Origin of the sequence: Enterobacter sp. 118C5, from assembly GCF_034107645.1 — a bacterium.
Taxonomy (GTDB): Bacteria; Pseudomonadota; Gammaproteobacteria; order Enterobacterales; family Enterobacteriaceae; genus Enterobacter; species Enterobacter nematophilus.
Genome location: NZ_JAWNEU010000005.1, coordinates 230,687 through 287,726 on the forward strand (window position 1 = coordinate 230,687; position 57,040 = coordinate 287,726).

Annotated in this window: 56 protein-coding genes, 1 pseudogene and 1 other annotated feature (2 of these 58 cut by a window edge); of the genes and pseudogenes, 17 read left to right on the forward strand and 40 right to left on the reverse strand. The window is 55.0% G+C overall.

The window, feature by feature from the left end; genetic code table 11:
- Positions 1-626 carry the beginning of an alpha-glucoside-specific PTS transporter subunit IIBC gene (locus UTO39_RS12205; RefSeq protein ID WP_320727262.1) on the reverse strand. Its footprint begins 997 nt before the window's first position, so the window shows 626 of its 1,623 coding nt (coding positions 1-626); it begins with the start codon at positions 624-626; the stop codon falls past the left edge of the window.
- Positions 627-847: 221 nt separating this feature from the next.
- Here UTO39_RS12205 and UTO39_RS12210 point away from each other — a divergent pair, with 221 nt between their 5' ends.
- Positions 848-1,594: a GntR family transcriptional regulator gene (locus UTO39_RS12210; RefSeq protein ID WP_320727263.1), complete on the forward strand. Its 747-nt coding sequence runs from the start codon at positions 848-850 to the stop codon at positions 1,592-1,594.
- On the opposite strand, the gene UTO39_RS12215 is transcribed toward UTO39_RS12210, so the two are convergent.
- From UTO39_RS12215 to ibpA, 3 genes are all read right to left on the reverse strand, one after another.
- Positions 1,562-3,223, reverse strand: coding sequence for a putative transporter (locus tag UTO39_RS12215; RefSeq protein ID WP_320727264.1), 1,662 nt, complete (start codon positions 3,221-3,223; stop codon positions 1,562-1,564). The genes UTO39_RS12210 and UTO39_RS12215 overlap by 33 nt on opposite strands.
- A gap of 165 nt (positions 3,224-3,388) precedes the next feature.
- Positions 3,389-3,817: a small heat shock chaperone IbpB gene (gene ibpB / locus UTO39_RS12220; RefSeq protein WP_320727265.1), complete on the reverse strand. Its 429-nt coding sequence runs from the start codon at positions 3,815-3,817 to the stop codon at positions 3,389-3,391.
- 136 nt (positions 3,818-3,953) lie between these two features.
- On the reverse strand, positions 3,954-4,364 hold the full coding sequence (gene ibpA, locus UTO39_RS12225) for a small heat shock chaperone IbpA (protein WP_008500162.1): 411 nt from the start codon (positions 4,362-4,364) through the stop codon (positions 3,954-3,956).
- Positions 4,358-4,429 (reverse strand) — a sequence feature (ROSE (Repression Of Heat Shock gene Expression) occurs in the 5'-region of heat shock genes and acts as an RNA thermometer to modulate expression.). It overlaps the preceding gene by 7 nt.
- 249 nt (positions 4,430-4,678) lie before the next feature.
- Here ibpA and UTO39_RS12230 point away from each other — a divergent pair.
- A complete protein-coding gene (locus UTO39_RS12230) occupies positions 4,679-5,011 on the forward strand; it encodes a YceK/YidQ family lipoprotein (RefSeq protein WP_014881914.1) in 333 nt (110 codons plus the stop codon).
- Here the strand turns inward: UTO39_RS12230 and UTO39_RS12235 are convergent.
- The 8 genes from UTO39_RS12235 to UTO39_RS12270 form a co-directional block, all read right to left on the reverse strand.
- Positions 5,008-6,237, reverse strand: a complete 1,230-nt coding sequence (locus tag UTO39_RS12235) for a DUF3748 domain-containing protein (RefSeq protein ID WP_320727266.1) — start codon at positions 6,235-6,237, stop codon at positions 5,008-5,010. The two genes, UTO39_RS12230 and UTO39_RS12235, sit on opposite strands and share 4 nt — an antisense overlap.
- Before the next feature lie 51 nt (positions 6,238-6,288).
- Positions 6,289-7,626: an MFS transporter gene (locus UTO39_RS12240; RefSeq protein ID WP_320727267.1), complete on the reverse strand. Its 1,338-nt coding sequence runs from the start codon at positions 7,624-7,626 to the stop codon at positions 6,289-6,291.
- 78 nt (positions 7,627-7,704) lie between these two features.
- A complete protein-coding gene (gene dgoD, locus UTO39_RS12245) occupies positions 7,705-8,853 on the reverse strand; it encodes a galactonate dehydratase (protein ID WP_320727268.1) in 1,149 nt (382 codons plus the stop codon).
- Positions 8,850-9,467, reverse strand: coding sequence for a 2-dehydro-3-deoxy-6-phosphogalactonate aldolase (locus UTO39_RS12250; protein ID WP_266179429.1), 618 nt, complete (start codon positions 9,465-9,467; stop codon positions 8,850-8,852). The genes dgoD and UTO39_RS12250 overlap by 4 nt, the downstream gene beginning before the upstream one ends.
- Entirely contained in the window at positions 9,451-10,329 is an 879-nt protein-coding gene (locus tag UTO39_RS12255; RefSeq protein WP_320727269.1) for a 2-dehydro-3-deoxygalactonokinase, read from the reverse strand. Before UTO39_RS12255 ends, UTO39_RS12250 begins: the two co-directional genes overlap by 17 nt.
- Entirely contained in the window at positions 10,326-11,015 is a 690-nt protein-coding gene (gene dgoR / locus UTO39_RS12260) for a D-galactonate utilization transcriptional regulator DgoR (RefSeq protein WP_003861109.1), read from the reverse strand. Before dgoR ends, UTO39_RS12255 begins: the two co-directional genes overlap by 4 nt.
- Positions 11,016-11,241: 226 nt before the next feature.
- Positions 11,242-12,054, reverse strand: coding sequence for a sugar-phosphatase (yidA, locus tag UTO39_RS12265; protein ID WP_253540129.1), 813 nt, complete (start codon positions 12,052-12,054; stop codon positions 11,242-11,244).
- 115 nt (positions 12,055-12,169) lie between these two features.
- Entirely contained in the window at positions 12,170-13,195 is a 1,026-nt protein-coding gene (locus UTO39_RS12270; protein ID WP_320727270.1) for an NAD(P)-dependent alcohol dehydrogenase, read from the reverse strand.
- 109 nt (positions 13,196-13,304) lie between these two features.
- On the opposite strand from UTO39_RS12270, the gene UTO39_RS12275 reads away from it, so the two are divergent.
- A complete protein-coding gene (locus UTO39_RS12275; RefSeq protein ID WP_320727271.1) occupies positions 13,305-14,243 on the forward strand; it encodes a LysR family transcriptional regulator in 939 nt (312 codons plus the stop codon).
- Here the strand turns inward: UTO39_RS12275 and UTO39_RS12280 are convergent.
- The 5 genes from UTO39_RS12280 to dnaA form a co-directional block, all read right to left on the reverse strand.
- Complete coding sequence (locus UTO39_RS12280) at positions 14,240-14,641, reverse strand: hypothetical protein (protein ID WP_320727272.1); 402 nt, start codon at positions 14,639-14,641, stop codon at positions 14,240-14,242. The two genes, UTO39_RS12275 and UTO39_RS12280, sit on opposite strands and share 4 nt — an antisense overlap.
- Positions 14,642-15,123: 482 nt before the next feature.
- Positions 15,124-17,535: a DNA topoisomerase (ATP-hydrolyzing) subunit B gene (gene gyrB / locus UTO39_RS12290; protein WP_061096717.1), complete on the reverse strand. Its 2,412-nt coding sequence runs from the start codon at positions 17,533-17,535 to the stop codon at positions 15,124-15,126.
- A 28-nt stretch (positions 17,536-17,563) separates the two neighbouring features.
- Complete coding sequence (gene recF, locus UTO39_RS12295) at positions 17,564-18,637, reverse strand: DNA replication/repair protein RecF (RefSeq protein ID WP_045260850.1); 1,074 nt, start codon at positions 18,635-18,637, stop codon at positions 17,564-17,566.
- On the reverse strand, positions 18,637-19,737 hold the full coding sequence (gene dnaN, locus UTO39_RS12300; RefSeq protein ID WP_008500170.1) for a DNA polymerase III subunit beta: 1,101 nt from the start codon (positions 19,735-19,737) through the stop codon (positions 18,637-18,639). Before dnaN ends, recF begins: the two co-directional genes overlap by 1 nt.
- A 4-nt stretch (positions 19,738-19,741) precedes the next feature.
- A complete protein-coding gene (dnaA, locus tag UTO39_RS12305; protein WP_032644944.1) occupies positions 19,742-21,136 on the reverse strand; it encodes a chromosomal replication initiator protein DnaA in 1,395 nt (464 codons plus the stop codon).
- Positions 21,137-21,735: 599 nt separating this feature from the next.
- On the opposite strand from dnaA, the gene rpmH reads away from it, so the two are divergent.
- The 6 genes and pseudogenes from rpmH to UTO39_RS12335 form a co-directional block, all read left to right on the forward strand.
- On the forward strand, positions 21,736-21,876 hold the full coding sequence (gene rpmH / locus UTO39_RS12310; RefSeq protein ID WP_000831330.1) for a 50S ribosomal protein L34: 141 nt from the start codon (positions 21,736-21,738) through the stop codon (positions 21,874-21,876).
- Positions 21,877-21,892: 16 nt separating this feature from the next.
- Complete coding sequence (gene rnpA, locus UTO39_RS12315; protein ID WP_014072458.1) at positions 21,893-22,252, forward strand: ribonuclease P protein component; 360 nt, start codon at positions 21,893-21,895, stop codon at positions 22,250-22,252.
- Entirely contained in the window at positions 22,216-22,473 is a 258-nt protein-coding gene (gene yidD, locus UTO39_RS12320; RefSeq protein WP_001307474.1) for a membrane protein insertion efficiency factor YidD, read from the forward strand. The genes rnpA and yidD overlap by 37 nt, the downstream gene beginning before the upstream one ends.
- A 2-nt stretch (positions 22,474-22,475) precedes the next feature.
- Positions 22,476-24,119 carry a membrane protein insertase YidC gene (yidC, locus tag UTO39_RS12325; protein WP_028014931.1) on the forward strand — a complete coding sequence of 548 codons (1,644 nt, stop codon included), beginning with the start codon at positions 22,476-22,478 and terminating at the stop codon, positions 24,117-24,119.
- Between the two features lie 72 nt (positions 24,120-24,191).
- Positions 24,192-25,556: a tRNA uridine-5-carboxymethylaminomethyl(34) synthesis GTPase MnmE gene (mnmE, locus tag UTO39_RS12330; RefSeq protein ID WP_048961460.1), complete on the forward strand. Its 1,365-nt coding sequence runs from the start codon at positions 24,192-24,194 to the stop codon at positions 25,554-25,556.
- A gap of 209 nt (positions 25,557-25,765) precedes the next feature.
- Positions 25,766-26,168: pseudogene (locus UTO39_RS12335) on the forward strand (Arm DNA-binding domain-containing protein); the annotation flags it as partial.
- Positions 26,169-26,639: 471 nt separating this feature from the next.
- Here UTO39_RS12335 and UTO39_RS22340 read toward each other — a convergent pair.
- A complete protein-coding gene (locus tag UTO39_RS22340; RefSeq protein WP_350309123.1) occupies positions 26,640-26,861 on the reverse strand; it encodes a YceK/YidQ family lipoprotein in 222 nt (73 codons plus the stop codon).
- 259 nt (positions 26,862-27,120) lie between these two features.
- Here UTO39_RS22340 and UTO39_RS12340 point away from each other — a divergent pair, with 259 nt between their 5' ends.
- The 6 genes from UTO39_RS12340 to UTO39_RS12365 all read left to right on the forward strand — a co-directional run bounded on the left by UTO39_RS12340 (position 27,121) and on the right by UTO39_RS12365 (position 32,430).
- Positions 27,121-27,735 carry a hypothetical protein gene (locus UTO39_RS12340; protein ID WP_320727273.1) on the forward strand — a complete coding sequence of 205 codons (615 nt, stop codon included), beginning with the start codon at positions 27,121-27,123 and terminating at the stop codon, positions 27,733-27,735.
- A 131-nt stretch (positions 27,736-27,866) separates the two neighbouring features.
- A complete protein-coding gene (locus UTO39_RS12345) occupies positions 27,867-28,583 on the forward strand; it encodes a transcriptional regulator (protein WP_320727274.1) in 717 nt (238 codons plus the stop codon).
- Positions 28,584-28,842: 259 nt separating this feature from the next.
- On the forward strand, positions 28,843-30,018 hold the full coding sequence (locus UTO39_RS12350) for an MFS transporter (RefSeq protein WP_320727275.1): 1,176 nt from the start codon (positions 28,843-28,845) through the stop codon (positions 30,016-30,018).
- The gene (gene yidZ, locus UTO39_RS12355; protein WP_320727276.1) at positions 29,987-30,958 is read left to right on the forward strand and encodes an HTH-type transcriptional regulator YidZ; all 972 of its coding nucleotides are present in this window, start codon (positions 29,987-29,989) and stop codon (positions 30,956-30,958) included. The genes UTO39_RS12350 and yidZ overlap by 32 nt, the downstream gene beginning before the upstream one ends.
- Positions 30,959-31,080: 122 nt before the next feature.
- On the forward strand, positions 31,081-31,827 hold the full coding sequence (locus UTO39_RS12360; protein ID WP_320727277.1) for a phosphopantetheinyl transferase: 747 nt from the start codon (positions 31,081-31,083) through the stop codon (positions 31,825-31,827).
- 36 nt (positions 31,828-31,863) lie between these two features.
- On the forward strand, positions 31,864-32,430 hold the full coding sequence (locus UTO39_RS12365; protein ID WP_061096722.1) for an NADPH-dependent FMN reductase: 567 nt from the start codon (positions 31,864-31,866) through the stop codon (positions 32,428-32,430).
- A 62-nt stretch (positions 32,431-32,492) separates the two neighbouring features.
- On the opposite strand, the gene adeP is transcribed toward UTO39_RS12365, so the two are convergent.
- Positions 32,493-33,830, reverse strand: a complete 1,338-nt coding sequence (gene adeP / locus UTO39_RS12370; RefSeq protein WP_154643335.1) for an adenine permease AdeP — start codon at positions 33,828-33,830, stop codon at positions 32,493-32,495.
- Between the two features lie 165 nt (positions 33,831-33,995).
- Between adeP and yieH the strand changes: the two genes are divergently transcribed.
- Positions 33,996-34,661 (forward strand): 6-phosphogluconate phosphatase, encoded by a 666-nt coding sequence (yieH, locus tag UTO39_RS12375; RefSeq protein WP_320727278.1) that lies wholly within the window; start codon positions 33,996-33,998, stop codon positions 34,659-34,661.
- 94 nt (positions 34,662-34,755) lie between these two features.
- Here the strand turns inward: yieH and phoU are convergent, their stop codons facing one another.
- The 20 genes from phoU to asnC all read right to left on the reverse strand — a co-directional run bounded on the left by phoU (position 34,756) and on the right by asnC (position 54,651).
- Positions 34,756-35,481, reverse strand: a complete 726-nt coding sequence (gene phoU, locus UTO39_RS12380; RefSeq protein WP_003861153.1) for a phosphate signaling complex protein PhoU — start codon at positions 35,479-35,481, stop codon at positions 34,756-34,758.
- Positions 35,482-35,507: 26 nt separating this feature from the next.
- Entirely contained in the window at positions 35,508-36,281 is a 774-nt protein-coding gene (gene pstB / locus UTO39_RS12385; RefSeq protein ID WP_010426574.1) for a phosphate ABC transporter ATP-binding protein PstB, read from the reverse strand.
- A 47-nt stretch (positions 36,282-36,328) separates the two neighbouring features.
- A complete protein-coding gene (gene pstA / locus UTO39_RS12390) occupies positions 36,329-37,219 on the reverse strand; it encodes a phosphate ABC transporter permease PstA (RefSeq protein ID WP_061096725.1) in 891 nt (296 codons plus the stop codon).
- Positions 37,219-38,178 carry a phosphate ABC transporter permease PstC gene (pstC, locus tag UTO39_RS12395; RefSeq protein ID WP_028014924.1) on the reverse strand — a complete coding sequence of 320 codons (960 nt, stop codon included), beginning with the start codon at positions 38,176-38,178 and terminating at the stop codon, positions 37,219-37,221. The genes pstA and pstC overlap by 1 nt, the downstream gene beginning before the upstream one ends.
- A gap of 81 nt (positions 38,179-38,259) precedes the next feature.
- Entirely contained in the window at positions 38,260-39,300 is a 1,041-nt protein-coding gene (gene pstS / locus UTO39_RS12400) for a phosphate ABC transporter substrate-binding protein PstS (RefSeq protein ID WP_061096726.1), read from the reverse strand.
- A 278-nt stretch (positions 39,301-39,578) separates the two neighbouring features.
- Positions 39,579-41,408 (reverse strand): glutamine--fructose-6-phosphate transaminase (isomerizing), encoded by a 1,830-nt coding sequence (glmS, locus tag UTO39_RS12405; RefSeq protein ID WP_320727279.1) that lies wholly within the window; start codon positions 41,406-41,408, stop codon positions 39,579-39,581.
- Between the two features lie 239 nt (positions 41,409-41,647).
- A complete protein-coding gene (glmU, locus tag UTO39_RS12410; protein WP_151412282.1) occupies positions 41,648-43,018 on the reverse strand; it encodes a bifunctional UDP-N-acetylglucosamine diphosphorylase/glucosamine-1-phosphate N-acetyltransferase GlmU in 1,371 nt (456 codons plus the stop codon).
- A 138-nt stretch (positions 43,019-43,156) separates the two neighbouring features.
- Positions 43,157-43,576: a F0F1 ATP synthase subunit epsilon gene (locus UTO39_RS12415; RefSeq protein ID WP_006177560.1), complete on the reverse strand. Its 420-nt coding sequence runs from the start codon at positions 43,574-43,576 to the stop codon at positions 43,157-43,159.
- 20 nt (positions 43,577-43,596) lie between these two features.
- Positions 43,597-44,979, reverse strand: coding sequence for a F0F1 ATP synthase subunit beta (gene atpD / locus UTO39_RS12420; protein WP_003862362.1), 1,383 nt, complete (start codon positions 44,977-44,979; stop codon positions 43,597-43,599).
- Between the two features lie 31 nt (positions 44,980-45,010).
- Complete coding sequence (gene atpG, locus UTO39_RS12425; protein ID WP_003862364.1) at positions 45,011-45,874, reverse strand: F0F1 ATP synthase subunit gamma; 864 nt, start codon at positions 45,872-45,874, stop codon at positions 45,011-45,013.
- Positions 45,875-45,925: 51 nt separating this feature from the next.
- Positions 45,926-47,467, reverse strand: a complete 1,542-nt coding sequence (gene atpA / locus UTO39_RS12430) for a F0F1 ATP synthase subunit alpha (protein ID WP_006808751.1) — start codon at positions 47,465-47,467, stop codon at positions 45,926-45,928.
- A gap of 12 nt (positions 47,468-47,479) precedes the next feature.
- Entirely contained in the window at positions 47,480-48,013 is a 534-nt protein-coding gene (atpH, locus tag UTO39_RS12435; RefSeq protein WP_003862369.1) for a F0F1 ATP synthase subunit delta, read from the reverse strand.
- Between the two features lie 14 nt (positions 48,014-48,027).
- Positions 48,028-48,498 (reverse strand): F0F1 ATP synthase subunit B, encoded by a 471-nt coding sequence (gene atpF / locus UTO39_RS12440; protein ID WP_003862370.1) that lies wholly within the window; start codon positions 48,496-48,498, stop codon positions 48,028-48,030.
- 48 nt (positions 48,499-48,546) lie between these two features.
- Entirely contained in the window at positions 48,547-48,786 is a 240-nt protein-coding gene (atpE, locus tag UTO39_RS12445; RefSeq protein ID WP_000429386.1) for a F0F1 ATP synthase subunit C, read from the reverse strand.
- A 49-nt stretch (positions 48,787-48,835) separates the two neighbouring features.
- Positions 48,836-49,651 (reverse strand): F0F1 ATP synthase subunit A, encoded by an 816-nt coding sequence (gene atpB, locus UTO39_RS12450; protein ID WP_014881883.1) that lies wholly within the window; start codon positions 49,649-49,651, stop codon positions 48,836-48,838.
- 8 nt (positions 49,652-49,659) lie between these two features.
- A complete protein-coding gene (atpI, locus tag UTO39_RS12455; RefSeq protein ID WP_266179419.1) occupies positions 49,660-50,040 on the reverse strand; it encodes a F0F1 ATP synthase subunit I in 381 nt (126 codons plus the stop codon).
- Between the two features lie 617 nt (positions 50,041-50,657).
- Entirely contained in the window at positions 50,658-51,281 is a 624-nt protein-coding gene (rsmG, locus tag UTO39_RS12460; RefSeq protein ID WP_061096729.1) for a 16S rRNA (guanine(527)-N(7))-methyltransferase RsmG, read from the reverse strand.
- A gap of 107 nt (positions 51,282-51,388) precedes the next feature.
- Positions 51,389-53,278, reverse strand: coding sequence for a tRNA uridine-5-carboxymethylaminomethyl(34) synthesis enzyme MnmG (mnmG, locus tag UTO39_RS12465; protein ID WP_320727280.1), 1,890 nt, complete (start codon positions 53,276-53,278; stop codon positions 51,389-51,391).
- Positions 53,279-53,652: 374 nt separating this feature from the next.
- A complete protein-coding gene (gene mioC, locus UTO39_RS12470) occupies positions 53,653-54,102 on the reverse strand; it encodes an FMN-binding protein MioC (protein WP_061096730.1) in 450 nt (149 codons plus the stop codon).
- A gap of 90 nt (positions 54,103-54,192) precedes the next feature.
- The gene (gene asnC, locus UTO39_RS12475; protein WP_320727281.1) at positions 54,193-54,651 is read right to left on the reverse strand and encodes a transcriptional regulator AsnC; all 459 of its coding nucleotides are present in this window, start codon (positions 54,649-54,651) and stop codon (positions 54,193-54,195) included.
- Positions 54,652-54,802: 151 nt separating this feature from the next.
- Between asnC and asnA the strand changes: the two genes are divergently transcribed.
- A complete protein-coding gene (gene asnA, locus UTO39_RS12480) occupies positions 54,803-55,795 on the forward strand; it encodes an aspartate--ammonia ligase (protein WP_320727282.1) in 993 nt (330 codons plus the stop codon).
- On the opposite strand, the gene viaA is transcribed toward asnA, so the two are convergent.
- Positions 55,796-57,040: the 3' portion of an ATPase RavA stimulator ViaA gene (gene viaA / locus UTO39_RS12485; RefSeq protein WP_320727283.1), read on the reverse strand. Its footprint extends 207 nt past the window's final position; 1,245 of the gene's 1,452 nt are visible here — the last part of the coding sequence; the start codon falls outside the window, past its right edge — the gene reads right to left on this strand; it ends in the stop codon at positions 55,796-55,798. It abuts the gene before it with no gap.

Consider the following 57,040-nt stretch of genomic DNA (forward strand, 5'->3'; position numbering starts at 1 on the left):
CGCAGGAAAGCCTGCAGGGACTCAATGCCCATCTGCACTTTCGGCCAGCCCAGCAGCGTCAGCCAGGCGCAGGGAATCATGACGAAGAACGCGAGGATAACGACAAACGAGCTGCCCTGGAAAATCCCCAGAAAGACCGGCAGCGGCTTGTCGAAATAGCGGTTGTGGATGGCGGTGACGATGCCTGAAATCACAATGGCCCCGATGATGCTGGTATCGAGCGTTTTGATCCCGGCAATCATCGCCAGCCCGCTTCCCGCTGTCGGTTCGGCGGAGAAGTCGACGCCAAAGAAGTGGCCCCAGGTCATCCCCATCGCGTTAATGAAGTAGTTCCAGGTCAGGAAGCTAATCAGCACGGCCAGACAGGCGCGGCCCTGCGCCTGCTTCGCCAGGCCAATCGGTAAGCCGACGGCAAAAATCAGCGGCATATTGCGAAACACCGCCCAGCCGCCCTCTTCAATGATGTGAACGATTTGCGCGAAAAGATGATCGGGGGCGGTTAAGGCTTCGCCAACAAACAGCGGGTTGCGAAGCATGATGGCGATTCCCACCACGATCCCGGCAAACGGAAACAGCAACACCGGGGTAAACATGGCGCCGCCAAAACGTTGTATTTGACTGAGCATTTTTAAATCCTCACGTAACAACCTGTAGGGGTAGAGGCCTTTATGGTTTTGTGCTGGCCTGAGGTGAGCATAAGAACTTACTGATGCGCGAACATGGCGTGCCGCTGCGATTCGTGATCGCATTCATGGTTTTATTTTGACCAGTCAGGTCTACTTCTTGCGGTAAATATGGACATGTCAGGACACAATCCACGCCCTGATAAGGGCAGAGAGGTCTACTGGTGATCTACAAATCGATTGCCGACAGGTTGCGGCTGCGGCTGAATTCGTCGGACTACAACATCGGCAGCCCGCTACCCGGCGAAAAAGCGCTGGCGCAGGAGTTTGGCGTGGCGCGCATGACCATCCGCAAGGCGCTGGATCTGCTGGTGAGCTGGGGGCTGGTTGAGCGCCGACACGGCAGCGGAACGTTTGTCTCGCGCAAAGACGTTCACCACGAGACCACTAACCTGACCGGGCTGGTGGAGGTGCTGCGTCAGCAGGGAAAAGAGGTGCAGAGCAAGGTGCTGCAGTTTGAAGTGATGCCCGCCCCGCCCGCCATCGCCAGCCAGCTGCGGATCCAGGTGGATGAGCGGATCTACTTTTCACGGCGGGTGCGCTACGTGGACGGAAAGCCGCTGATGCTGGAGGACAGCTTTATGCCGGTGAAGCTGTTCCGCAACCTGTCGCTGGCGCATCTTGAAGGGTCTAAGTTTGATTACATCGAGAAGGAGTGCGGGATCACCATCAGCGGCAACTACGAGAGCCTGACGCCGGTGCTGGCAGATAAACAGCTGGCCAGTTATATGAACCTGCCGGAACAGACGCCGCTGCTGCGCATTACCTCTCTCTCCTACAGCGACAGCGGCGAGTTCCTCAATTATTCCGTGATGTTCCGAAATACCAGCGATTATCAGGTGGACTACCATCTGCGGCGCATCCACCCGGAAGACCTGCTAGCCTATCCCCCAGAACAGCACCGCCAGTAGCTGCGGGGTGATGATGCGCAGGAACATCACCAGCGGGTAGACGGTGGCATAGGAGAGCGCGGCCGCGCCGCTGGTGGCGTGCAGGCTGTTGGCAAAAGCGAGCGCTGGCGGGTCGGTCATGGAGCCCGCCAGCATGCCGCACAGCGTCAGGTAGTTCATTTTGGCGAACATCCGCGCCAGGATTGCCACCGTCAGCAGCGGGATCGCCGTGATAAAGATGCCGTAGCCGACCCAGCTCATCCCTTCACCCTTGACCAGGGTATCGACAAAATCCCCACCGGACTTCAGCCCGACAACCGCCAGGAACAACACGATACCCAGCTCGCGCAGCGCCAGGTTAGCGCTCGGCGGCATAAACCAGTAGAGCTTTCCGATACAGCCGATACGTCCGAGGATCAGCGCCATAATCAGCGGCCCGCCCGCCAGGCCAAGCTTGAGCGCCACCGGGAAGCCCGGTATGTAGAGTGGAATTGAGCCGAGCAGCACGCCAAGCCCGATGCCGATAAACACCGGCAGCATCTGCACCTGCTGCAGTTTTTGCTGGGCGTTACCCACCATATCCGCTACGGCGTCGATGGACGACGGGCGTCCGACAAGGTTGAGAATATCCCCGAACTGCAGGCTGGCCTCCGGGCTGGCGACCAGTTCGACGCCCGCACGGTTGAGGCGGGAAATTACCACGTCGTAGCGCTCTTTTACCTGCAGATCGCGTATTTTCTTGCCAAGAACGTGCTCGTTAGTCACCACAACGCGCTCCACGCGCATGTCGGTGCCGCGGGTTGAGAGCGAGGTATCCACTTCCTGACCAATCACCAGCCGCGCGTTGTTTAAATCTCCCGGCTGGCCGACCAGGTGCAGCAGGTCACCCTGCTGGATCATCGTGCCGGGCGCGGGCACCATCAGCACGTCGTCGCGCTTAAGACGGGAGCAGATAATATTGGCGCTGTTCAGGATCGGCACGTCCTGAATCGCCATATTGTTCAGATTGGGGTTATCGACGCGAATGTTGATGGTTTTGATCGGCATGTGGCCGTTGGTGAGCGTGGTTTCGTGATCTTTTGCCTCTGTCTCGACGTTAACGCGAAACAGCACGCGTACCAGCCACATAGAGAGGAGAATGCCGCAGATCCCAAACGGATAGGCCATGGCGTAGCTCATCCCCATCTGGTCGACAATGCCGGGTTCAATGCCCAAATCGCGAAGGATTTGCTGCCCGGCACCGAGCGCCGGCGTGTTGGTAACCGCTCCGGAGAAAATGCCCAGCACCACGGGCAGCGGGATAGCAAAGATTTTGTGCAGAACCGCGGTGACCAGTCCGCCCATCACCACAATGCCGAGGGCAAACAGATTGAGCCGTAGCCCGGAGACGCGCAGGGAAGCGAAAAAGCCCGGCCCTACCTGAATCCCGATGGTATAGACGAAGAGGATCAGGCCGAACTCCTGAATAAAATGGAGCATATCGGCGCTGAGGACCAGCCCGAGCTTGTCAGCAAAATGCCCGACAAAAATGCCGCCAAACAGCACCCCGCCAATACCAAACCCGACGCCGCGGATTTTGATGTTGCCTATCCATAGCCCCACAACCGCGGCCAGGGCCAACACGCTTACGGTTAAGGCGATATCACTCATGATCCACATCCTTGGTATAACCTTGGTTATAACAAGGATTTTCTCAGAGCCGGATGCGGATGTATGGGCGATGGCGCACAAAAAAGCCCTGCCGGAGCAGGGCTTTATCTTTTCATCTTCTCCCTGTGGGAGAGGGCCATGGTGAGGGCACCAGCCCGCACACTATCAGCTATTCAACGCCGGCCGCTCGCTAATAGCGATACGCTGCGGCGCGATGGCTTCCGGCACGTTACGGATCAGGTCGATATTCAACAACCCGTTGGTAAACGTCGCACCGGACACTTCCATATGGTCTGCCAGGGTAAAGCTCAGGCTAAACGGCTGATTCACCAGTCCCTGATGCAGCCACCGGGTTTCGGTCTCTTGTTTTTCCGGCGTACCCTTCACGGTCAGGCGCGTGCCTTCAAGCTGGATGTCCAGATCTTCCTGGCGGAACCCGGCCAGCGCGAGGGTGATACGATAGTGGTTATCGTCGCTTTTTTCGATGTTGTACGGCGGAAACGTCTGTTGCTCGGTGGCGCTTTGCAGGGCGTTAGCCAGCTTGTCAAAACCAATCCACTGACGCAGCAGGGGGGATAAATCATAGTTACGCATACTAAATCTCCTTCTGAGAAGCGAGTTCGGCACAGTTTAATTTTGTGCGCAGTTGTTCCTGCAAATCCTTATGGATTCGCATATGCTCCCGTTACGGCAAGCAAGTCTGGGTGGGCCGCTCGCGCGACCCGCATAATTAGTTAATTTCGATACGGCGCGGTTTTTTCTCTTCCGGAATCACGCGTTCCAGTTCGATAAACAGCAGGCCGTTAACCAGGTTCGCGCCTTTAACGTGAATGTTCTCGGCTAACTGGAACTTGCGTTCAAAGTTGCGCTCGGCGATGCCCTGGTAAAGGTAGGTACGTTCTTTCTGCTCGGCCGTATGGGAACCTTTCACCACCAGCAGGTTGTCCTGCGCGGTGATTTCCAGCTCGTTTTCTGCAAAACCGGCGACGGCAATAGCGATGCGGTAGTGGTTTTCGTCAACCAGCTCAACATTGTATGGAGGGTAGCCGTTGCTCTGGCTTTGGTTATTTTCTAAATGGTTAAACAGGCGGTCAAAACCAATTGCAGAACGGTATAGCGGAGAAAGATCGAAGTTACGCATAAATAAAACTCCTGAAATCAGCGAGAAATTATAGCCTTCCACCATGGACAGGCCTTTACGCCCCCGAACACCCATCAGGCGTGTTCGTTATCGGGTCACATTCTTAAAATGGGTCTGGAACCGGGCTTTTCAAGACTATTTAGCCGAGATTTTTTTGCACTTTGCTGGTTGTCGCATAGACTCTGGGACAACAGCACAAAGGGTTAAATTGCGATGGCTGCCACAGTGCGGGGTTATCGGGCTATTCATTTCGGATAAGGCTCGCTATAACCGGAGTTGCAGGTCTATGCAGTGCCATTAACGATGACTGAGTGATGATGAAAAATGTTCTGATAAAGCTGACGACGTTCAGCGGGGTGGTTTTACTTTGCGGGTGTTCGAGCGTGATGTCTCACACCGGCGGTAAAGAAGGAACATATCCGGGGACGCGCGCCAGCGCGGCGATGATCTCCGATGACGATACGAACTGGGGCACCAAATCCCTGGTTATCCTGGATATGCCCTTTACAGCAGTGGCGGATACGCTTCTGCTGCCGTGGGATGTATTCCGTAAGGACGACTCCGTGCGCTCACGGGTAGAGAAAAGCGAGCAGGAAAATCTGGCGACAAACGCCGTCATCCCGCCCGCAGAGATGCCGCCGCGCTAGTTCTGCGCGGTTTCCGTTACCCAAAGCTGACGGAAACCGCCCGTCTCTTCCATCCACGCAATAAAGCGCCCGTCCGGGGAAAACACGACCGCATCAGCAGACGGCGGGTTGCCATGATCGGACGTCAAAAACGTCACTTCTCCAGTCTGTGCGTCACAGCAGGCGATCCGATTTTCGAGCACGAAAGCCAGTCGGTCTCCCGCAGGATGCCAGTTAAACGCAGACTGAATACCGCTCCCGGTCCGCGTCAGCTGGCGCGGTTCGCCGCCCTCGGGCGAGATCAACCACAGCTGCACAATGCCGTTATCATCCCGCATCAGAAACGCGATTTGCGTCCCCTGGGGATTACTGCGCACCCAGTGGCGCGGCACGTTCACCAGACCCGGGTACGCCCTCTGGTGGGTAAATGTCAGACGTCGCTGCTTCACCCCGGCAGGTGGCGCTGGCAGGGTGTCAGGGGTGCCCTGCAGCGGCGCATCGCCCGCCCGTTTCCAGCCCTGCTCGTCTTCCGGAAGGTTAACAATAAACAGTTCAGGCACTTTTTCGCCCTGGGCGGAGAGGGTATCGCCGATAAACGCCAGCCTGTTGTTGCCCACCCAGCCCTCTTCGTAGGCGCGGTTGATTTCATCGCTGCCCGGCTGCGGGTTGGGCGTCGTGCGGCTGACCAGCACGCTCCAGAACGAGCCTGAATATTCACGCGGATGGTTCCCCTGCGGGTTCACCGGGCCGTAAGGCGCCGCCACGCCGACGTTGCGTAAATCGAGCTTCGGATCGCGCTCATGTAAAACATGGTCGTTATAGGTAAAGCTAACGAGCTGCCCGTTCGGGCTGAAGACGTGCACGTGGCTTCCGCCGCGCAGCGCGCCCGCGGTATAAGGCGCGGTGATATCCATCGCGTCCAGGTTGCTCACCAGATCGAGATGCGCAATCACACCCTGACGATGATGAAAATCGTAGTGCCAGTCAGCGTCCGGGTTTTTCGGGCCGTGGATAAAAACGTATTTGTCCTGTGCCGGATGAACGGTCACCACGCCGACATGCGCACCGTCAGCGGCGCGATAAATCACCTCCACCTCACCCGTAGCGACGTTGACCCGCTCAATGGTTTCACCGGTGAACGACGCCCCGGACGGGCGCACGTCGTAGACCAGCCACTGGCTGTCCGGCGTCCAGGTATTGATATTGGTCAGCTGGTGGTTGCGGGAAGCGAAGGTGATTTGTTTCATGAGGATACCCTGATGCACGGTGAGTGCATCAGGGTAAAACATCCGCAGGGATTAGCCTACTCGTTTCACATCGCCCACCAGCAGGATGTAGGAGAGTGCCCCGATCAGCGCCACGGCAGAGATGTAGACCAGCGCCGGGCCGAAGCCGTAGTCCTGCGCCAGGTAGCCGATGACCAGCGGTACGGTGATGCCACCCAACCCGCCGACAAAGTTGAACACGCCGCCGGTCAGGCCAATCAGCCGCATCGGCGCAAGGGACGACACCAGCGACCAGGTGATAGAGGCGAAGCCGTTACCAAAGAACGCCACCGCCATCAGGGTCATAATCCACACCGGATCGTTAGTGTAGTTGGCGCCCATGATGCAGGTTGAGATCAGCAGCCCGCAGATAATCGGCGTTTTACGCGCCACGCCCAGCGAGCATCCTCTTTTGACCAGCTTATCGGCCAGCCAGCCGGAGAGCAGCACGCCGAAGAACGCCGCAAGAAACGGCACGGTGGTCATAAAGCCCGCCTTCAGCGCCGTGATCCCCTTTTCCTGGGTCAGGTAGTTCGGGAACCAGGTGAGGAAGAACCACAGCGTAGAAGTCACCGCGAACTGGCCCAGATAAACGCCCACCAGCTTACGGTGGAAGACCAGCTTCCAGTCCGCTTTGGTCAGCGGCTGGCGCGCCTCTTTTTTCACCGGCGCATCGCCGTCCACCAGGCCACCGCCGTCGCGGATGTAGTCCAGTTCAGCTTTGGTGATGCTTTTGGTCAGACGCGGCGGCTGATAAACCTTAAACCAGATCAGCGACCAGATAATGCCAATCCCGCCGGTCACGATGAACACCCAGTGCCAGCTCAGCAGCTCCTGGATCCAGATCAGCAGCGGCGTCAGGAACGCCAGACCGACAAACTGCCCGGAAGTGTAAAAGCCCACCGCAGAGGCACGCTCATGCTCCGGGAACCAGCTGGTGACCATTCGGTTGTTGGTGGGAAACGCGGGCGCTTCGAAAACCCCGGTGATAGCGCGCAGGCCAATCAGCGACATCAGCCCGGTCGCGAACCCCTGGAACAGGGTCGCCACGGACCAGCCTAAAATGGCGATAAAATAGGTCAAACGTGAACCTACGCGGTCAAGGAACCAGCCGCCGGGGATCTGGCAGAGCGTATAAAGCCAGGCAAACGCCGAAAAGACGTAGCCCATTTCCGCTTTGGTAATGCCAAACTCTTCCTGAATATGGGCCGATGCCACGGCAAGGTTGGCGCGGTCAACATAGCAAATGACCACGGTAATAAAGATCATAATCAGCGTCAGGTAGCGGCGACGCCCGGTTTTTGCAGCAGTAACTGGAATATCCATCGCAATCTGTCTCCAGATTTTGGGCATAGCGAAGCCGCTCACCATGCCCTGTAATTTACAGAGGGTTATATTTTTGTATGTATGATTTTTGCCCGGAAGCTTACCGGGTCTACGGGATGGCGATTACCATTCCGCTACGCTGCCGTCCTCATGACGCCACAGTGGGTTACGCCAGTCCGGCGCATTTTTACTCAGCTCAATGACTTTGGCTTCGTCAATTTCCACGCCAAGGCCCGGCTTCGTTAGCGGTTTAAAGAAACCGCCTTCCATGCAGAAGTCTTCTTTGTTTTTCACAAAATCGAGCAGTTCCGCGCCCTTGTTATAGTGAATCCCCATGCTCTGCTCCTGGAACACCGCGTTGCGGGAGACGAAGTCGACGTGCAGACAGGCCGCCAGCGCAATCGGCCCGAGCGGGCAGTGCGGCGCCAGCGCCACATCGTAAGCTTCTGCCATCCCGGCAATTTTGTAGCACTCGGTGATGCCGCCCGCATGAGAGAGGTCAGGCTGCAGGATCGCAATCCCGCCCGCTTCAAGCACGCGTTTAAACTCGAATCGCGAGAACATACGTTCACCCGCCGCGATGGGAATGTGGGTCTGTTCAGCCAGTTTCGGATAGTACTCCGCCTGCTCGGCCAGCACCGGCTCTTCGATAAACAGCGGGCGATACGGCTCCAGCTCTTTAATCAGCACTTTGGCCATCGGCGCGCTGACGCGGCCGTGGAAATCCAGGCCAAACTCAATCTCGTTGCCGAAGGCTTCACGGATTTGCGCCACGGTGTTGACCGCCCGGTCTACCGCACGCGAGTTGTCGATAACGCCCATCTCTTCGCAGCCGTTAAGCTTGAAGGTGTCAAAGCCGATGCTGCGCAGCTGCGTGATGCCGTCGATCACTTCCGCAGGACGGTCGCCGCCCACCCAGCTGTAGGCTTTGATTTTGTCGCGCACCAGGCCGCCCATAAGCTGCCAGACCGGCGCGTTCAGCACCTTACCTTTGATATCCCACAGCGCCTGGTCGATACCGGAGATGGCGCTCATCAGGATCGGACCACCGCGGTAGAAGCCCGCGCGGTACATCACCTGCCACAGGTCGTTGATGCGCGCCGGATCCTCACCAATCAGGTATTCACCCAGCTCGTGTACCGCCGCTTCAACGGTGCGCGCGCGCCCTTCAATCACCGGTTCGCCCCAGCCCACAACCCCTTCATCGGTTTCGATTTTCAGGAACATCCAGCGCGGGGGTAAACGGTACGTGGTGAGTTTGGTTATTTTCATTTCACTGCCTCTCGATACGCTTTCACAAATGCTGCCGCCTGCTGTGCGGTACGTTCCACGGACTGTCCGGCGCGATAAAGATCGCTGCCAAGCCCCGCGCCCGTACAGCCAGCGCTCATCCACTGGGCCAGGTTTTCTGGCGTTACGCCGCCCACGGCAAAGACCGGCACGCTGGCGGGCAATACCGCTTTCAACGCTTTGATGTAGTCCGGTCCAAAAGCCGATGACGGGAAAATTTTGAGCGACTGCGCGCCCGCATCAAGGGCAGTAAAGGCTTCCGTGGCGGTGGCGCAGCCCGGGCAGACGGTCATGCCGTAACCCACCGCGCGGCGGATCACCTCAGGCTGAATATTGGGCGTGACGATAAGCCTGCAGCCCATTTTTGCCAGCCGATCGACCTGCTCAGGCCGTAACACGGTGCCTGCGCCAATCAGCGCCTTATCGCCGAAGGCCTCCACCACGGCCGGAATGCTTTTTTCCCACTCGGGCGAGTTGAGCGGGATTTCCACCGCGTCGAACCCGGCGTCGATAACCGCGCCGACGTGGGCTAACGCCTCATCGGGCGTGATGCCGCGCAAAATTGCGATAAGGGGAAGATCAGTTTGCCACTGCATGAGCGATGCTCCTTATTCCTGCCTGAAATGCCGTGTCGCCGGATACCGTTGCAACATCACGCCCAACGGCGCGGAACGCCTGCTCGTAGCGCGACGTCAGCGATGCGCCTGCGACAATCGTGATGGCCTGCTCGTGCGCGATGAATTCACGCATGCTGGCGACCTCTGCGCCAATCAGCAGGCCGGAGAGAAACTCGCTGACCTGCTCGCGCGGGAGATTTCCCAGCACGTGCGAGGCGCGAACCTCAAAAAGCTGCGGCAAAACATCAGGAGAAGCGATCCCACGTTCAAGCCCGGCGGCAAACGCCTCTGACGAGGGTTCCTGCTCAGGTAAACCGGCTCCCACCAGCGAATGGTTGAGCAGCAAATGGTGCAGTTCGCCGGTCATCACGGTGCGAAAATCGTGGATTTGCTCAGCGTCAGCCTGGACCCACTTGCAGTGCGTGCCGGGCATGACGTAGACAGAAGAAGGAGAAAGCGCGCGCGCGCCAAGCAGCTGCGTCTCTTCGCCGCGCATCACGTTGTGGTTATCGTCGCGAGAGACGCTCAAACCGGGAACAATCCAGATATTGTCGCCAACTGACGTTAACTGCTCGCCAATAGCGGAGAAATGGACAGGGACCGGCAAATAAGGCGCGATTTTCCAACCTACGTTGCTGCCCACCATTCCCGCCATAACCACCGGCGTGGCGCTGTCGCGCCAGTTTTGTGTGACCTCTGCTAACACCGCCTCGGGGGATTTACCGTTCAGGCGGGTGACGCCTGCTTCTGATTGCCTGCTCTCCAGGCACTTCTCGCCCTGGTACAGCCAGGCGCGCAGGTTGGTCGATCCCCAGTCAATGGCGATGTAGCGAGATGTCATGTGATTTCCTTCAGCCTTCGTGTCGAGCTGGCAATCATGGTTAGTGCCGCCTGCTCTGCCGCATCGCCGTCCTGATGCCGTATCGCATCGAATAGCGCTTTATGTTCCTGGAGCGTCTTCGGCATGTTGGCCTCATCGCCCATCCAGGTACGTTCAAATACCGCTCGCTGTAGCGAGCTGATCGCTACGCTAAGCTGCTGTAATACCGGGTTATGCACCGACTGCAGCACCGCTTCGTGGTAGCGAATGTCCGCCTCGTTGAACGCCTCCCGGTTCTGGTTATTGGCGATCATGTCGTTTAAAGCCGACTCAATCTGCGCCAAATCGCCGGAGGTTGCGCGTTCCGCCGCCCAGCGCGCAATTGCCGGTTCCACCAGGTTTCGAACTTCACTCATCGCGCCGATAAGCCGCGGGTCGTAGTCGTTTTCCAGCACCCACTGCAGCACGTCGGTATCGAGGTAGTTCCACTGGTTGCGCGGAGCGACAAACGCGCCGCGATAGCGTTTCATTTCAATCAGCCGCTTCGCCATCAGCGAGCGGAACACTTCCCGGATGATGTTGCGCGAGGTTTCAAACTCCTCACACAGTTCTGCCTCTGCCGGGAGCGGCGAACCGGGAACGTATTTCCCCCCCACAATCTGGGTGCCCAGCGTGATGACGATGCGATCGGTTTTATTGAGAGTCATGGAGAGTCCTTGTGCTCTGTATGTCCATCACTACTTTACCGCGACCGCTGAATTTCACCTCACTTTTGCAGTACAAACGTGAGATGGTTCGTTTTTGCTATGGCGACAATGTAGTACAATAAATTAATGTTGTACTACAATACAGATCACAAAAAGAACAATTCAATAAATTCAGCGCAAAAAAAAGCCCCGGTCGATAACCGAGGCTGATGATTGAAAATAATCGTTACTGCAGCACAAATTTCTCGATCGCGTAGGCAACGCCGTCTTCCAGGTTGGATTTGGTCACGAAGTTAGCCACCTCTTTCACCGACGGAATGGCGTTATCCATTGCCACGCCCACGCCCGCGAATTCAATCATCGCGATGTCGTTTTCCTGGTCGCCCAGCGCCATGATTTCTTCCTGCTTAATCCCCAGCGCATCAGCGAGCGATTTCACGCCGGTGCCCTTATTGACGCGTTTATTGAGAATTTCGAGGAAGTACGGCGCACTTTTCAGCACGGTATACTTCTCTTTAACCTCTGCCGGAATGCGCGCGATGGCTTTATCCAGGATCTCCGGCTCGTCAATCATCATCACCTTCAGGAACTGCGTCGCCGGATCCATTTTCTCGGCTTCACAGAACACCAGCGGAATGGTCGCAACGTAGGATTCATGCACCGTGTAGTAGCTGATATCGCGGTTGGCGGTGTAGAGCGTATTGCGATCGAGCGCGTGGAAGTGGGAGCCCACTTCACGGGAGAGTTTTTCCAGGAACAGGTAGTCATCATAGCTCAGCGCAGTTTGCGCAACCGTGCTGCCGTCTGCGGCTTTCTGCACCAGCGCGCCGTTATAGGTGATGCAGTAATCGCCCGGCTGATTCATGTGCAGCTCTTTCAGGTAGCTGTGTACGCCCGCATACGGACGCCCCGTGGTCAGAACCACATTCACGCCCTTCGCACGTGCGGCGGCGATCGCGTTTTTAACGGCAGGAGAGATAGTGTGGTCTGGCAGCAGCAGCGTGCCGTCCATATCGATTGCAATGAGTTTGATAGCCATGAGTTCCCCAGGATAAATGAGTGCTGCCTCATGCTAACGCGATTAAGCACACAAAAATAGAGCTACATTGCGCAACAGAAACACCCCTTTTACGCTTATCCCGGGGAACAAAGACCTACTCGCGGGTGAGGACGATTTTACCAAACGCACCGCGATCGAGGTGTTCAAGCGCCTGTTCCAGCTCGTCAAAGCGGTAGCGATGCTCAATCACGGGTTTCAGCCCCGTCACATCCACGGCGCGGACGAAATCTTCCAGCGCCCGACGGTGCCCCACGCCAATCCCCTGAATGACGGGGGATTTCAGCAGCAGCTCGCCAGCAGGCAGCGAAATGTCAGTCCCGGCCAGCACGCCAATCACTGAGATACGCCCGTGAACGGCAACGGCGCGCAGGGAGTGCTTCAGGTTCTCGCCACCCACGGTTTCGATAATATGGTCTATGCCGCGATCCTGCGTGAGCATCAGCGCATCTTCAGCCCAGTCGCCTTTCAGCCGGTTGATGCCGTGGCTGGCCCCCAGCGTTTTGGCGAGCCCCAGTTTCTCATCGCTCCCCGAAGTGACAAACACCTCCGCTCCGTGCGCTTTTGCAATTTGCAGGGCGAATATCGCCACGCCGCCCGTCCCCTGCACCAGCACCGATTGCCCGGCGCGTAGCTGACCGCGCTCCACCAGCGCGAACCAGGCGGTAAGCCCCGCGCAGGGTAGCGTGCTGGCCTCTTCGTCGTTCAGGGTTTCCGGGGAGGCCACCAGCGCGTTTTCATTCACAATCACATACTCGGCGAGCATTCCCTGGAAATAGCCGCCGGACGTTTTATAGGGCAAATTGCGCGCGTCCGCCTGCGGCTTACCCTCTATCCACTCCGGGAAGAAGGTTGAAATGACGCGAGCGCCGGGCTTGAAGCGCGTAACGCCTTCACCCACGCTGTCCACCACGCCCGCCATGTCTGACGCCGGGGTGAAGGGGAAGGAAAGCGGAATCGGCATCGTGCCTTCGATGACCATTTTATCGCGGTAGTTGAGCGCAACGGCATTCACCCGAACGCGCACTTCACCCGGGCCGGGCTGGCGAACCGGTTCCTGAACGAGCTTAAGATTCTCGCGCCCGAGGGCGTTCATTGACCAGCGCTGCATTGTCTCTGTCATTTTTTTCTCCTGCCATCAGATAAGCTTCAGTAATGACAGTCTACCGTTGACTCACATTCTCCAGTGGCGATAAGTTTTCCCCTTATTGACGCCAGAATAGAGACAATCCATGTCCGATACGCTGAAGGATATTCCTGTTTTTGTGGCCGCCGTGGAGGCGGGAAGTTTTGCGCAGGCCGCCATTCGCCTGCATTTGTCACGCTCGGCGGTAGGAAAAAGCATCGCTCGCCTCGAACAGCGGTTGGGAGTTCGTCTTTTTCAACGCACCACCCGCAGCCAGAGGCTGACCGATAACGGCGCCCTTTTTTATGAACGCTGCCTGCGCGCGCTGGAGGAGATTCGTGGCGCGGAATCGCTGCTTGAAACCGGGAAACAGCAGGTCAGTGGCCGCCTGCGCGTTGCCATGCCGGTGCTGTTTGGCCGCCAGTGCGTCGCCCCGCTGCTGATCGCGCTGGCACAGGAACACCCCGGACTTGAACTGGAAATGTCATTCAGCGACCGCGTGGTGGATCTGGTGGAGGAAGGCTTCGATATGGCGGTACGTAACGGCACGCTGCAGGACAGCAGCGTGCTGGTGGCAAGAAAGCTGGGAGAGCACCGCATGGTGCTGTGCGCCGCGCCGGCTTACCTGCAGAAGAAAGGCCAGCCACATCGCGTTGATGATTTACCCCAGCATACGGCGATTAACTATCTGCGCGCGGGCAGAGTGTTGCCCTGGCAACTGATGGATGACGAAGGGACGTCGCACACCTTTACTCCCCGTTCCTCACTCAACATGGATGACTTACAGGCTATTTGCGACGCTGCGCTGGCCGGACACGGCATTGCCTGGCTGCCCTGCTGGATGGTCATCAAAGAAATTCATCAGGGAAAACTCGTCCCGCTCATGAAGCAGGCGCCGGATGTACACTTCAACGTTCATGCCGTCTGGCAGCAAACGCCTCATCTGCCGCTGAGGGTACGAATGGCTATAGACACGCTGGCGAGCCGTTTACCGGAGGTGATGTCACTGGACCTTCCTGCAAACCGCGCTGAAAGTGCACGTTAACGTTCTGATTCATAGAGGCAAACTTGCCTGCCAGGCGAAACCCTGCTGATAACAGTGAAGTACACATCCCGGTTACGTTCAGACGTCCACAGCTCCCCGACGGGGGCTTTTCTCGCAAAGGAGTAACCACGCGAAGCAAGATACTGTTTAAGTGCAGCGGTATCAGATACCCCGCTAAAGCACACGCCTGAGGTGTCTGGCTGTCCATTTGCAGCAGAGTGGCTGAAGGTATAATCAGGTGAGAGGCGCGGTGCCTGCTTTATCGATGCCGGTGTGTAAAGATGATAGCGAACCCTATCTGATTCACGGTATGCCACCTCAGGCTCATACGGCAAAAGCAGGTATGTGACCGTGACAACTCCGATGGCCAACCCTGAGAATATGGCTAACTTTTTCATGCTCAACGTCGTCCTGAGTGGGTAAAGAAGGAATGATATGTGCCGTTATCGTTAAGAATACGAACAATGTCTGAGCTGAAGTTATCAAACGGCGTAATCCACTTCATAAAGCGTGGAAGCGGGCCTTTATAGGGGTCATGCCGGATATTGGGGTCATCAGGGTCGGGAAACAGTAGCGGAAGAAAACCCCGGTTCTTGAAATTACCGATCGGCCCGTAATGATCCCAACGGCGTAGTGCGCTTTCACGGCATTCCTTTTCCGTACCGATTTCAACTTTAACAGACCACCATACTCTTCGTCAGGGTATGTTTGGGTATATTCTCCTGGTCGGGGGGTTTATGTCAGTGAGGTTGGCTTCGTTTGATAGATAAATATAAGCAAAAAAGAGAGGGACATGATGTCCCTCTCTTTTAGTTCTTAGCCGACTACATTCTTTATGAGACGTCATTTCATCCGGAATGAGATCCCATAATATCAACCGTTAAATATCTATATTCGCCGCTTTCAGCGCGTTCTCTTCAATGAAGGCACGACGTGGTTCTACCGCATCGCCCATCAGGGTCGTGAACAGCTGGTCGGCAGCAATCGCGTCTTTCACGGTGACGCGCAGCATGCGACGGCTTTCCGGATCCATGGTGGTTTCCCACAGCTGATCCGGGTTCATTTCGCCCAGACCTTTATAACGCTGGATAGAGAGACCGCGACGGGACTCTTTCACCAGCCAGTCCAGCGCCTGCTCGAAGCTGGCTACCGGCTGACGACGCTCGCCACGTTCGATGAAGGCATCGTCTTCGATCAGGCCGCGCAGCTTCTCGCCGAGGGTGCAGATACGGCGGTATTCCGGGCCGGTCACGAATTCGTGCTCCAGCGGGTAGTCGGTGTCGACGCCGTGAGTACGCACGCGAACAATCGGCTCAAACTGCTGTGCCGCATTCTGCTGAACGTCGAACTTCCACTGGCTGCCGTGCTGCTCTTTCTCGTTCAGCTCGCTCACCAGAGCGTTTACCCAGCGGGTCACGGTCTGCTCGTTGCTCAGATCGGCTTCGGTCAAGGTTGGCTGATAGACCAGCTCCTTCAGCAGCGCTTTTGGATAGCGACGCTCCATACGGCCAATCATTTTCTGCGCGGCGTTGAACTCGGAAACCAGACGCTCCAGCGGCTCTCCTGCCAGTGCCGGAGCGCTGGAGTTCGCGTGCAGGGTTGCACCGTCAAGCGCGATCGCGATTTGGTACTGATCCATCGCGTCGTCATCTTTGATGTACTGTTCCTGCTTGCCCTTCTTCACCTTGTACAGCGGCGGCTGCGCAATATAGACGTGGCCACGCTCAACGATTTCAGGCATCTGACGATAGAAGAAGGTCAACAGCAGCGTACGAATGTGCGAGCCGTCGACGTCCGCATCGGTCATGATGATGATGCTGTGATAGCGCAGCTTGTCCGGGTTGTACTCATCGCGGCCAATGCCGCAGCCCAGCGCGGTAATAAGCGTCGCCACTTCCTGAGAAGAGAGCATCTTGTCGAAGCGCGCTTTCTCAACGTTGAGGATTTTACCCTTCAGCGGCAGAATCGCCTGGTTCTTACGGTTACGGCCCTGCTTCGCAGAACCGCCCGCGGAGTCCCCTTCCACAAGGTAGAGTTCGGACAGCGCCGGGTCGCGTTCCTGACAGTCAGCCAGCTTGCCCGGCAGGCCTGCCAGGTCCAGCGCGCCTTTACGACGGGTCATTTCACGGGCTTTACGCGCCGCTTCACGGGCACGCGCCGCATCGATAATTTTGCCCACAACGATTTTCGCGTCGTTCGGGTTTTCCAGCAGGTACTCGCTCAGCAGTTCGTTCATCTGCTGCTCAACCGCCGATTTCACCTCGGAAGAGACCAGCTTGTCTTTGGTCTGTGAGGAGAACTTCGGATCCGGCACCTTCACGGAGACCACGGCAATCAGGCCTTCACGGGCGTCATCACCGGTGGCGCTGACTTTCGCTTTTTTGCTGTAGCCTTCTTTGTCCATGTAGGCGTTCAGGGTACGGGTCATCGCCGCGCGGAAGCCCGCAAGGTGAGTACCGCCGTCGCGCTGTGGAATGTTGTTGGTGAAGCAGTAGATGTTTTCCTGGAAACCGTCGTTCCACTGCAGCGCCACTTCTACGCCAATACCGTCTTTTTCGGTGGAGAAGTAGAAGATATTCGGGTGAATTGGCGTTTTGTTCTTGTTCAGATACTCAACGAACGCCTTGATACCGCCTTCGTAGTGGAAGTGGTCTTCTTTGTTGTCGCGTTTGTCGCGCAGGCGAATAGAGACCCCGGAGTTCAGGAACGACAGTTCACGCAGGCGCTTCGCCAGGATGTCGTACTCGAATTCAGTGACGTTAGTGAAGGTTTCGAGGCTCGGCCAGAAACGCACCATGGTACCGGTTTTCTCGGTATCGCCGGTAACGGCCAGCGGGGCTTCAGGCACGCCGTGCTGGTAGATCTGACGGTGAATTTTGCCTTCGCGCTGGATAACCAGCTCCAGCTTCTGCGACAGGGCGTTTACTACGGAAACGCCTACGCCGTGCAGGCCGCCGGAAACTTTATAGGAGTTATCGTCGAACTTACCGCCTGCGTGCAGAACGGTCATGATCACTTCCGCAGCGGAAACGCCCTCTTCCGGGTGAATACCGGTCGGAATGCCACGGCCATCATCGGTGACGGAGACGGAGTTGTCCGCATGGATGGTAACCACGATGTCTTTACAGTGACCCGCGAGCGCTTCGTCGATAGCGTTATCTACCACCTCGAATACCATGTGGTGCAGACCGGTGCCGTCATCCGTGTCGCCGATATACATACCCGGGCGCTTACGCACCGCATCCAGCCCTTTCAGGACTTTGATACTGGAGGAGTCATAAGAATTCGACATCAACGTTTCTCGCTCATTTCAACTTGGGTTAATCCGTTATTTTACCCTTTTCCACGGTAAACATCTTCGAATTTTCGTCCGACATGTCCATAACGTGTTCAGCGCTAATGGCGCTGACGAAAACCTGCGACTGCGTGGCTTTTAAGCGGCTGGCAAGCAGCCCGCGCCGCGCGTCGTCAAGTTCCGAGGCAAAATCATCTATCAGGTACAGGCAGCGCCGTCCGCTCTCGCGGGTGAGGAACTCCCCCTGCGCCAGGCGCAGCGCGCACATCAGGAGCTTGAGCTGCCCGCGCGACAGCGTGTCTTCCACCGGCGCACCGTCGGCACGAATGCGGAAATCCGCCTTGTGCGGGCCGTGCGCGGTGTAGGTCAACATGCGATCGCGCTCGAAGCTTCTCTCTAACACCTCGGCATAATCCGTCTCTTTCTCCCAGCCGCGCTGGAAGGAAAAGGTGAGAGAGAACTCGGGTAAAAACTGTTTGCAGGTGTCGGCCATATCTTCGGCAATACCTGCGCTGTATTCGGCACGCCAGCGGCTGATTTGTTCCGCGAGAGGGATTAACTCCATGTCCCACGGACGCAGCTGGGCGTAGCGCGTGACCTGGCGCAACGCGGCGTTACGCTGCTTGAGCAGACGCTTCAGGTTGCTCCAGGCGTTAAAGAATCCGGCTTCGTTGTGAAAGCATCCCCAGTCGAGGAACGCTCTTCTGTATTTGGGGCCGCCGTTGAGTAAAGTAAACCCCTCGGGCGTAATCAGCTGCATCGGCATCAGCAGCGCCAGCTCCGCCACCTTGTGGCCGTCGGTGCCGTCGATGCGCACCTTGCTGTCACCCTGCTTGTCTTTGGTCAGGCCGATGGCGGTTTCCCGTTCAGCGCCCTGCAAACGCCCGTGCAGAACAAAGGACTCCTGCTCGTGGCGAATGACGCGACCAATCTGCAAACTGCGAAACGCCCGACCGTGGCCGAGCGTATAGATGGCTTCCAGCACGCTGGTTTTGCCGCTGCCGTTCGCGCCAACCAGGAAGTTAAAGCCGGGGGATAAAGCGAGATCCGCGCTTTCGATATTGCGAAAGTCGCGGATCAACAGACGGGTGAGCGACATTACAGTCTCATTGGCATGACAACATATGCAGCCGACTGTGATGCGGCATCTTCAATCTGTACGCTCGAAACGGAGTCGGTCAGCAGAATGCGCACATTCTCGCATTTCAGTGCATTGAGCACGTCCAGCACGTAGCTGACGTTGAAGCCGATTTCCATCTCAGCCCCGGCGTAGGTGACGTCCAGAATCTCTTCTGCCTCTTCCTGCTCCGGGTTGTTAGCGGTGATTTTGATCTGGTTTTCACTCACGTACAGGCGCACGCCGCGGAATTTCTCGTTGGAGAGAATAGCCGCACGGGCAAAGGCCTGCTTGAGGCTATCGCAGCCCGCTTCCAGCGTTTTGTCCGGGTTCTTCGGCAACACGCGGCGATAATCCGGGAAACGACCGTCAACCAGCTTCGATGTGAAGACAAAATCACCCACGTGTGCGCGGATGTTGTTGCTGCCGATCTGCACGCGCAGCGGCGTGTCGCCGCCGTCGAGCATACGCATCAGCTCAATCACCCCTTTACGCGGCACGATCACCGAATGGTTCGGCAGAGAGTCGCCAATCGGCATAGAACAGACCGCCAGACGGTGGCCGTCGGTCGCCACGGTACGCAGCTCTTCCCCTTCGGTTTCGAACAGCATGCCGTTTAAGTAGTAACGCACGTCCTGATGCGCCATAGAGAACTGCGTGGCTTCAATCAGACGCTTCATCGTCGCCTGCGGCAGGGTGAATTCAACTTCACTCTGCCAGTCGTCCAGGTTCGGGAAGTCCGCAGCTGGCAGCGTGGAGAGCGAGAAACGGCTGCGGCCAGAGCGCACCAGCATACGGTCGCCCTCCAGCTGCACGGCGATTTCAGCGCCTTCCGGCAGCCCGCGGCAGATATCAAAGAATTTACGTGCCGGAACCGTGGTCGCGCCCGCGTCGTGCGGCTGCGTCAGCGTAACGCGCGCGATCATTTCCATTTCCAGATCTGTACCGGTCAGCGACAGCGTACCGTCCGCGACCTGAAGCAGCAGGTTTCCGAGAATAGGCAGCGTTGGGCGGCCGCCTAATGGGCCACTCACCTGTTGCAGCGGTTTTAATAAATGTTCACGTTCAACGGTAAATTTCATAGCGTCACGATGATAATGTTCTGATTAGATTGGAAAAATCTTCTTTTATGTCGTGGCTTTCTTCGCGTAACTGCTCAATCTTGCGACAAGCGTGCAGCACGGTCGTATGGTCACGGCCACCAAACGCATCGCCGATTTCCGGCAGGCTGTGGTTGGTTAACTCCTTTGCCAGCGCCATCGCCATCTGACGCGGACGCGCCACCGAGCGGGAACGACGTTTAGACAGTAAATCTGCCACTTTGATCTTGTAGTACTCGGCCACCGTCTTTTGAATATTGTCGATAGTGACCAGCTTTTCCTGCAATGCCAGCAAATCACGCAGCGCTTCACGCACAAAATCGATGGTGATCGCACGACCGGTAAAGTTGGCATTGGCGATAACGCGGTTCAGCGCCCCTTCCAGCTCACGCACGTTGGAGCGCAGACGCTTGGCGATGAAGAACGCCACTTCACCCGGCAGGCGAATGTCGTTCTCATCGGCTTTTTTCATCAGGATCGCGACGCGGGTTTCCAGCTCCGGTGGCTCGATCGCCACGGTCAGGCCCCAGCCGAAGCGGGATTTCAGACGATCTTCAACGCCGTTGATCTCTTTTGGATAACGATCCGAGGTCAAAATGATCTGCTGATTACCTTCCAGCAGGGCGTTGAAGGTGTGGAAAAATTCTTCCTGCGATCGTTCTTTATTGGCAAAGAACTGGATGTCATCGATCAGCAGCGCGTCAACGGAACGGTAGTAGCGTTTAAACTCTTCGATCGCATTGTTTTGCAGAGCTTTTACCATGTCCTGAACGAAGCGCTCGGAGTGCATATACACCACTTTCGCGTTGGGCTTGCGCGCCATGATGCCGTTACCTACCGCATGCAGCAGGTGGGTTTTACCGAGACCCGTGCCGCCATAGAGGAACAGCGGGTTGTAAGCACCACCGGGGTTATCGGCAACCTGACGGGCCGCCGCGCGCGCCAGCTGGTTCGACTTACCTTCAACGAAGTTGTCGAACGTGTGTTTCACGTTAACGTTAGAGCGGTAGGTTGGCTCTGCGGGTGCAGGAACGTTATCCCAGCCCTGACGAGCGGGTGCAACGCGAGGCGCCGGAGCCGGAACAGCCTGAGCGGGCGCGGCTACATTGACGGTTTCACGAACGGTTTGGGTGACCGGCTTTGTGCCCACTTCAAAACGCAGCTGTGGGACATCTGATCCACAGAAATCGTTCAGCAGGCCATTGATGTTATTGAGGTACTTGTCTCTTACCCAATCGAGCACAAAACGGTTTGGCGCATACAAAGCCAGCGTGTTATCGCTCAGCTCCGCCTGCAACGGGCGGATCCACATACTGAATTCTGTGGCTGGTAACTCATCCTGCAATCGGGCAAGACACTGCTGCCAAAGCGAAAGTGACACGGCGGACTCCACTCGAACAATAAAAGAAAACTATTGAATATTCATGATTGTTGGCGCACATCGACATGACCCTGTGTAAAGGGGGACGTGCGAATTGCTATCTGCAATTTATCCTGACCAGGATCCTGGGATCCCGATCGGGACCGCGGATCATAGCGTAAACTGAGCCAGAGATCTTCTGTTTCTCACAGATTCTTCCCGATTTATCCACAGGAAGATCCGAAACCGGGTAAGTGTAAACGATCCTGGCGCCAGTGCCCCGCGATTTAGTCCGCATATTGGAAAATTTAATGAGCAGCGACAATTTATTGCTTAAATGATCTAACGAAGATCCGGGACGATCCTTGCGCTTTGTTGGCGAGGCCGTATAATCCTCGACCCGGCGCGTGATGCTCATCTTCCTGCGTCGTCCGTTGCTCATTTTCCACGCGAAATCGTGCGGAAATACGCGGGAAATAAGGAAAGAGAATTGACTCCGGAGTGTACAATTATTACAATCCGGCCTCTTTAATCACCCACGGCTTCGGCGTCCGTCATTCGAAACTCGGTCGGGCATCCGCAAAAGTCATGAATTTTTTCAAGTTTAGGTAGAAATCGCCATGAAACGCACTTTTCAACCGTCTGTACTGAAGCGCAACCGTTCTCACGGCTTCCGTGCTCGTATGGCTACTAAAAATGGTCGTCAGGTTCTGGCACGTCGTCGTGCTAAAGGCCGCGCTCGTCTGACCGTTTCCAAGTAATAAAGCTAACCCCTGAGTGGTTAAGCTAGCATTTCCCAGGGAGTTACGTTTGTTAACTCCCACTCATTTCACTTTCGTCTTCCAGCAGCCACAACGGGCTGGCACGCCGCAAATCACCATCCTCGGCCGCCAAAATTCGCTGGGGCATCCCCGCATCGGTCTCACAGTCGCTAAGAAAAACGTTAAGCGTGCGCATGAACGCAACCGGATTAAACGTCTGACGCGTGAAAGCTTCCGTTTACGTCAGCACGAACTGCCTTCTATGGACTTCGTGGTGGTGGCTAAAAAGGGGGTTGCCGACCTCGATAACCGTGCTCTCTCGGAAGCGTTGGAAAAATTATGGCGCCGCCACTGTCGCCTGGCTCACGGGTCCTGATAGCCCTCATTCGGGTCTATCAACGCCTGATTAGTCCGCTACTCGGGCCGCACTGCCGTTTCACACCAACATGCTCAAGCTACGGAATTGAGGCATTGCGCAGGTTTGGAGTGATAAAAGGCAGTTGGTTGACGGTGAAACGCGTATTAAAATGCCACCCTTTACACCCAGGTGGAGACGACCCCGTCCCCCCAGGACCTTTTGATACCAGAGAACACTAACGATGGATTCGCAACGCAATCTTCTTATCATCGCTTTGTTGTTCGTGTCTTTCATGATCTGGCAGGCATGGGAGCAGGATAAAAATCCTCAACCCCAGCAGCAGACCACGCAGACCACGACCACCGCAGCGGGTAGCGCCGCCGACCAGGGCGTACCGGCCAGTGGCCAGGGGAAACAGATTACGGTTAAGACCGATGTGCTTGAGCTGACTATCAACACCCGTGGTGGTGATGTTGAGCAGGCGCTGCTGTTGACCTACCCGAAAGAGCTGAAGTCTAACGAACCGTTCCAGTTACTGGAAACCACACCGGAGTTCCTGTATCAGGCGCAGAGCGGCCTGACCGGTCGTGATGGCCCGGATAACCCGGCTAACGGTGCGCGTCCACTGTATAACGTCGAGAACGACACCTTTGTGCTGGCTGACGGCCAGAACGAACTCGTTATCCCGATGACCTACACCGACGCGGCAGGCAACACCTTCACCAAAACCTTCACCCTGAAACGCGGTGAGTATGCGGTGAACGTGGGCTACAGCGTACAGAACGCCGGTGCGAAACCGCTGGAACTGTCTACCTTCGGTCAGCTGAAGCAGTCCATCAACCTGCCGTCACACCGTGACACCGGAAGCAGCAACTTTGCGCTGCATACCTTCCGTGGCGCGGCGTACTCCACGCCTGACGCGAAGTACGAGAAATACAAATTCGACACCATTGCCGACAACGAAAACCTGAACGTCAGCTCCAAAGGCGGTTGGGTAGCAATGCTGCAGCAGTATTTCGCGACCGCGTGGATCCCGAATAACGACGGTACGAATAACTTCTACACCGCGAACCTGGGCAACGGTATTGCAGCCATCGGCTACAAATCACAGCCTGTTCTGGTTCAGCCGGGTCAAACCGGTAAGCTGGCAAGCACCCTGTGGGTCGGCCCGGAAATTCAGGACAAAATGGCAGCCGTCGCGCCGCACCTGGATCTGACCGTTGATTACGGCTGGTTGTGGTTCATCTCTCAGCCGCTGTTTAAGCTGCTGAAGTTCATCCACAGCTTCCTGGGTAACTGGGGCTTCTCCATCATCGTTATCACCTTCATCGTTCGTGGCATCATGTACCCGCTGACCAAAGCGCAGTACACCTCCATGGCGAAGATGCGCATGCTGCAGCCGAAGATTCAGGCGATGCGTGAGCGTCTGGGCGATGACAAACAGCGTCAGAGCCAGGAAATGATGGCCCTGTATAAAGCAGAGAAAGTGAACCCGCTGGGTGGTTGCTTCCCGCTGCTGATTCAGATGCCAATCTTCCTTGCGCTGTACTACATGCTGATGGGTTCCGTTGAGCTGCGCCACGCGCCGTTCGCCCTGTGGATCCATGACCTGTCCGCACAGGACCCGTACTACATCCTGCCGATCCTGATGGGCGTGACGATGTTCTTCATCCAGAAGATGTCGCCAACCACCGTGACCGACCCGATGCAGCAGAAGATCATGACCTTTATGCCGGTCATCTTCACCGTGTTCTTCCTGTGGTTCCCGTCAGGTCTGGTGCTGTACTATATCGTCAGCAACCTGGTGACCATCATCCAGCAGCAGCTGATTTACCGTGGTCTGGAAAAACGTGGCCTGCATAGCCGCGAAAAGAAAAAGTCCTGATTCGGTAAGTTAACGCTAAAATAAGGGCGGTCGATTGACCGCCTTTTTTATTTGTATTGAACGAGACCAACCATGAGCCATAACGACACTATCGTCGCCCAGGCAACCCCACCGGGACGCGGTGGTGTAGGCATTCTGCGTATCTCCGGCCTGAAGGCGCGCGAGGTGGCTGAAGCGGTGCTGGGTAAACTGCCAAAGCCGCGCTACGCTGATTACCTGCCGTTTAAAGATGCCGACGGCACGCCGCTGGACCAGGGCATTGCGCTGTGGTTCCCCGGCCCGAACTCCTTTACCGGCGAAGACGTGCTGGAACTGCAGGGCCACGGCGGCCCGGTTATCCTCGACCTGCTGTTAAAACGTATTCTCACCCTGCCGGGCCTGCGCATTGCGAAGCCGGGAGAGTTCTCCGAGCGTGCCTTCCTGAACGACAAGCTCGACCTGGCGCAGGCCGAGGCGATTGCAGACCTGATCGACGCCAGCTCAGAGCAGGCGGCCCGCTCCGCCCTGAACTCGCTGCAGGGGGCATTCTCCGCGCGCGTCAATCATCTTGTGGAAGCACTTACTCACCTGAGGATCTACGTGGAGGCGGCTATCGACTTCCCGGACGAGGAGATAGACTTCCTCTCAGACGGTAAAATCGAAGCCCAGCTCAACCAGGTGATGAACGATCTCGACGCGGTACGCGCCGAAGCGCGCCAGGGTAGCCTGCTGCGTGAAGGGATGAAGGTCGTCATTGCTGGTCGCCCTAACGCCGGGAAATCGAGCCTGCTGAACGCCCTGGCGGGCCGTGAAGCGGCGATCGTGACCGACATTGCCGGTACCACCCGCGACGTGCTGCGCGAGCATATCCACATCGACGGGATGCCGCTGCACATCATCGACACCGCCGGGCTGCGCGATGCCAGCGACGAAGTGGAACGCATAGGTATCGAGCGCGCCTGGCAGGAGATCGAGCAGGCCGACCGCGTGCTGTTTATGGTGGACGGCACCACGACCGACGCCGTTGATCCGGCGGAGATCTGGCCGGACTTTATCGCCCGTCTGCCGGCTAAGCTGCCGATCACCGTGGTGCGTAACAAAGCAGACGTTACCGGCGAAACGCTGGGTATCAGCGATGTGAATGGTCACTCACTGATTCGCCTGTCGGCGCGTACCGGTGAAGGCGTGGACGACCTGCGCAACCATCTCAAGCAGAGCATGGGCTTTGATACCAGCATGGAAGGCGGCTTCCTGGCGCGTCGTCGTCACCTGCAGGCGCTGGAAGAGGCGGCACGCCATCTTGACCAGGGCAAAGCGCAGCTGATTGGCGCGTGGGCGGGTGAACTGCTGGCGGAAGAGCTGCGTCTGGCGCAGCAGAATCTGAGCGAGATCACCGGAGAGTTTACCTCGGACGATCTGCTGGGAAGGATCTTTTCGAGCTTCTGTATTGGTAAATAAGTTTTAGTCCATCCTCGTCCGTGAACGTTCACTAACCCGCATTAACTGCCTGTTAATGCGGGTTTTTACTTCCATCCTCGTCCATAGTCGTGCGGGTTCATCCGCGATTTTTGTGTCCTGAATTGTGACCATCTTTAAATCCCTCGTGTGTCATTGTTCTTTTTTTGCGCTAAAAACCACATTAAATGGACACTCAGAAAAGGTAAAATATGGCACTTTCAATTACAAAACTGCGCACACTCACACCCAAAAACCATCTCTCGAAGCTTGCCGATCATGGCAGGATGGTAAGTGAAGTTCTTCCCACCAGACAGAAAATCTGGCGTTTCTGCTGCAGTTTTAATAACAAATCGCAAAAGATCGCGTTGGACAAATACCCAACTTTCTCACTTGCAGAAACGCGGCTTTGGCTTGAAAAGTACTGCTCAATGGATTCTCATGGCATCAGTCCGGCGCAGAAAAAAGTAGGAAGAAAGCTAAAATAGAAAGACCAAACGACAGTCAAGCGTTCGCCAAACGCTTTCTGAAAGATACCATTGAAAAAATAACCATGAGTCATACAACATCACTCGCGTTATTGAAAAGGACATTATCTCCATCATCTGGAAGCTGTAACCGAAAAAACTTACAACTGTCCATTAGAGCTGTTGTGGTTAGCACTACACGAACCATAACGCGAGATCAACATTGCACGTCTATTTAGCAATCACTGAAACAGGTAAATCAATTTCTGAGAACAGCCTCTCCTTTTCCCGGCAATTATCGGGATTTGGCTAATGTGGGATGGTAATGTGCGAAGTTATTTAGTTGAAGGTATGTCATCCATTTAACTATGGATATAAAGCATCTTTTCGAAATTGCCGAATCATAATATCATGCTCCACAGGTAAAAGTTGAGCCGAGGCGATATTTCAACATATTCGTTTTCAGCCACGATATAATTCCTCCCTAACCCATAACCTGAGATTCATATTTCATCTTTTAGCAATTACTGCATCTTCCGATGTTACCCAAACCTGAAATACGACAATTTATCGCAACAGGAGTGGACTTAAGCAGGCATCTGGTAAGTATCATGCTCGATCAGATATCTTCCGGTATCATGATAGTGTCAGTGATGATAGAGAATGGTAGATCGAGCACAAACAGGAGAGGCGCAGGAAAAGGGGTTTCGCCCATTGCTCTGAAGTCAAACCGTGTCGCGGGATAAACACCTCCTGTGTATGCCCCATCATGCCTTCCAAATAAAGCCCCACAACCACTAAGAAGGCTCGTGATAACGAGTAATAATAGTATCCGTTTCATAATCAATCCCTTTGTATATACCCAGAGAGTATACCATTAATTATTGAGATATTAATGCTCTAAAACAATGTGAAAGAATATATCATAGTGCGCGCGATCACAAATTCATCCAACCTCTGATGTGTCATATTCAAGCCGTCAATAATTCTTGCTATTAGTATTCATGAAAGCGCCTTCCACAGAATTACTTTTGCCAACTCAGAAGAAATCAGGTAGTTTCCACAGAAATTTTTGAAATATCTCCAGCATCAAGGATGGGATGATGACGATCAGACCGGCAGTAATTTTCGCCTTTATATTTCTTTCTATCGCCGGGCTTAACGCCTATGCCGAAGACACACCGCCCGCTCCGTATAAACTGAAATGGGGCATGAGCTATGAGCAAGTCAGAGACGTGCCTTTTTACTCCCTGGAAAAATCCGATATAAACTTTGTGGGTAAGGATCCAAACTTAATTGTTGCTACGATCGATCCCATGGAAGTAAATGCCTCTAATTATCAGACAATGACTCTTTATTTTGATAAAAATAAAGGGCTGAGAGGCATATCTATCTCAGCAGATGTCGATATAGATTACGATATCAACAATGACCGAGGTAATGAAGCATTGGCATTGTATAAGAAAGAAAGTAAAGAACTAGATCACCAATATGGCACCGCTGTCGAAAAAGAAGAGTTTATCGTCGATAAGAGCAAGTTTCACCAGGGACTAGCAGAGTGTCTTCGCCGCCTGCAGGAATCAGTTAACAAGGGTTCAGATCCTAATAAAACAACTCACTGCACAAAATGGCAACGCGACTATAGAAAAGGTAGGGCAACTGTTTTGCTCACTATTGAACCGCGGCAAGTCACCAAACGCTATATATATAAATAATTAACAGGGATAAATAGTTGCTAAACTTACTTCGATTATCATTACACCTGATGGCGGTGGCTGTTTTGACATTCACGCTGTCTGCGTGTAACGCAACATTTAATACAACCAAAAATATCCTCAGGAACGTGATGACTCTATCAGATCACCAGCGAGCAGTATCAGCGCTTGATGCTAATGATGCAGACGCCGCGCAGAACTTCCTGACCGGAAGGGACTTTAAAAACCGCTACGCTCCGATCGAAGATGCTGAATCCTGGGGTAGTTTACAATATCGAGCAGCTAAGATCGTTGTCTCTGCCGAGGGTAAAGGCCAGAAGGTCAGTGATGAGTCACTTTATCTTGCTCGACTGACGTTGTTTGAAGCCGAAGAAGGATTACCCGACCGCCCCGATATTATGCTGGACTACATGCATAAAGCGATGGCTATATTGCTGGAGAATCCGCGCTTACTCGATACAATAAATAGCGATTATGTCAGAACCTTTCCGGGCCAATTTACTCTTGAACGTTATGCTGTATGGCAATATCTAAGCGATGGCGGAGAGATTGACTGGACGAAAAAAGCGCTAAAAGGAGAAGGAAAATCAATTGCTGGCGTGAGCTACCGGGAATGGAACATTCGACTAAAAAAAACGCTCTGGAACCGCGGAGATATTTTTATGCAAAATCTCAATAAATCGCAGTTTATCTTTGAAACCATAGATTATTCTCAGTTTCCTGTCGTAGCTTGTGTCGCTAAACGAAAAAGATGGAGTTTGACACTTCCCAATAATTATACGATGCAAAATTTCCGCGGAGGTGGTGAATTCGATTGGGTCACCTGTAGCAAAGTCAAACATGATTAATTGTCTATTTTAAGGTTAACCGTTCAAAGAATATCCCAGATAAAAAAGTGCTCGGCCTGGCCCTGACGCTGGAACTCGTCAGAGCAATAGGTTTACGTTCAAAGAAAGCAGCGCTGCGTTATCAACTCTTTTCCAGAGTCATCATATTGTTCAGCAAATACATGGTGATTTCCTATCAGGAAATCACCATTGTCCAAATGGCAACTCGCCTAAACCCTTTTCACCCCCTATTCTGCATGCCTGCATTTATGGGGGGTTTATGGCGCGTTTTCTGTTTTGTAGTTTCGCATTAGTTCTGCTTTATCCGTCGGGTATTGATATGTATCTGGTGGGATTACCGCACATCGCACGCGATCTGGGTGCCAGCGAAGCGCAGCTGCACATCGCGTTTTCGGCCTACCTCGCGGGGATGGCGTCATCGATGGTCTTTGCCGGGAAGATAGCGGATAAGGCAGGCCGTCAGCCCGTCGCAATAACCGGCGCCGTCATCTTTGCCCTGGCCTCTCTTCTCTGCTCACAGGCGCAGAACAGCACCGTATTCCTGGCAGGACGGTTCATCCAGGGCATTGGAGCCGGCGGCTGTTACGTGGTGGCGTTTGCCATTTTGCGCGACACCTTAAGCGCCCAGCGCCGTGCCAAAGTGCTCTCCATGCTGAACGGGATAACCTGCATCATCCCGGTGCTGGCCCCGGTCGTGGGCTATCTGATTATGCTGAAATTCCCGTGGCAGAGCCTGTTCTGGACCATGGCCGCCATGGGCGCGCTGGTGTTTATCCTGTCAATCGCCGTGCTGAAAGAGACCCACCCGGGCTCGCAGAATCCCAGCCATACCGCGACCATTCATCCAGCAGAGAAACTTCTCAACCGCTTTTTCCTCAGCCGTCTGGCCGTGACGACCCTAAGCGTGGTGGTGATCCTGACGTATGTAAACGTTTCCCCGGTTTTGCTGATGGAGACTATGGGTTTCGATCGCGGTGAGTATTCAACGGTGATGGCATTAACCGCTATGGTCAGTATGGCCGTCTCATTTTCCACTCCCTTTGCGCTGAATCTTTTCCGCCAGCGCACGCTGATGCTGACCTCTCAGGTGCTGTTTCTCGCCGCAGGCGTGGTTCTGGCAACCACCAGCTCGCATGCGCTGATGCTGGCAGGTATTACCCTCATCTGTGCCGGGTTCTCGGTTGGCTTTGGCGTGGCGATGAGCCAGGCGCTCGGCCCGTTCTCGCTGCGGGCAGGCGTGGCAAGCTCGGTGCTGGGGATCGCGCAGGTCTGCGGCTCGTCTCTGTGGATATGGCTGGCGGCGGTCATCGGACTTAACGCGCTCAATATGCTGATCGGGATTCTGATTGGCTGTAGCATAGTCTGCATCACCTTACTTATGGTCATCCAGCCCGCGGCACAGTATGAAGAAGCCCATCAGCAGTCTCGATCTTAACCTGTTGCTTTGCCTACAGCTTTTGCTGCAGGAGCGCAGCGTCACCAAAGCCGCAAAGCGGATGAACGTGACGCCGTCGGCGGTGAGTAAATCGCTGGCCAGGCTGCGCGACTGGTTTGACGACCCGCTGTTTGTCAAAACGCCGTTAGGGCTGCTGCCCACGCCGCTGACGGTCAGCCTGGAGCAGGATTTGGCCGACTGGATGCAGATTGGCAATCAGATCCTTGATAAATCTCACCATGATTCGCCTGGCGGGCTGACGTTCGTGCTGGCCGCCGAAACGCCGCTGATGCTCATCCGCTTTAACGCCCTGCTGGAGCAGGTAAATCAGCGCTATCCGCAGGCGACGGTGAAAGTGCGTCACTGGGATTACGACTCGCTGGACGCCATTACGCGCGGGGAAGTGGACGTTGGTTTCACCGGTCGCGAAACCCATCCGCGCTCGCGTGAACTGCTGAAGCTGATGCCGTGGTTTATCGACTACGAAATCCTGTTTAGCGACCGTCCATACGTCTATTTGCGTGAGGATCACCCCGCTCTGCAGGAGGAGTGGAATCTGGAGGCCTTCCTGCGCTATCCCCATATCAGTATCTTCTGGGAACGGAGCGACACCTGGGCGCTGGATGAGGTGCTAAAAGAGACGGGGCGGGAGAGAAACATTGCCATGTGTTTGCCAGGCTTTGAGCAGTCGATGTTTATGGCGGCGCAGCCCGGCCATAACTATATCGCCACGGCTCCCCACTACTGTCGCCACTACAATGAACTCCACCAGCGGAAGCTGATCGCGCTTCCTATACCCATTGACGAAGCGCAGGCTGAAAAGCTGACCGTTCCCTTCACGCTGATCTGGCATAAACGGAACAGCCATAATCCGAAAATTCTCTGGCTGCGGGAGACCATCAAGGCGTTGTACGGTGGCAGCGATCCAATTTTTGCCTAAGAAAATGTAAAGTTCGGCGCTCAGGCTTCTCTTACTCTCATTTACTGATTAAAACAGGAGTCAAGTTAAGCGATAATCATGTAACCGTTTAACCGATTACGACCATTATCAAGGAGCGAAAAATGGCAACGCACTTTGCAAGAGGGATACTTACAGAAGGACGTCTCGTATCGGCCAGACTCTCTTCAGCCTGTCACAGTGAGGCGCTCAAACTCCCCGAACACCGCAGGACGCGGTTTTTAGCCTCCAGAGCACTTCTCGCAGAACTGCTGTTTATGCTGTACGGCACCAGCGAACTGCCGGAGATCGTCACGCAACCAGAAGGCCGCCCGGTCTTTGCTGACCCGGAACTCCCCCGTTTTTCCATTGCCTATACGGGCAATATCATTGGCGTGGCGCTGACCACCGAAGGGGATTGCGGGCTGGATATGGAGCTTCAGCGTGCGACGCGGGGCTTCCACGGCGCAAGCCCGCACGATGACTACCCGCTCTCCAGCAATGAAAAGCTGTGGGTACGCAACCAGAACGACGCCGTCGAGGCCAGAGCCCAGCTCATCACCCTGCGCCAGAGCATTCGCAAGCTCTGCGGATGCGCTTCAGACGACGCCAGCCAGTTGCAATTGCTGCCAGGCTCCGGACGCCTGCGTGCCGCTAAAGCCACGCTTGTAGAGGCGCTCAGCGATGCAGAAGATGTGTTGATATGGTCTGTTGCAGTCAGCCCCGCCATCGAACGGCTAAAGATTTGGGAATTTGACAGTAAAGAGGGATGGAGTAGCCTTCCGGATGTGCCCGAGCGCGCCAACGAGCCCGCCGCACGCCTGATGCGTTTAACCAGTTTACCGGCAGAAAAAGCATTTACCCATAGCTGATCCAATCAGGGTCATCATGATGAAACAGGAGTAATCATGTCTGATACGTTGAAAGTAGTTACGTTACTGGGAAGCCTGCGCAAAGGTTCATTTAACGGAATGGTTGCCCGCACGCTGCCGCAGCTGGCCCCGGCAGGTATGGAAATTAGCGCCCTGCCATCAATTGGCGATATCCCGCTGTATGATGCTGATATGCAGCAGGAAGAGGGGTTCCCGCAGAGCGTGGAGGCGATAGCCGAGCAGATCCGCCAGGCCGACGGTGTGGTCATTGTCACGCCGGAGTATAACTACTCGGTTCCGGGTGGCCTGAAGAACGCCATTGACTGGCTGTCCCGCTTACCGGAGCAGCCCCTGTCCGGCAAACCGGTGCTGATCCAGACCAGCTCAATGGGCGCGATTGGCGGCGCGCGCTGCCAGTATCACCTGCGCCAGATCCTGGTGTTTCTGGATGCGATGGTGATGAACAAGCCGGAATTTATGGGCGGTGTGATTCAGAACAAGGTCGACCCGCAGACGGGTGAAGTGGTGGATCAGAGCACGCGTGACCATCTCTCTGGCCAGCTGACAGCGTTTGGGGATTATATTAAGCGGGTGAAGGCGTAAGATCGCTGCGGCCTGATGCCCTCACCCTGACCCTCTCCCACGGGGAGAGGGAACAAACCTGTTTATTTGGCGTCAATAAACACAATCTTCAGCACAAACAGCAGCGCCACAATAATCACGCACGGGCTGAGTTCGCGGAAGCGGCCGGTACCGATCTTCATTACGCAGTAAGAGATAAAGCCCAGCGCGATACCTTCGGTGATCGAGAAGCTGAACGGCATCATCACGGCGGTAATAAACGCCGGTACCGCTTCGGTTAAATCATCCCACTTCACGCGCGCCAGGCTCGACGTCATCAGCACGCCCACGTAAATCAGCGCGCCGGCAGCCGCATACGGTGGAACCATACCCGCCAGCGGAGAGAGGAAGATCACCAGCAGGAACAGGATACCCACCACCACCGCCGTCAGGCCGGTACGGCCGCCCACGGACACGCCGGAAGAGGATTCAATGTAAGCGGTAACAGACGAGGTGCCAATGAAAGAACCCGCCACGGAAGAGATGCTATCCACATACAGCGCCTGCTTCATGCGCGGGAATTTGCCTTTCTCGTCCGCCAGACCCGCTTTGTCGGTCACGCCAATCAGCGTACCGGAGGAGTCAAACAGGTTGACCAGCATGAAGGAGAAGATCACGCCCGCCAGGCCCAGGTTCAGGGAACCCGCCAGATCGACGTGACCAATCACGGTAGAGACGCTCGGAGGCGCGGAGACGATACCGTTATAGTGCACGTCGCCCAGCATCCAGCCCAGCAGGGTGGTCACCACGATGGACACCAGCACCGCGGCATGAATGTTGCGGGAGGCCAGGATCGCGATGATAAAGAAGCCCAGCACGCCCAGCAGCACGTTATGAGAGGTCAGATTGCCGATGCTCACCAGTGTTTCCGGGTTCGCCACGATCACACCGGCGTTTTTCAGCCCCATCATGCCGATAAACAGACCGATACCGCTGGTGATGCCCACGCGCAGGCTCACCGGAATGTTCGCAATCATCCAGTAACGCACGCGGAAGATGGTCAGCAGCAGCAGGCCAACCGCACCCCAGAAAATAGCGCCCATACCGACCTGCCACGGCAGACCCATCGCCTGAACCACCACGAACGCAAAGAACGCATTCAGGCCCATAGCGGGTGCCAGCGCAACCGGCAGGTTAGCGAAGACACCCATCAGGATGCTGCCAAGCGCCGCAATCAGACAGGTGGTTACAAAGACGGCGCTGGTGTCCATGCCAGCGACGCCCAGAATTTGCGGGTTCACAAAAACGATATAGACCATCGTCAGGAAGGTGGTGAAACCGGCGATCACTTCGGTGCGTGCCGTTGTGCCGTGCTCGCGCAGTTTAAACACGCGCTCAAGCAGACCCTGACCAGATGTCTGGGTAGTGTGTTGTTGACTCATCATCAATTTCCGAACAAGGAGGGAAAATTCGTCGCTATCCTATACCAAAATGCGACAATAGTGGCGGTTACGTGATACTTTTTTCATTGATTTTGCTTATACGGCAACGATTGCGTCCCGGCGAACTGCCGTACGAAAACGTTAAACTTGTTAAAAGGGAAAGGCATGTCCGGAATTGAAGCGGTATTTTTCGACTGCGACGGTACGCTGGTCGACAGTGAGGTCATTTGTTCCCGCGCATATGTCACCATGTTCCAGGAATTTGGCATTACGCTGGAGCTCGAAGAGGTGTTCAAACGCTTTAAAGGCGTGAAGCTCTACGAGATCATCGACATCATTAACCAGGAACACGGGGTGGCTCTGGCAAAAGCGGATCTGGAACCGGTGTACCGCGCCGAGGTCGCACGCCTGTTCGACTCCGAACTAGAGGTGATCTCCGGAGCTAACGCGCTGCTGGATGCGATGACGGTGCCAATCTGCGTGGTCTCCAACGGTCCGGTCAGCAAAATGCAGCATTCACTGGGCAAGCTTGAGATGCTGCACCACTTCCCGGAAAAACTGTTCAGCGGCTACGATATCCAGCGCTGGAAGCCAGACCCGGCACTGATGTTCCATGCGGCGAAAGCGATGAACGTCAACGTGGAGAACTGCATTCTGGTGGATGACTCGTCTGCGGGCGCGCAGTCGGGGATTGCTGCGGGGATGGAGGTGTTTTACTTCTGCGCCGATCCGCACAACAAGCCGATCGATCATCCAAAAGTGACGACCTTTACCGATCTGGCGCAGTTGCCAGAGTTGTGGAAGGCGCGCGGGTGGGATATTACTCGCTGAGTTTTCCCCTCACCCCGACCCTCTCCCCAGGGGAGAGGGAGAAAACCGAATTGTCCCCTCTCCCTGTGGGAGAGGGTTAGGGTGAGGGTAAAAATCACTCTTTCGGATCTTTACCCGCCAGCAGCTTGTCCAGCTCGTCGCCGCCCACGTGACGGAAGTCCTGACCCTTCACGAAGTAGAAAATGTATTCGCAAATGTTCTGGCAGCGGTCGCCGATACGCTCGATGGAACGGGCGCAGAACAGGGCCGTCAGCACGCTTGGGATGGTACGGGAATCTTCCATCATGTAGGTCATCAGCTGACGCACGATGCCTTCATACTCCTGGTCCACTTTCTTGTCTTCACGGTAGATACGAACCGCTTCGTCCAGATCCATGCGCGCGAAGGCGTCCAGCACGTCGTGCAGCATCTGCACGGTGTGGCGGCCCAGCGACTCCAGGCTCACCAGCAGCGGCTGGTGCTGCTGGGAAAACTTCTCCAGCGCGGTGCGGCAGATTTTATCCGCAACGTCACCAATACGCTCCAGCTCGGCGATGGTTTTAATGATCGCCATCACCAGACGCAGGTCGCTCGCCGTCGGCTGACGCTTGGCGATGATACGCACGCAGGCTTCGTCGATGGCGACTTCCATCATGTTGACGTTGTGGTCGCCTTCAATGACGCGCTTCGCCAGCTCGCTGTCCTGGTTGTGCATCGCCGTAATCGCATCAGAAAGCTGCTGCTCAACCATGCCGCCCATGGTCATTACCTGGGTGCGGATGCTTTCCAGCTCTGCGTTGAACTGGCCTGAAATGTGTTTATTAAGATTGAGGTTGTCCATGGTTTCTCCACATGCACTAAGGCAAATCAACCGTAGCGGCCAGTAATATAATCTTCGGTTTGTTTCTTCGCGGGCCGGGTGAACAGCGCGTCCGTATCGCTGAACTCAATCAACTCGCCCAGGTACATAAACGCCGTGTGATCGGAACAACGCGCAGCCTGCTGCATGTTGTGGGTCACGATAACCACGGTGTAATCCTGCTTCAGCTCGGTGATCAGCTCTTCAATACGACCGGTTGAGATTGGGTCCAGCGCCGAGCACGGCTCATCCAGCAGCAACACTTCCGGACGAATGGCGATACCGCGCGCAATGCACAGACGCTGCTGCTGACCACCGGAGAGAGAGTACCCGCTCTGGTGCAACTTATCTTTGGTTTCGTTCCACAATGCGGCCTTGGTCAATGCCCACTGCACGCGCTCGTCCATATCGGCACGGGAGAGCTTCTCAAACAGGCGAACGCCAAACGCAATATTGTCATAGATGGACATCGGGAACGGCGTCGGTTTCTGGAACACCATGCCCACTTTGGCACGCAGCAGGGCGATATCCTGGGCCTGGGTCAGAATGTTTTCGCCATCCAGGATAATTTCACCTTCAGCGCGCTGCTCCGGATAGAGCGAATACATTTTGTTAAAGGTACGCAGCAGCGTGGATTTACCACAGCCGGACGGACCGATGAATGCCGTGACCTGGTTCTTGGCGATATCCAGGTTGATATTCTTCAGGGCATGGAATTTGCCGTAGTAGAAGTTCAAATCACGAACCTGAATCTTACCCGGGGCAGTATCAACCATACTCATTGACTCATTTCCTCATTCGGCGCCGCGAGCTGCCGCGCCGTAAAAAATTAACCGTGTTTCTTCTTCGCGAAAATGACGCGCGCCAGAATGTTCAGCAACAGTACGCAAAGGGTGATGATCAGCACCCCGGCCCAGGCCAGCTGCTGCCATTCCGCGAATGGGCTCATCGCAAATTTAAAGATCGTCACCGGCAGGTTGGCGATCGGCTGCATCATGTCCGTGCTCCAGAACTGGTTGGAGAGGGCAGTAAACAGCAGCGGTGCCGTTTCACCGGCGATACGGGCGATAGCCAGCAGAATACCGGTCATGATCCCGGAGACCGACGCTTTCAGGGTGATTGCAGAAATCATTTTCCATTTCGGCGTACCCAGCGCGTAAGCCGCTTCACGCAGGCTGTCCGGCACCAGTTTCAGCATGTTTTCGGTGGTACGAATGACGATAGGCACCTGCAGCAGCGCCAGCGCAATCACGCCCGCCCAGCCGGAGAAGTGTTCCATTTGCGCGACCACGATGGTGTAAACAAACAGGCCCACGACAATAGACGGAGCAGAAAGCAGGATGTCGTTAATGAAGCGAATCACCTCTGCCAGCCAGGACTTACGCCCGTACTCCGCCAGGTAGATGCCCGCCATGATGCCCAGCGGCGTACCGAAAACGGTCGCCCACAGGATCAGCAGGCCGCTGCCCGCCAGGGCGTTCGCCAGACCACCACCCGCCGTATTTGGCGGCGGCGTCATCTCGGTGAACAGTGCCAGAGACATTCCATCAATACCGCGGGTGATGGTGGACATTAGGATCCAGATCAGCCAGAACAGGCCGAATGCCATCGTTGCCATGGAAAGCGTCAGCGCAATGCGGTTTTTGAAACGACGCTTCGCCTGCATTTTGCGGCGGGATTCCGCAAGCCGAGCGGTGCTTTGCATTTCGAGCGTTGCCATCAGCGTGCCCCCTCATTTTTCGCGAGACGCAGGATCATCAGCTTGGAAATCGCCAGAACAATGAAGGTGATAACGAACAGAATCAGACCCAGTTCCATCAGCGCTGCGACGTGAAGCCCGGATTCCGCTTCGGCAAATTCGTTTGCCAGCGCGGAGGTAATACTGTTACCCGGCATATAGAGTGAGGCGCTGTCGAGCTGGTAGGTGTTACCGATGATAAAGGTAACCGCCATGGTTTCACCCAGCGCGCGACCTAAGCCCAGCATCACGCCGCCGATCACCCCATTTTTGGTGAACGGAAGGACAATGCGCCAGATAACTTCCCAGGTGGTGCAGCCGATGCCGTAGGCCGACTCTTTCATCATCACCGGAGTTTGTTCGAAGACATCGCGCATTACCGCCGCAATGTACGGAATAATCATGATGGCGAGGATCACACCTGCCGCCAGAATACCGATACCGAATGCCGGGCCAGAGAACAGGGCCCCCACAAACGGAACGGCAGAGAGAACATTACCCACCGGCTCCTGGAAGTACGTGGCAAACAGCGGCGCAAAGATAAACAGGCCCCACATGCCGTATACGATACTTGGGATGGCCGCCAGCAGTTCGATGGCAATACCCAGCGGGCGACGCAGCCAGCCCGGCGCCAGTTCAGTCAGGAACAGCGCAATACCGAAGCTTACCGGAACCGCAATCAGCAGGGCGATGAACGAGGTCACCAGCGTACCGTAAATCGGCACCAGCGCACCGTAGATGTCGTTCGGCGCGTCCCACTCTTTGGTCCACAGGAAGGAGAAACCGAATTTCTGAATGCTCGGCCAGGAGGAGAAAATCAGAGACACGATAATGCCGCCCAGCAGCAATAGCACAATCAGCGCAGCCAGTTTAACCAGCGCGCCGAAAATCATGTCACCTTTTTTACCCGGAGGGTTAAATGCAGGCTTGGTTGCAGCCATAAATCACTCTTCTGTTAAACGCGTTTACGAAATCGGCGGGTAAGCGCAAGCGCCACCCGCCATTTTCGTCAGAATGCTAAATTAATACAATGCTTTACCGCTGCTGTCTTTCACGTTGGTTTTCCATGCAGCACGAATCTGCTCAACCACGCTGTCCGGCAGGCTGGCGTAATCCAGGTCATTAGCCTGTTTGCCGCCGTTTTTGTATGCCCAGTCAAAGAACTTCAGCACTTCAGTACCTTGCTCTGGTTTCTTCTGATCTTTGTGAATCAGAATGAACGTTGTAGAAGTGATTGGCCACGCGTTGTCGCCTTTCTGGTTAGTCAGATCCTGTGCGAAGGATTTGCTCCAGTCAGCGCCTTTCGCGGCGTTAGCGAAGTTCTCTTCGGTTGGGCTAACCGGTTTGCCGTCAGCAGAAACCAGCTTGGTGTAAGCCAGGTTGTTCTGCTTAGCGTAAGCGTATTCTACGTAACCGATGGAGCCAGGCAGACGCTGTACGAACGCGGCGATACCGTCGTTACCTTTACCGCCCAGACCGGTTGGCCAGTTAACGGTAGAGCCGGAGCCGACTTTAGATTTCCACTCTTCGTTCACTTTCGCCAGATAGCTGGTGAAGACGAAGGAGGTGCCGGAACCATCCGCGCGGCGAACCACGGCGATGTTCTGCGAAGGCAGCTTCAGGCCTGGGTTGAGTTTAGCGATCGCTTCGTCATCCCATTTTTTGATTTTACCCAGGTAGATATCACCCAGGGTTTTGCCGTCCAGCACCAGCTCACCAGATTTCACGCCCGGCAGGTTGATGGCCAGAACCACACCGCCGATTACGGTCGGGAACTGGAACAGGCCTTCCTGATTCAGTTTCTCGTCAGACAGCGGAGCGTCTGATGCGCCGAAATCAACGGTATTCGCGGTAATTTGTTTTACGCCACCGGAGGAGCCGATACCCTGATAGTTAACCTTGTTGCCGGTTTCTTTCTGGTAGGTATCCGCCCATTTGGCATACACCGGCGCAGGGAAGGTTGCACCAGCGCCAGTCAGGCTTGCTGCTGCAAAAGCAGAGAAAGCGCTCAGAGATAAGGTCGCGGCGACAACAGTTGCGACAGTGGTACGCATAACTTTCATAATGTCTCCTGCAAGGATTTCGTAAATCATTGTTTAAGTGGCTACGATGAGCAAAATAGGACAAACAGGTGACAGATAAATGTACGAATTATGACAGTTTTATGACAATGGAAATTTCACTTAAAGAAAAACAAAACTGTATATATTTATCAACAAGTTAATCAAGAACATGACGGCAGGATTTCAGAAATATTTTCTTTATGTGACACTGAAAAAATAGCTGAGAATGACAGATTGTCATTAAAAAAGGCTCCACCAGATGGTGGAGCCCGGAAGGATTATTCTACGGTAACGGATTTCGCCAGGTTACGCGGCTGGTCAACGTCGGTGCCTTTGATCAGCGCCACGTGATACGCCAGAAGCTGCAGCGGAACGGTGTAGAAGATCGGTGCAATCACCTCTTCAACGTGCGGCATCTCGATGATGTGCATATTGTCGCTGCTGGCGAAACCGGCATCTTTATCAGCGAAGACGTACAGTACGCCGCCGCGGGCGCGCACTTCTTCGATGTTAGATTTCAGTTTTTCCAGCAGTTCGTTGTTAGGTGCCACAACGATGACCGGCATATCTGCGTCAATCAACGCCAGCGGGCCGTGCTTCAGCTCGCCCGCCGCGTAGGCTTCCGCGTGGATGTAGGAGATCTCTTTCAGCTTCAGCGCGCCTTCCAGCGCAATTGGATACTGATCGCCACGACCCAGGAACAGGGCGTGATGTTTGTCAGAGAAATCTTCCGCCAGCGCTTCAATGCGTTTGTCCTGGGAGAGCATCTGCTCAATACGGCTTGGCAGGGTCTGCAGGCCATGAACGATGTCGTGCTCAACAGAAGCATCTTCGCCTTTCAGACGCGCCAGCTTCGCCACCAGCATCAGCAGAACGGTCAGCTGAGTGGTAAACGCTTTGGTGGAGGCCACGCCGATTTCGGTACCCGCTTTGGTCATCAGCGCCAGATCGGATTCACGCACCAGGGATGAGCCCGGGACGTTACAGATGGCCAGCGAGCCCAGATAACCCAGTTCTTTAGACAGACGCAGCGCTGCCAGCGTATCCGCCGTTTCGCCGGACTGGGAAAGGGTAATCATCAGACTGTTACGACGCACCGCAGATTTGCGATAGCGGAATTCAGACGCGATTTCCACGTCGCACGGCACGCCCGCCAGGGATTCGAACCAGTAGCGAGAGACCATACCAGAGTTATAAGAGGTGCCGCAGGCCACGATCTGAATATGCTCAACCTTGCCGAGCAGTTCGTTGGCGTTTGCTCCCAGCTCGCTCAGGTCCACCTCGCCGTGGCTGATGCGCCCGGTCAGGGTGTTTTTGATGGCGTTAGGCTGCTCGTAGATCTCTTTCTGCATGTAGTGACGGTAAGCGCCTTTATCGCCCGCGTCGTACTGCAGGTTAGATTCGATCTCCTGACGCTTCACCTGCTCGCCTTTGGTATCGAAGACGGTCACGCTGCGGCGCGTCACTTCCGCTATATCCCCTTCTTCCAGGAAGATAAAGCGACGGGTGACCGGCAGGAGTGCCAGCTGATCGGAGGCGATAAAGTTTTCACCCATGCCCAGACCGATAACCATCGGGCTACCGGAACGCGCGGCCAGCAGGGTGGACGGATCGCGGGAGTCCATGATCACCGTGCCGTACGCACCGCGCAGCTGAGGGATAGCGCGCAGCACCGCATCACGCAGCGTACCGCCCTGTGCCAGCTCCCAGTGAACCAGGTGAGCAATCACTTCGGTGTCAGTTTCAGAGACGAAGGTATAGCCGCGCGCTTTCAGTTCTTCGCGCAGCGGTTCGTGGTTTTCGATAATGCCGTTATGCACCACCACGATGTGTTCAGACACATGCGGGTGCGCGTTACCTTCAGACGGTTCACCGTGCGTCGCCCAGCGGGTGTGCGCGATACCGGTACCACCGTGCAGCGGATGTTCTTCCGCGGCCTGAGCCAGCATCTGCACTTTACCGAGGCGACGCAGGCGGGTCATATGCCCTTCTGCATCCACGACAGCCAGACCGGCAGAGTCGTAACCACGGTATTCCAGACGACGTAAACCTTCGAGAAGGATTTCAGCAATATCACGCTGCGCAACTGCGCCAACAATTCCACACATAGTAAGATTTCCTGATTATGGCGTTATGCCATGCGTTGTCGCTGACCTGTATTTGCCCTTTACGGGCACCCCGAGCCTTGTAGAGAGTGGGGTTATAGTTATGGGTACTGCCTGTGGGGGAGGATTATATTATCCTCTCATCCCGGCCCTCTCCCCAAAGGGGCGAGGGTGAAAACCGCACCGTTCAGTTCCCCTCTCCCCTTTGGGGAGAGGGTTAGGGTGAGGGGTGTATATTGTTGTTACTTCTTCTTCACCGGGCGTTTCCAGCCCTGCTTGTGGACCTGCGGCACGCGGCTTAACACCAGCTCGTTATCCGCTACGTCGCGCGTGACGGTCGTGCCGGCGGCGATGGTCACACCGTTACCCACGGTAACAGGCGCCACCAGCTGCGTGTCCGAACCAACAAACACGTCATCACCGATGATGGTTTTAAACTTATTGGCACCGTCATAGTTACAGGTAATGGTCCCTGCACCAATGTTCACGTTGTCGCCAATTTCCGCGTCGCCCAGATAGGTCAAATGACCGGCTTTCGAGCCTTTACCCAGACGCGCTTTTTTCATTTCCACGAAGTTGCCCACGTGCGCGCCTTCCAGCAGCTCAGCGCCCGGGCGCAGACGCGCAAACGGGCCGATGGTACACGCAGCTTCAAGATGAGCATCTTCCACCACGCTGTAAGGGCTGATTTCGCAGCCGTCACCGATGACGCTGTTTTTGATCACGCAGCCGGCACCTATTTTGACGCGGTTGCCCAACGTAACGTTGCCTTCAAGGATAACGTTAGTATCGATCTCAACGTCGCGCCCGTGAGACACGGTGCCGCGCAGATCGAAACGCGCCGGGTCGCGCAGCATCACGCCTGCCAGCAGCAGCTTTTCGGCCTGCTCGGACTGATAAATACGCTCAAGACGGGAAAGCTGCAGGCGATTGTTCACGCCGTCCGTTTCGCTGATGCGCGCCGGATGAACGGCGGCAATTTCACGGCCTTCGTGGTACGCCATCGCAATGATATCGGTGATGTAGTATTCACCCTGCGCGTTGTTGTTGTTGAGCTGAGAGAGCCAGCGCTTCATGTCCGCGCCATTGGCAATCAGGATGCCGGTGTTGATCTCCTGAATCTTGCGCTGCTCATCGCTGGCATCTTTATGTTCAACGATACCCGTTACGTTGCCGTTTTCACGCGTGATACGGCCATAGCCCGTTGGATCGTCCAGCACAACGGTTAATAAACCGATGCCGCCCTGCGGCTTGGCCGCACGCAGGCGAGTCAGCGTTTCAACGGAAATCAGCGGAACGTCGCCGTAAAGCATCAGAATGTCTTCGTCATCGGCAAAGAACGGCGCCGCCTGCTGCATCGCATGACCGGTACCTAGCTGTTCGGCCTGAAGCACCCAGTTGAGCGCGTCATCGCTCAGCGTCTTTTTAAGCAGATCGCCACCGTGGCCGTAGACCAGGTGAACCTGACGGGCACCCAGTTCATTCGCTGCATCAATGACATGCTGCACCATTGGCTTTCCTGCCAGCGTGTGAAGCACTTTAGGCAGATCGGAATACATTCGGGTACCTTTGCCTGCGGCAAGGATCACCACGCTCATCGCACTGTTTGACATACGCATCCTGACGGTAGTTTGAGTGAGAAGTAAAAACGTTTGATGCCTAAAATTCTACATCTTTTTCATCATGAATTAAGGATCAAAAAAAAAGCCAGCCTGGTATCCAGACTGGCTTTTGTGCTTTTCAAGCCGGTGTTACATCGCTTTTTTGGTCAACTCGATAACGCGCAGTTTCGCGATCGCTTTGGCCAGCTCCGCAGACGCCTGAGCGTAATCCACGTCACCATGAGAGCTGCTAATGTGCTCTTCAGCCTTACGCTTCGATTCCAGGGCTCGCGCTTCGTCGAGATCCTGGCCACGAATAGCGGTATCGGCCAGAACGGTCACACTACCAGGCTGCACTTCAAGAATGCCGCCGGACAGATAGATAAACTCTTCGTGACCGAACTGTTTAACGATGCGGATCATACCAGGCTTAATGGCGGTGAGCAGCGGTGCGTGACCCGGGAAAATACCCAGTTCACCTTCACTGCCCGTTACCTGGATTTTCTCGACCAGACCAGAGAACATTTGTTGCTCTGCGCTGACGACGTCCAGGTGGTAAGTCATTGCCATATCACCCTCCGATTAAGGCGTTAAAGTTTTTTGGCTTTTTCCACGGCTTCTTCGATGGAACCAACCATGTAGAACGCCTGCTCTGGCAGGTGATCGTATTCGCCTTCCATGATGCCTTTAAAGCCACGGATGGTGTCTTTCAGGGAAACGTATTTACCTGGAGAACCGGTGAATACTTCCGCAACGAAGAACGGCTGGGACAGGAAGCGCTGGATCTTACGCGCACGTGCTACCACCAGTTTGTCTTCTTCAGACAGTTCATCCATACCCAGGATGGCGATGATGTCTTTCAGTTCCTGGTAACGCTGCAGCAGGGACTGTACGCCACGCGCGGTGTCGTAGTGTTCCTGACCAACAACCAGTGGATCCAGCTGACGGCTGGTGGAATCCAGCGGGTCAACGGCCGGGTAGATACCCAGAGACGCGATCTGACGGCTCAGTACCACGGTTGCGTCTAAGTGCGCAAAAGTGGTTGCTGGAGATGGGTCAGTCAAGTCATCCGCAGGTACGTATACCGCCTGAACGGAGGTGATAGAACCGGTTTTGGTAGAGGTGATACGTTCCTGAAGAACACCCATCTCTTCCGCCAGGGTCGGCTGGTAGCCTACCGCTGAAGGCATACGACCCAGCAGTGCAGATACTTCCGTACCGGCCAGGGTGTAACGGTAGATGTTATCAACGAACAGCAGAACGTCACGGCCTTCGTCACGGAATTTCTCAGCCATAGTCAGGCCAGTCAGCGCAACGCGCAGACGGTTTCCTGGTGGCTCGTTCATCTGGCCGTAAACCAGGGATACTTTGTCCAGAACGTTGGAGTCGGTCATTTCGTGGTAGAAATCGTTACCCTCACGAGTACGTTCACCTACGCCCGCAAACACGGAGTAACCGGAGTGTTCAATCGCGATGTTACGGATCAGCTCCATCATGTTTACGGTTTTACCTACACCCGCACCACCGAACAGACCAACTTTACCGCCCTTCGCAAACGGACACATCAGGTCGATAACTTTGATACCGGTTTCCAGCAGTTCCTGAGAGCTGGACAGCTCTTCGTAGGAAGGTGCCGCGCGGTGGATAGCCCAACGCTCTTCTTCACCGATGTCGCCTTTCATGTCGATTGGCTGACCCAATACGTTCATGATACGACCCAGTGTTGCTTTACCTACCGGGACTTCGATCGGGTGCTCAAGGTCTTTAACTTCCAGACCACGACGCAGACCGTCGGAAGAACCCATCGCGATGGTACGCACGATACCGCCGCCGAGCTGCTGCTGAACTTCCAGCACCAGGCTCTCGTTACCATTCTGTACCTCAAGCGCGTCGTACACGCGTGGTACGGCGTCCTGAGGGAACTCGACGTCCACCACGGCGCCGATTACCTGGACAATCTTTCCAGTAGCCATCTTGAATCCTCTACGTAATTCGTAAACCTGGTTAAACCGCGGCGGCCCCCGAGACGATCTCGGTGAGTTCCTGAGTAATGCTGGCCTGACGAGCTTTGTTGTAAACCAACTGCAGCTCTTTAATCAGGCTGCCGCCATTATCGGTCGCGGCTTTCATCGCCACCATTCGTGCGGCCTGCTCGCTGGCCAGGTTTTCTACAACGCCCTGATAAACCTGAGATTCAACGTAACGACGCAGCAGGGTATCCAGCAGCGGTTTCGGATCGGGTTCATACAGGTAATCCCAGGCTTTCTGCTTCAGCTCGTCATCTTCTGATGCCGGTAACGGCAGCATCTGAGTGAGCGTTGGAACCTGAGACATGGTGTTAATGAATTTGTTGCTGACAACGTACAGTCTGTCCAGGCGGCCTTCATCGTAGGCCTGCAACATCACTTTAACCGGGCCGATCAGTTCGGACAGGGACGGGTTATCACCCATACCGGTCACCTGAGCGACAATGTTGCCGCCAACGGAGTTAAAGAAAGAGACGCCTTTAGAGCCAATCAGTGCCAGATCGCACTGAACGCCTTTATCAGACCAGCCTTTCATATCCGCCAGCAGTTTTTTGAACAGGTTAATGTTCAAGCCGCCACACAGACCACGGTCAGTCGACACCACCAGGTAGCCCACGCGCTTAACGTCGCGTTCTTCCAGGTAAGGGTGCTTATATTCCAGATTACCGTTTGCAAGGTGACCAATCACTTTGCGCATGGTCTCTGCATAAGGACGGCTGGCCGCCATGCGATCCTGCGATTTACGCATTTTGGAAGCGGCGACCATCTCCATCGCTTTAGTGATCTTTTGCGTGTTCTGGACGCTTGCGATCTTACTACGTATCTCTTTTGCGCCGGCCATGAGCTTCTCCTCAATGCCAGGCGGCTTGCCCTGAGACAAGCCGCCGGACGATTACCAGGATTGGGTTGCTTTGAAGGAATCGAGGATAGCTTTCAGCTTGCCTTCGATTTCGTCGTTATAGCCACCGGTCTGGTTGATCTCTTGCATCAGCGGAGCGTGATCACGGTCGACGTAAGCCAGCAGAGCGGCTTCGAAGCTACCGATTTTCGCCAGTTCCACATCTTCGAGGTAACCGCGTTCAGCCGCGAACAGCACCAGGCCCTGCTGAGCAACAGACATTGGAGCGTACTGTTTCTGCTTCAGCAGCTCGGTCACTTTCTGACCGTGGCTCAGCTGTTTACGGGTTGCTTCGTCCAGATCGGATGCGAACTGAGAGAACGCAGCCAGTTCACGATACTGTGCCAGCGCGGTACGGATACCACCGGACAGTTTCTTGATGATCTTGGTCTGAGCAGCACCACCCACACGGGATACGGAGATACCCGGGTTAACCGCCGGACGAATACCGGAGTTAAACAGGTTGGTTTCCAGGAAGATCTGACCATCGGTAATGGAGATTACGTTGGTCGGAACGAACGCAGAAACGTCACCCGCCTGGGTTTCAATGATCGGCAGAGCGGTCAGAGAACCTGTTTTACCCTTCACTTCACCTTTGGTGAAGTTCTCGACGTATTCCGCGTTAACGCGGGAAGCACGCTCCAGCAGACGAGAGTGGAGGTAGAATACGTCGCCGGGGAATGCTTCACGTCCAGGTGGACGACGGAGCAGCAGGGAAACCTGACGATAAGCAACAGCCTGTTTAGACAGGTCATCGTATACGATCAGCGCATCTTCACCGCGGTCACGGAAGTATTCGCCCATTGCGCAACCGGCGTATGGCGCCAGGTATTGCAGTGCAGCAGATTCAGAAGCGGTAGCCACAACAACGATGGTGTTAGACAGCGCGCCGTGCTCTTCCAGTTTACGAACCACGTTAGAAATGGTGGACGCTTTCTGGCCGATAGCCACGTACACACATTTGATGCCGGAGTCACGCTGGTTGATGATGGCGTCGATTGCCATCGCGGTTTTACCGGTCTGACGGTCACCGATGATCAGTTCACGCTGACCACGACCGATTGGGATCATGGCATCAACGGACTTATAACCAGTCTGCACTGGCTGATCAACGGACTGACGGTCGATAACGCCTGGTGCGATAACTTCGATTGGGGAGAAGCCATCGTGCTCAACCGGACCTTTACCGTCGATTGGCGCACCCAGGGTGTTAACAACGCGACCCAGCAGGCCACGGCCAACCGGCACTTCAAGAATACGGCCAGTACACTTAACCTTCATGCCTTCGGCGAGGTCAGCGTATGGACCCATCACAACTGCACCTACGGAGTCGCGCTCCAGGTTCAGTGCGATAGCGTAACGGTTACCCGGCAGAGAAATCATCTCACCCTGCATACAATCGGCCAGGCCGTGGATGCGGATAACACCGTCACTTACAGAAACAATAGTACCTTCGTTGTGAGCTTCACTCACAACACTGAACTGAGCAATGCGCTGCTTGATCAGTTCGCTGATTTCGGTGGAATTCAGTTGCATGCTCCAGTCCCCTTAAGACTGCAAGACGTCTGCAAGGCGCTCAAGACGGCCGCGTACGCTGCCATCAATGACCATATCACCCGAACGGATGATTACGCCTGCCATTACAGACTTATCGATTTTGCAATTCAGCTTAACTTTGCGTGACAGACGTTTTTCCATCGCGGCGGTGATTTTCGCAAGCTGTTCGTCACTCAGTTCAGTCGCGGAAGTCACTTCGACTTCTGCAGTTGCTTCACTAAGGGCACGTAAGTGCTCAAACTGCTCGAGAACATCCGGGAGCACACGGAGACGACCATTTTCTGCCATCACCTTAATCAGGTTCTGGCCGTTGGCATCCAGTTGCTCTCCGCACACGGCGATAAACGACGCGGCGAGGGTTTCAGGCGCTAACGCACCGGAAAGCAACTCGGCCATTTGTTCGTTTTTCGTCACCTCAGCGGCAAACGCCAGCATGTTCTGCCAGCGATCGACATTTTGGTGTTCGACAGCAAAGTCAAAAGCTGCTTTGGCGTAGGGGCGAGCTACCGTAACAAATTCAGACATCAGCCCCTCCCTCCTTACAGTTCAGCGACAAGTTTGTCCACGATGTCGCTGTTAGCAGCTTCATCCACGGAACGTTCGATGATCTTCTCGGCGCCAGCAACAGCCAGAATCGCAACCTGCTTACGCAGTTCTTCACGAGCACGTTTACGCTCAGCTTCAATTTCAGCCTGAGCCTGTGTCACGATCTTAGTACGTTCCTGTTCTGCTTCAGCTTTAGCTTCGTCCAGGATCTGAGAACGGCGCTTGTTAGCCTGTTCAATGATTACCTGAGCTTCAGCTTTCGCTTTTTTCAGCTGGTCTGTCGCGTTGGCCTGTGCAAGGTCCAAATCTTTCTTAGCGCGTTCTGCGGAAGCCAGACCGTCAGCAATTTCTTTCTGACGTTTTTCGATGGCAGCCATTAAAGGCGGCCATACATACTTCATGCAGAACCAGACAAAGAGAATAAACGCGATGGCCTGGCCGAGGATTGTTGCGTTCATGTTCACAGCACAATACCTCTTAAATTTCTGTGGCTTGGGGTTTTAAAACAACTACTACGCGACAGCAAACATCACGTACAGACCCAGACCTACAGCGATCATTGGGATTGCATCCACCAGACCCATAACGATAAAGAACTGAGTACGCAGCAGAGGAATCAGATCAGGTTGACGCGCAGCGCCTTCCAGGAATTTACCTCCGAGGATGCCGATACCGATCGCAGCACCGATAGCCGCCAGACCCATCATCACAGCGGCAGCCATGTACAGCAGATCCATATTCAGGTTTTCCATGACAGTCTCCAGTTTGTTTCAATTAAAACGTAGTAGTGTTGGTAAAAAATCAGTGCTCTTCAGACGCCATCGACAGATAGACGATCGTCAGAACCATGAAGATAAAGGCTTGCAGCGTAATGATCAGGATGTGGAAAATGGCCCATGGCACATTAAGAATCCACTGTGACCACCACGGCAGAAGACCCGCGATCAGAATGAAAATCAGCTCACCCGCATACATGTTGCCGAACAGTCGCAGACCCAGTGAAACAGGTTTGGACAGCAGGCTAACGCCTTCCAGGATCAGGTTGACCGGAATAAACGCCCAGTGGTTGAACGGCTGCAAGGTAAGCTCTTTCACAAAGCCGCTTACGCCTTTCATTTTGATGCTGTAGAAAAGAATCAGGATAAACACGCCCAGCGCCATCGACAGGGTGATGTTCACGTCCGCAGACGGTACAACACGCAGCGCAGGCAGGCCGAAGATGTGCTCGCCGATGAACGGCAGCAGGTCAATTGGCAGCAGGTCCATCAGGTTCATCAGGAAGACCCAAACGAACACGGTCAGGGCCAGCGGAGCAATCAGCTTGCTCTTACCATGGTACATGTCTTTCACGCTGCCATGGACGAAGCCGATGATCATCTCAACGAACGTCTGGAATTTCCCTGGAACACCGCTGGTCGCTTTTTTAGCAACGCTGCGGAACATGGCCAGGAACAGAAGACCCAAAACCACCGAGAAGAACATGGAGTCGATGTTGATCGTCCAGAAGGTGGCCGGGGGGTTATGTGGATCCACCAGCGAGAATGTACGCAGGTCCAGCTGAAGGTTATTCAGATGGTGACCTATGTAATCCTGCGGCGTCATATTTTCTGAAGCCATGATGCCTTTTACCCTTTGTTATTGATTACAGCTGGAGCCAGAACTTGTACCACCAGCACCAAAACCCACGTTGCTATCAGCGGCATGAATACCACTCTCAAAACCGCCAGCGCCATCACCAGTAGAGCAAAGGTCAGCAACACCTTACACACTTCGCCGAGGGCGAAGGACCAGGCCACGCGGCCTTTGGCGGGTGTATGCGCCTGATGACGCCAGGCAAAAATCATAAACAACACGTTTGGCAGCACGACCGCCAAACCCCCGCACACGGCGGAGATGCCCCAGAAGGGGTCTTTGAGGCTAAACAGCAGTCCACTTGCTATCACAGCCAGAAACTGAATGAACAGAAGCTTACGAGCAACGTTTCTACTCAAGAGCGACACAGACATCACGTTTTTACTCCTGCTCCCTTCGAGGTATGCCGCGTGTCGTATAAAACGTCCTTTAAGGCTCAGAGTCAAGCATCAAAAAGCGGACAAATTATACGGTGCGTACCCGTGATTTCAAACATTAAGTAGCGAAAAGGTGAATAAATGTTTAAATATTTTTCCCCACCGCTATTTTTTAACTTTCGTAGAAAGCATCGACCTTCGAGCAAAACTGCAAACCGCGCGAAAACGTTGACTACAAAGCGTGCACGAGATCACAAAACACACATTTGCGATAAGGTTGTATTTATCAAAGCCGTAAATCGCCCAGGATTATCTTTCTGAAATTAAACACAAAATATCGCAACTATTTTCAAAACAGCCCCGTACACAATAAAAACCTTTTATTGACATTCTTAATAAATAATTAACATTGCGTTCTGGTTACAGACTTCCACTTTTAGCAGGCTGATATTTTCATAGTTGACTATCTTCGCGGTGAATAATCGGCTTGAGGTTAACCGCAAGAAAATCCCTGGTAAAAAAGCGGTTAAACGCTCTCTGGTAAATCCCTGGGAGTTGTGCTGTTTTTTTAACATGCTCAGAACAGCACAAATTCCACATTTTTTATTAATTTTTTAAAAATTGTTTGGCTTAATTATCACCAGATGACGTTCACCGTCGAGCTGAGGAACGTTTAATTTCTCGATGGTTTCAACGCTAAAACCGTCCGGAAGCTGTTCAATTTCATCACCGGGCAGCTGTCCTTTCAGCGCATAAAAACGGCCATCCTCTGCCGGCAGATGCTTACACCAGCTCACCATGTCATTGAGCGAAGCAAACGCGCGGCTGATAACGCCGTCAAACGGCGGCTCTGCCGGAAACTCCTCTACCCTGCTCTGTACGGGCGTGATGTTATCCAGCTTCAGTTCATGCTGAACCTGACGTAAAAAGCGCACGCGCTTGCCCAGGCTGTCCAGCAGCGTGAAATGGCTCTCAGGTCGGACAATCGACAGCGGAACGCCAGGCAAACCAGGTCCCGTCCCCACGTCGATAAAACGTTCACCGTTCAGATATGGCGCGACCACGATGCTGTCGAGAATATGGCGTACCAGCATCTCGTTGGGGTCGCGAACAGACGTCAGGTTGTACGCTTTATTCCATTTGTTCAGCATATCGACATACCCCACCAGCTGGTTTTTCTGGTGATCGGTGAGCGAAATACCTGCCTGATCCAGCAGACGAGAGAGTTTATTGAGCACGGTGAATACCTGTTTAGAAACAATTTGCCCGGTGGCGCTAACGCTTACCGGGCCTACGAACGATGTAGGGCGGGTAAGCAAAGCGCCACCCGCCAAAACGACTGCAATTAGGCGCTGCGGCGCAGCATACCTTGCTTTTTCAGCCACACCAGCAGAATCGAAATCGCGGCAGGCGTGACGCCGGAGATACGGGAGGCCTGGCCAATCGACACCGGTTTGTGATCGTTCAGCTTGGCGATCACTTCGTTGGACAGGCCCGTCACCTGACGGTAGTCCAGCATTTCCGGCAGCAGCGTGTTTTCGTTGCGCTGCTGTTTTTCGATCTCATCCTGCTGACGCGCAATGTAGCCTTCGTACTTCACCTGAATTTCGACCTGTTCAGCGGCTTCCGCGTCTTCAAGACCCGGCGCGAACGCGGTGAGTTTCACCAGATTCTCGTAGGTGACTTCAGGACGACGCAGCAGATCTTCGCCGCTGGCTTCCCGCGAGAGTGGCGCAGTTAAGTGAGCGTTCACTTCGGAAGCGGTTTCCGCCTGTGGATTCACCCAGGTGGTTTTCAGGCGCTGACGTTCCTGTTCAATGCGCTCCAGCTTCTCGTTGAAGCGCGCCCAGCGTTCGTCATCCACCAGACCCAGCTCGCGGCCCATCTCGGTCAGACGCAGGTCGGCGTTGTCCTCGCGCAGCATCAGGCGATATTCCGCGCGAGAGGTAAACATACGGTACGGTTCTTTTGTGCCCAGGGTGCAGAGATCGTCGACCAGCACGCCCAGATAGGCCTGAGAACGTGCCGGCGCCCAGCCCTCTTTCTCGGCAGAGAAGCGGGCAGCGTTCAGACCGGCCAGCAGACCCTGCGCTGCGGCTTCTTCGTAGCCGGTGGTGCCATTAATCTGGCCCGCGAAGAACAGACCGTGGATGAATTTGCTCTCCAGGGTCGGCTTCAGGTCACGCGGGTCGAAGAAATCGTACTCAATAGCGTAGCCAGGGCGAACGATTTTCGCATTCTCCATCCCCTGCATTGAGCGAACAATCTGCATCTGCACGTCGAACGGCAGGCTGGTGGAGATGCCGTTCGGGTAAATTTCGTTCGAGGTCAGCCCTTCCGGTTCCAGGAAGATCTGGTGCTGGTTACGATCGGCAAAGCGCATCACTTTGTCTTCGATCGACGGGCAGTAACGTGGGCCGATCCCTTCGATCACGCCAGCGTACATTGGGCTGCGATCGAGGTTATTGCGGATCACGTCATGGGTTTTTTCGTTGGTATGCGTGATGTAGCACGGCACCTGCTGCGGATGCTGCGCCGCGTTGCCCATAAACGAGAAGACCGGCATCGGGTTATCACCGTGCTGTTGAGCCAGTACGCTGAAATCAATGGTGCGTGCATCGATACGCGGCGGCGTGCCGGTTTTCAGACGGCTGACGCGCAGCGGCAGTTCACGCAGACGACGAGACAGCGGAATGGATGGCGGATCGCCAGCGCGGCCACCGCTGTAGTTGTCCAGACCAATATGGATTTTGCCGTCCAGGAATGTCCCAACGGTCAGCACCACGGCTTTGGCGCGGAACTTGAGGCCCATCTGGGTCACGGCGCCCACGACGCGATCGTTTTCAACGATAAGATCTTCTACCGCCTGCTGGAAGATCATCAGGTTCGGCTGGTTCTCCAGCGCGGTGCGCACGGCCTGACGGTAAAGCACGCGGTCTGCCTGTGCACGGGTGGCACGAACAGCGGGGCCTTTACTTGCGTTTAGTATCCTAAACTGGATGCCAGCCCGATCGATCGCTTTCGCCATCAGGCCGCCAAGTGCATCCACTTCTTTTACCAGGTGTCCTTTCCCAATGCCGCCAATCGCCGGATTACAGGACATTTGTCCCAGCGTGTCGATATTGTGTGTCAAAAGCAGGGTCTGCTGACCCATTCGCGCTGCGGCCATTGCGGCCTCAGTGCCTGCATGACCCCCGCCAATGATGATGACGTCAAAAGGATCCTGATAAAACATGGTGGTCTGCCTCGCGTAAAGCGGTATGAAAATGGATTGAAGCCCGGGCCGTGGATTCTACTCAACTTTAGTCTTTCGAGAAAGCATTGGGATCCTGGGCTATTAAAAAGAAGATCTTTTTATTTAGAGATCTGTTCTATTGTGATCTCTTATTAGGATCGCAGACCCGTGTGGATAAGTCCGATCCCGCGAATAAGATCATGCAGTTAGGAAGGATCGTTTGCTGTGAATGATCGGTGATCCTGGACCGTATAAGCTGGGATCAGATCGCGACTTTATACACAGGGCAAAAACGACGCTACGGTTGTTCTTTGGATAACTACGGGTTAATACGAGCTTTTAACCAGAGTTATCCACATCTGTTCGCGCGATCTTTAATCGTTTTTGAGTAAATTTTTCCATTCACCCAACCAGATCTCGGCCGGATCTTCCGGAATGTCATGATCGAGGATGTTGATCTTGAGCGTTTCACCCAGCTGTTTTGCTCCGCAAGCGGTAACAGCGGCTTCGACTTTCTCTATTGCCCCGCAAAAGGTGTCATATTCACGACTACCGATCCCCACCGCGCCAAAACGGACGTTTGACAGGTCGGGCTGTTGTTCCAGCAGTTCGTCATATAAAGGTTGCAGGTTATCCGGCAGATCGCCCGCGCCGTGCGTGGAGGTGATCAGCAGCCAGACCCCGTCAGCCGGGAGATCTTCAAGCAGCGGCCCGTGCAAGGTTTCTGTCGAAAAGCCTGCATCTTCCAGCTTCTCAGCCAGATGTTCCGCTACATATTCCGCACCGCCAAGGGTGCTGCCGCTGATAAGGGTAATGTCCGCCATTGATCGCTCGCTCAGATAAAGAGGGGATCATTGTACGCTGTGAACGAGCTGGGATCTACCTGTGGAAAATGTGGGAATGAAATTGCCCGATCACGGGCGGATGGTACGCATGATCGGGTTTTGCAGGGAGATCAGCGTCTCGGTGGACTGAATTTCATCGATTGTTTGGATCTTGTTGATAAGTACCTGCTGGAGGGCATCAATGGATCGGCACATCACCTTTATAAAGATACTGTAGTGCCCGGTGGTGTAGTACGCCTCGGTGACTTCATCGAGCGCGTTCAGCTTTGCCAGCGCGGAGGGGTAGTCTTTTGCGCTTTTAAGAATAATACCGATGAAGCAGCAGACGTCGTAACCCAGCTGCTTCGGGCTGATGTCAATGCGCGCGCCGGTAATGATCCCTGCCTGCTTCATCTTCTCTACGCGAACGTGAATGGTTCCCGGGCTGACGCCAAACTGTTTCGCCAGTTCGGCGTAGGCTGTACGGGCATTGGCCATTAAGGCCTCCAGGATGCCGCGGTCCAGATTGTCGATCTGATAATTTTCCATAGGTTTTTCTTATGAAGATTAATGAATACGTCTATTCTAGCGTCTTATTTTAACGAATCAAAAGTGAAGGCGGCTTTTTGTTGATGGGTTATTGAATTAAGTGCCGGTTCTGTTGCTTAATCATTACCAACAGGACGCAGGAGTATAAATAATGAAAACCGCTTACATCGCAAAACAACGCCAGATCAGTTTCGTAAAATCCCATTTTTCCCGCCAGCTGGAAGAGAAGCTTGGCCTTATTGAAGTTCAGGCGCCGATTCTTAGCCGCGTGGGTGACGGGACGCAGGATAACCTGTCTGGATGCGAAAAAGCGGTACAGGTGAAAGTGAAAACACTGCCAGACGCACTGTTCGAAGTGGTTCATTCATTGGCGAAGTGGAAGCGTCAAACCCTGGGACAACACGACTTCAGCGCGGGCGAAGGGCTCTACACGCACATGAAAGCCCTTCGCCCCGATGAAGACCGTCTCTCCCCCATTCACTCTGTCTACGTTGACCAGTGGGACTGGGAGCGCGTAATGGGAGATGGCGAGCGCCACGTCGGCACGCTGAAATCCACCGTTGAGGCGATCTACGCCGGGATCAAAGCGACCGAAGCGGCCGTGAGCAAAGAGTTTGGTCTGGCACCGTTCCTGCCGGATACGATCCACTTTGTCCACAGCCAGGAACTGCTGAGCCGCTTCCCGGATCTTGATGCCAAAGGCCGTGAGCGAGCAATTGCCAAAGAGTTAGGTGCCGTTTTCCTGATCGGCATCGGCGGCAAACTGTCTGATGGCAAACGTCACGACGTTCGTGCGCCGGATTATGATGACTGGAGCACCGCGGGCGAAAGCGAATATGCCGGTCTGAACGGCGATATTCTGGTCTGGAACCCGGTTCTGGAAGATGCGTTTGAACTCTCTTCTATGGGGATCCGCGTGGATGCAGACGCGCTGAAGCGCCAGCTGGCGTTGACCGGTGATGAAGATCGTCTGAAGCTGGAGTGGCATCAGGCGCTGCTGCGCGGTGAAATGCCGCAGACCATCGGCGGCGGTATCGGGCAGTCCCGTCTGACCATGCTGCTGCTGCAGCTGTCCCATATCGGTCAGGTGCAGTGTGGGGTCTGGCCGCAGCAGGTTCGTGAAAGCGTCGATTCTCTTCTTTAATTAACGCCGCCAGCGTCTGAGCAGGCGGCTACGCAACCCGGTATCAAAGCGCCAGATATGATCGAAGATGCGCATGATGCCGGGTTTTCCATGTGCGGACATCGCAACGGCATGGAAACGGTGCTGATGCACCCGCTGCAGCTCCTTCACTTTATTTACCACATCATCCGGCAGCCGCTGGGCAATGAAATCTGAAATCACCACCGCGTCAGCATCGTACCAGTCGCCGCCCTGCATACGCTCTACAATGCTGCGAAAACAGCTGGCCAGATCGGTGCCGCCGCGAAAACGCTGGCTTAAAAAGCGGATGGCCTGCTCAATGCCCTGCTGGTTCGTCAGCTCATAGCCCACGACTTCGCTGGAGAAGAGCATGATAAAGCAGCGACGGCGATCGGCGAGCGCCACGCGCATCAGCGCCAGACAGAACGCCTTTGCACACTGCTCGTTAAAGCCGCCCATTGAGCCGGACGTATCCACGCAAACAATAAACGGCCCGCGCGGCTGTTCATCAAAATCCTGATGAACGACCGGGCGCTGGCTGAGCTTCTCGCGCCAGGCTTCGCCGTGCAGCCGGTAGGTGAGAAGCTGTTTTTCCACCAGCCGACGGTAAAACTCATACTCCAGTTCGGTCATTCCCAGCGTGCTCAGCTCCGTGGGCAGCAGGCGCAGGATGTCGTCGCTTTGCTGGAGTCCGTCGACCTGTTCCGGCACGGTGGCCGGTTCGCGTACCAGGGTGCGGAAGGTTTCCATCGGGGCATCCTTCTTTGGGACCGATTTTGCCTCCCTGGATCGACCCAGCTGTTCCGCAAGCTTCATCAGCTCCGGCTGCTGGGTCAGAAAGTCGCCGTACTTCACGATCAGCTGATAATCACCGCGCCGCAGCTGCCCTGCGCTCATGTCCCAGAGGCGACCGGCGGCGTTTTCATTTTCTACCAGCACCTCTTCGAGCTGACCGCTCAGCGTCATGCGTTCCTGGACTTCGCTGAGCAGATGCTCGCGCTCTTCATCCAGCAACTGCTGGTTCAGCGTTGTGGCCTGGACGACCAGACTCAGGCGCCAGCGCTGTAAAAAGAGCGTGTGCAGCGCCGGGGTAAAGGTGGCATTTTCTGTGACCAGCGTTCTGGCCTGGCTGGCAAACGGAGAGTGGACTTTATCGAGCAGGGTCAGAGTTTGCGGGATCTGGACGATAAACTGCGGCGTCGATAGCCGCTGACACTGCTGATAGGCTGCGACTTCCTCCGTCAG

Bases quoted from the DNA above. Each gene is read 5' to 3' on its own strand.
- atpB (WP_014881883.1), bottom strand. From the start codon at position 49,651: ATGGCTTCAGAAAATATGACGCCGCAGGATTACATAGGTCACCATCTG.
- UTO39_RS12230 (WP_014881914.1), top strand. From the start codon at position 4,679: ATGATGAAAAATGTTCTGATAAAGCTGACGACGTTCAGCGGGGTGGTT.
- yieH (WP_320727278.1), top strand. From the start codon at position 33,996: ATGTCCGGAATTGAAGCGGTATTTTTCGACTGCGACGGTACGCTGGTC.
- pstB (WP_010426574.1), bottom strand. From the start codon at position 36,281: ATGAGTATGGTTGATACTGCCCCGGGTAAGATTCAGGTTCGTGATTTG.
- atpD (WP_003862362.1), bottom strand. From the start codon at position 44,979: ATGGCTACTGGAAAGATTGTCCAGGTAATCGGCGCCGTGGTGGACGTC.
- yidZ (WP_320727276.1), top strand. From the start codon at position 29,987: ATGAAGAAGCCCATCAGCAGTCTCGATCTTAACCTGTTGCTTTGCCTA.
- UTO39_RS12255 (WP_320727269.1), bottom strand. From the start codon at position 10,329: ATGACATCTCGCTACATCGCCATTGACTGGGGATCGACCAACCTGCGC.
- pstA (WP_061096725.1), bottom strand. From the start codon at position 37,219: ATGGCAACGCTCGAAATGCAAAGCACCGCTCGGCTTGCGGAATCCCGC.
- atpI (WP_266179419.1), bottom strand. From the start codon at position 50,040: ATGTCTGTGTCGCTCTTGAGTAGAAACGTTGCTCGTAAGCTTCTGTTC.
- UTO39_RS12340 (WP_320727273.1), top strand. From the start codon at position 27,121: ATGATGACGATCAGACCGGCAGTAATTTTCGCCTTTATATTTCTTTCT.
- phoU (WP_003861153.1), bottom strand. From the start codon at position 35,481: ATGGACAACCTCAATCTTAATAAACACATTTCAGGCCAGTTCAACGCA.
- UTO39_RS12270 (WP_320727270.1), bottom strand. From the start codon at position 13,195: ATGACAGAGACAATGCAGCGCTGGTCAATGAACGCCCTCGGGCGCGAG.
- yidA (WP_253540129.1), bottom strand. From the start codon at position 12,054: ATGGCTATCAAACTCATTGCAATCGATATGGACGGCACGCTGCTGCTG.
- UTO39_RS12215 (WP_320727264.1), bottom strand. From the start codon at position 3,223: ATGAGTGATATCGCCTTAACCGTAAGCGTGTTGGCCCTGGCCGCGGTT.
- glmU (WP_151412282.1), bottom strand. From the start codon at position 43,018: ATGTCAAACAGTGCGATGAGCGTGGTGATCCTTGCCGCAGGCAAAGGT.
- mnmE (WP_048961460.1), top strand. From the start codon at position 24,192: ATGAGCCATAACGACACTATCGTCGCCCAGGCAACCCCACCGGGACGC.
- recF (WP_045260850.1), bottom strand. From the start codon at position 18,637: ATGTCGCTCACCCGTCTGTTGATCCGCGACTTTCGCAATATCGAAAGC.
- ibpA (WP_008500162.1), bottom strand. From the start codon at position 4,364: ATGCGTAACTTCGATCTTTCTCCGCTATACCGTTCTGCAATTGGTTTT.
- atpE (WP_000429386.1), bottom strand. From the start codon at position 48,786: ATGGAAAACCTGAATATGGATCTGCTGTACATGGCTGCCGCTGTGATG.
- UTO39_RS12280 (WP_320727272.1), bottom strand. From the start codon at position 14,641: ATGAAAAAGTTAGCCATATTCTCAGGGTTGGCCATCGGAGTTGTCACG.
- UTO39_RS12250 (WP_266179429.1), bottom strand. From the start codon at position 9,467: ATGCAGTGGCAAACTGATCTTCCCCTTATCGCAATTTTGCGCGGCATC.
- UTO39_RS12415 (WP_006177560.1), bottom strand. From the start codon at position 43,576: ATGGCAATGACTTACCACCTGGACGTCGTCAGCGCAGAGCAACAAATG.
- yidC (WP_028014931.1), top strand. From the start codon at position 22,476: ATGGATTCGCAACGCAATCTTCTTATCATCGCTTTGTTGTTCGTGTCT.
- asnA (WP_320727282.1), top strand. From the start codon at position 54,803: ATGAAAACCGCTTACATCGCAAAACAACGCCAGATCAGTTTCGTAAAA.
- mioC (WP_061096730.1), bottom strand. From the start codon at position 54,102: ATGGCGGACATTACCCTTATCAGCGGCAGCACCCTTGGCGGTGCGGAA.
- UTO39_RS12350 (WP_320727275.1), top strand. From the start codon at position 28,843: ATGGCGCGTTTTCTGTTTTGTAGTTTCGCATTAGTTCTGCTTTATCCG.
- gyrB (WP_061096717.1), bottom strand. From the start codon at position 17,535: ATGTCGAATTCTTATGACTCCTCCAGTATCAAAGTCCTGAAAGGGCTG.
- UTO39_RS12275 (WP_320727271.1), top strand. From the start codon at position 13,305: ATGTCCGATACGCTGAAGGATATTCCTGTTTTTGTGGCCGCCGTGGAG.
- mnmG (WP_320727280.1), bottom strand. From the start codon at position 53,278: ATGTTTTATCAGGATCCTTTTGACGTCATCATCATTGGCGGGGGTCAT.
- pstC (WP_028014924.1), bottom strand. From the start codon at position 38,178: ATGGCTGCAACCAAGCCTGCATTTAACCCTCCGGGTAAAAAAGGTGAC.
- adeP (WP_154643335.1), bottom strand. From the start codon at position 33,830: ATGAGTCAACAACACACTACCCAGACATCTGGTCAGGGTCTGCTTGAG.
- atpG (WP_003862364.1), bottom strand. From the start codon at position 45,874: ATGGCCGGCGCAAAAGAGATACGTAGTAAGATCGCAAGCGTCCAGAAC.
- asnC (WP_320727281.1), bottom strand. From the start codon at position 54,651: ATGGAAAATTATCAGATCGACAATCTGGACCGCGGCATCCTGGAGGCC.
- atpH (WP_003862369.1), bottom strand. From the start codon at position 48,013: ATGTCTGAATTTGTTACGGTAGCTCGCCCCTACGCCAAAGCAGCTTTT.
- UTO39_RS12360 (WP_320727277.1), top strand. From the start codon at position 31,081: ATGGCAACGCACTTTGCAAGAGGGATACTTACAGAAGGACGTCTCGTA.
- atpA (WP_006808751.1), bottom strand. From the start codon at position 47,467: ATGCAACTGAATTCCACCGAAATCAGCGAACTGATCAAGCAGCGCATT.
- dnaN (WP_008500170.1), bottom strand. From the start codon at position 19,737: ATGAAATTTACCGTTGAACGTGAACATTTATTAAAACCGCTGCAACAG.
- UTO39_RS12365 (WP_061096722.1), top strand. From the start codon at position 31,864: ATGTCTGATACGTTGAAAGTAGTTACGTTACTGGGAAGCCTGCGCAAA.
- UTO39_RS22340 (WP_350309123.1), bottom strand. From the start codon at position 26,861: ATGAAACGGATACTATTATTACTCGTTATCACGAGCCTTCTTAGTGGT.
- rpmH (WP_000831330.1), top strand. From the start codon at position 21,736: ATGAAACGCACTTTTCAACCGTCTGTACTGAAGCGCAACCGTTCTCAC.
- UTO39_RS12345 (WP_320727274.1), top strand. From the start codon at position 27,867: ATGACTCTATCAGATCACCAGCGAGCAGTATCAGCGCTTGATGCTAAT.
- dgoR (WP_003861109.1), bottom strand. From the start codon at position 11,015: ATGACTCTCAATAAAACCGATCGCATCGTCATCACGCTGGGCACCCAG.
- ibpB (WP_320727265.1), bottom strand. From the start codon at position 3,817: ATGCGTAACTATGATTTATCCCCCCTGCTGCGTCAGTGGATTGGTTTT.
- dgoD (WP_320727268.1), bottom strand. From the start codon at position 8,853: ATGAAAATAACCAAACTCACCACGTACCGTTTACCCCCGCGCTGGATG.
- UTO39_RS12235 (WP_320727266.1), bottom strand. From the start codon at position 6,237: ATGAAACAAATCACCTTCGCTTCCCGCAACCACCAGCTGACCAATATC.
- glmS (WP_320727279.1), bottom strand. From the start codon at position 41,408: ATGTGTGGAATTGTTGGCGCAGTTGCGCAGCGTGATATTGCTGAAATC.
- UTO39_RS12240 (WP_320727267.1), bottom strand. From the start codon at position 7,626: ATGGTGAGCGGCTTCGCTATGCCCAAAATCTGGAGACAGATTGCGATG.
- pstS (WP_061096726.1), bottom strand. From the start codon at position 39,300: ATGAAAGTTATGCGTACCACTGTCGCAACTGTTGTCGCCGCGACCTTA.
- yidD (WP_001307474.1), top strand. From the start codon at position 22,216: ATGGCGCCGCCACTGTCGCCTGGCTCACGGGTCCTGATAGCCCTCATT.